Here is a 56083-nt window from a genome sequence, read left to right on the forward strand (position 1 = left end):
CTCGTGAGACAGGGCCGGGTCCTTCACTTCGACGCCGCAGCCTCACGAAAGATCGAGGTTAGGGCATCCCATGCAATGAAGCTGGAGCGGGCTCGGTCCATCGTCACCGAAAGCTTCTTCGCCTCTGTGGAGGAACTAATCGACCGCGCCCGCTTCGCAACCCGCACCGACGCCTAACGTGAGGGTCTTCCTACGTCGAGCGCTTCTGCCTTCGCCGGACCGTACCGGCGGGGCACACTTAATGCGATCGGCGCGCCACCACCCGGCGGGCGAGTGCTTTCGCTGGCAGCCCGTCTCCTCGATGAGTTCGGCGAGCTGGGTGTCGGGCCTTTTTTGGGGGTGCGCGCCGCATTGTGATGTTCCGGGAGGTTGGTAACGCGGCTGGCGGGAGTGCGGCCTCCGATCCCGGTGTGCGGCCGATGATAGTTGTACCAGTCCAAGAAGCCCGGGTAGGCGGCTTGGCGCTCCTGCTCTGAGGTGTAGGGCCGCGCATAGGCCCACTCCTGCAGCAGGGTGCGGTGGAACCGCTCGACCTTGCCGTTGGTCTGGGGCCGCCACGGCCGGGTCCAGCGCGGATGGATACCCAGTTCGCGGCAGGCGGCCTTCCAGGTGGCCTTGGAATAGGCCCAGGCGTTGTCGGTCAGCACCCGCTGCACCGGTACGCCGTGGCCGGTGAACCAGGCGGTGGCCCGGCGCAGGAACCCGGCGCAGGTGGGGGCCCGCTCATCGGCCAGGATCTCGGAGTAGGCCAGGCGGGAGTGGTCGTCCAGGGCGGTGTGCGGGAAGGCGGTGCCGTTTCCGGTGCCGTCGGTGTTCTTGTTGGCGCGCGCGGCTGCCCGACCCAGCACCTTGTGGCCGCCGCCGTCGGGGATGCGGCCGAGTTTCTTGACGTCGATGTGGAGGAGGTCGCCGGGGCGGTCGCGTTCGTAGCGGCGCACCGGGGCGCCGGTGGCCCGGTCGCAGGCCGCCAGCGGGGGCAGGCCGTTGCGGGACAGGACGCGGTGGCAGGTGGAGGCGGCCAGGCCGGTGCGCGCGGCCAGGCGCAGCGGCCCCAGGCCGTGGTCGCGGCGCAGGTCGAGCACCTGCTGCTCGGTTGCCGCGGGGGTGCGGGCCGGACTGTGGTGGGGGCGGCTGGGGCGGTCGGCCATGGCGGCCTGGCCGGCCTCGCGGTAGCGCCGGGCCCGTTTGTGGGCGGTTTTGGGCGAGACGTGGAAGCGTTCGGCGGCCTGGCGGCGGCTCCAGCCGTCCTCTTCGACGCACCGGGCCAGGCGGAGTCTGCCGGTCGGGGTCAGCGGGGCGTTACGGTGGCACACGAGGGCCTCCTGAGCATCGGTGTAGACGTCACATCCACACCGGGATCAGAAGGCCCTCTCCTGTTTCAACCGCTGTGCGGGGCGTGTCGGCTGTTACCAACGTCCCGGGACATCACATCTAGAGCGGGCGGTGCGCGACACGGGCGCGTGACCGGTTGGCGGGTCCGACACTGATCGCGGCACCAACGCGGTTCCCTCAGCGGCGGCACTGTCACGGCTGACCGCCTTCACCGGTTTCGCCCTGCCTGCGTCGAGGTCGGGCGAAGGTCGACTGCGGCCTTTCCGCGAACGCCCCCCGAGCACATCGGCGTCTACCTCGGTCTCGACGTCGGCAAAGGCGACCACCACGCCCACGCCCTCACCCCCGCAGGCAGGAAAGTCCTGGACACGAGGCTGCCCAACAGCGAACCCAAGCTGCGCGCAGTGCTCGACAAGCTCACCGCCAAACACGGAACAGTGCTGGTGGTGGTCGACCAGCCCGCCTCCATCGGCGCCCTGCCCCTGGCCGTGGCCCGCGATGCGGGCTGCGCGGTGGCCTACCTGCCCGGATTGACCATGCGCCGCATGGCCGACCTGTATCCCGGCGAGGCCAAGACCGACGCGCGGGACGCGGCGGTGATCGCCGACGCGGCCCGGTCCATGCCCCACACCCTGCGCGACCTGGCGCCCGAGGACGAGGCGATCGCCGCCCTGGCCATGGTGGCCGGCCACGACGACGACCTGGCCGCCGACGCCACACGAACCCGCAACCGGCTGCGCGGGCTGCTCACCCAACTCCACCCCGCCCTGGAACGCGTCCTGGGGCCCCGCGCCGACCACCCGGCCGTGCTCAAACTCCTGGAATCCTACCCCACGCCCGAGCGGATCCGGCGTGCGGGCCGCTCCCGCCTGGTCGAGCTGCTGCGCCCGCAGGCGCCACGCATGGCCCAGCGCCTGGTCGACGACGTCTTTGCTGCCCTGGAAGAGCAGACGGTCACCGTTGCCGGCACCGAGGCAGCCGCCACCGTCATCGCCAACCTCGCCGCCTCCCTGCACCGGACGCTGCAGCAACGCGAGCAGGTCGCCCGCGAGACCGAGGCCCTGCTGGAGGCCCACCCTCTTTCGGCGGTCCTGACCTCAATGCCGGGCATCGGGGCCAGGACCGGTGCGCGCATCCTCATCGAGGTCGGCGACGGATCGGCCTTTGCTACAGCGGGTCATTTGGCCTCGTATGCGGGGCTGGCACCCGCCACACGCGCCTCGGGCAGCTCCATCCGGGGCGAGCATCCCTCTCGGCGGGGCAACAAGCAGCTCAAACGGGCGCTGTTCCTGGCCGCGTTCGCGTCGCTGTCGCATCCGCCCTCTCGGGCCTACGACGACCGCAAGACCGCCCAAGGCAAGCACCACAACCAAGCCCTGCTCTGCCTGGCACGCAGGCGCTGCGACGTACTGTTCGCGATGCTGCGCGACGGCGCGTTCTACCAGCCACCAGCCGCCCAAACGGCTTGACAACCCCATAGAAGCACCCCCCGGAGGCCGTGGTCCTCCCGATGGGCGACGGCGGAGTTTCAAGAAGCCAGCTCCGGCTCCGAGGGCGGGCTGAACACGGGTATCTCACGAGGGGGCGCAGGCAGGGGCCGAGTCGAGAACTGGTAGGGGATGAGGGCAGGCGAAAACGCCACACCTTCATCTAAGTTTGCTTTACATTCAGTGGCGGAAGAGAGGGAGGCGTGCCGAAGCGCAGCGCATACCACCACGGCGACCTGAAGGCCGCGCTGGTCTCGACAGCGTTGGAGCTGATCGCCGAGCAGGGCATAGCCGCACTGTCCGTGGCAGAGGTGGCCCGCCGAGCGGGTGTCAGTCCGGCGGCTCCCTACCGCCACTTCGTCAGTAAGCGGGCACTGCTGATCGCCTGCGCCATCACCGCTGCCAGCGCACTCGCCGCGCGGCTGCTCCAGGCCCAGGAGGACCTGCCTCGCGACGAGCAGGGGACGGACCCGGTCGAGGCCACGGCGGCGTCCGCGGCCGCCTACGCGCGCTTCGCCGCCGAGAACGGCTCCGGGCTCGACCTGATCTTCGCTCCCGAGCTACAGAACACCGGCGACGAGGACCTGCTTCAGGCCGGGCGCACCGTCATGGACGCGTTGCTACCGCCGGCCCTGGCCGTAACAGGGGGAGACGCGCGCAGCGCCCTTGAACTGCTGGAGCGGCAGATCGCGGGCTCCCACGGCTATGCGGTGCTCCTGCGCGGCGGTTTTCTCAGCCGCCGCCATCCGACGCTGGATGACATCGCCTCCCATGCGGCGGCGATCGCCAGAAGCCTGGCCCGCGAGGCACAACCACCGCAGAACTGACCGGCGCGGGCAAGAGGCTCCGACATCCCGGTAAGCGACGGAGCGGCGGCCTGCTTGCGGATGGCGAGCCCGGCGGGCCTCGGGAAGCTCCTGCGTATCCCCGCGTCGATGCGCCCGAGTGCCGGGCAGTGGGGAACGCGCCCGGCTTGGTGGCTTGACCTGATGTGTTTGCTGTCTTACATTGATGTAAGAGGGTACAAACATGCTGGTGTGGATGTTCTGACGCTCAGAGTCGCCTCGCCTACGGCGGCGTCGGCATTGGGACGGTATTGAATTCACCCAGTGCTTGTAAACGGATTTTCATTGCAGGCCTTCACATATCCATCGTCGCGGTGGTCGAGGACTCTCTCCGCATGGTCTACCCGCACTACCAAAGCCAGCTATTCGAGCTACCCCTAGAGACGGGGCGATCACGAGCCTTCAGCCACTGGGCGCGGCAAAGCTGCCGATCGGTCGGTCTGCTCCTCGTAGCTTAGTGCAACCGTCCAATGCGTTCGCGAGCGACTGAAATCAGCGTGCCGGCTATGCGCAACGGGAACATGAATCATGAGGTGAGGCCCCTCATCGCGCTGCACGTTGGAAACGTCATCCGGTTTCGCCGTCGGCCAGAGGGAATTTCGGCCCACGGGGCGATTTGCCAACTCGCGGTAGGCGGCAACAGAACTGATTTTCGAGTGGGATCGAAAGGAATGAGATGTCCACTACCGGGCCAGACGATGGGCCACCCCACGTCAGCTCAGTCACCCTACGTGTCAATGGGGCCGAACGTGCGCTCAGTCTTGATAATCGCACCTCCTTGCTGGACGCCCTGCGCGAGCACCTTGGCATGACGGGCAGCAAGAAAGGTTGCGACCATGGACAGTGCGGAGCTTGCACCGTGCTGTTGGACGGCCAGCGTGTCAACTCCTGCCTGGTCTTCGCAGTGACGGCTGAAGGGCGCGAGATTCGGACCATTGAAGGGCTCTCCGACGCCGATTCACTTCACCCTCTGCAGGCGGCCTTCCTTGACAACGACGGCCTACAGTGCGGCTACTGCACGCCAGGCCAGATCTGCTCGGCAGTGGGCGCCCTCAACGAAGCCGCGCGCGGCTGGCCCAGCTACGTCACCGAGGATGTCACCGAGGGCGTCGAGTCTGCCGCGGCGTTGAGCCGAGCGGAGGTCTCGGAGCGCATGGGCGGCAACCTCTGCCGCTGCGGGGCATACGTCGGCATCGTCGATGCCGTGCTGCAATCCGCGGACACTCACTCGACCGAGGGGAGGCAGCTATGAAGCCTTTCGCCTACGAGCGCACCCTGGACGCTGCGGCGGCCCAGGAACTGGCGCATGACCGTCCCGAGACGATGTACCTCGCGGGCGGCACCAACGTGGCCGACCTGATGCGCCTCGGGGTCTACCGTCCCGACATGCTGATCGACGTCTCCCGGCTGCCCTACGACACTGTGGACCATCGCCCAGACGGATCGGTGCTGATCGGCGCGTTAGTCCGGAACGGTGAACTGGCCGGCGACCAAGGGGTTCGCGACCGGTACCCGATGATCAGCAGGGCCGTGTTGTCCGGGGCTTCCGGACAAGTGCGCTCTATGGCGACAACGGCCGGCAACCTGCTGCAGCGCACCCGCTGCGCCTACTTCCAGGACGTCTCGAAGCCCTGCAACAAACGGGTTCCGGGAAGTGGTTGCCCTGCGCTGGAGGGTGCCAATCGGGATCTCGGGATTCTGGGAGTTTCGGACCACTGCATCGCAACGCATGCCTCGGATCTGGCGGTCGCCCTCGTTGCCCTCGATGCGGTCGTCCATATCCGCACCGTCGACGGAGGGGCTCGAACAGTCTCCCTCGATGAGTTCTACGTCCTCCCCGGCAGTACGCCGGAGAGGGAGACGAATCTCGCCTCCGGCGAGCTCATCACCGGCGTCGAACTTCCTGCACCAGCCACCGGGCCTTCTGCGTATCGGAAGGTGCGTGACCGCTGGTCGTACGCATTCGCGCTCGTCTCCGTCGCCGCCGCGCTGTCGGTCGACGAGAGCGGTCGCGTGGCGGAGATCCGGCTGGCCCTCGGCGGAGTCGCGCCCAAGCCGTGGCGCGCGCGGGAGGCGGAGCGACTCCTACTCGGGCGACCGGTCGACGAGGAGAACATCCGCGCCGCAGCCCGGAGCGAACTGCAGGCGGCCCAGCCCGCTGCGGACAATCTGTTCAAGGTCGACCTGGCAGTCGATGTGATCACATCTGAGGTACTCGCCTTGGCAGGGAAGGAGACACGATGACCGCGATCGACGCTCGGCCATCCGTCCGCTCCACCGTCGGCCGGTCCGTGGAGCGCATCGACGGAACGGCCAAGGTCACCGGTGCCGCCCGATACTCGTTCGAGGTACCGGCCGAGGGAGTCCTCTACGGCTGGCTCGTCACCTCGGTCGTAGCCTCAGGGCGCATCACTACCGTCGATCACGCCCGGGCACTGGATGATTCCGCAGTCGTGGCTGTGCTCGACCACACCAGCGCACCCCGCCTGGCCTCGGCCGGCGATGCCGAGCTAGCGGTCTTGCAGTCCGACCGAGTCCGGTTCCACGGGCAGGTCATCGCTGTCGTCGTGGCCACATCGCCCGAGGCGGCCCGAGAAGCCGCCGCGCGGGTCGACGTTACCTATGACCAGCGGCCGCACTCGGTCGTGCTGGACGCCGAGGATCCGGACGTGTACGCCCCCGAGTTGGTCAACGGCCTCAACGAACCTGCGGCGACGGAGAACGGCGATGTGGACCGGGAGATCGAGAACGCGGCCGTGGTCGTCGACTCCGAATACACCACCCCTCCGGAGCACACGGCCCCGATGGAGCCGCACGCGGCGCTGGCCCGGTGGGACGGTGACGAGTTGTTGCTGCATTACTCCGATCAAGGTCCCTACACGACAAGGGAGATGCTGGCGCCGTTGCTCGGCATCCCCCCGGAGCACCTGCGCGTCGTCGCCGAGCACATCGGGGGCGGTTTCGGATCGAAATTCACGCCTCGTGGCCTACCCGTCGCGGCTGCCTTGGCCGCGAAGGCAGTGGGACGGCCGGTCAAGATGGCGCTCACCCGTCAGCAGATGTTCGCGCTGACCGGGCAGCGCAGCGAAACCCAGCAACGCGTTCGGCTCGGCGCCGACTTCGATGGTCGGCTCCGCGCACTCGAACACACCGCGCTGCAGCACACCTCGCGCTCGACGGAGTTCGTCGAGAACACCGCGACCAGCAGCCGGATGATGTATCGGAGCACGGCCCAACGGACGCTCCACCGCGTTGGCCGACTGGATATCCCCACCCCCGGCCCTATGCGGACGCCGGGGCACGCACCGGGCATGTTCGGGCTGGAGACAGCGATGGATGAGTTGGCGGTGACGCTGGAGATCGACCCGATTGAGCTGCGTCGGCGCAACCAGCCCGATGTCGACGCCCACACAGGTCTTCCGTTCAGCAGCCACGGACTGGTGGAGTGCCTCCGCGCCGGAGCTCACCGGTTCGGCTGGGCGGACCGAGCACCGCGTCGGCAAGGGCGATGGCTGGTTGGGAGCGGCGTCGCAGCCTCCACTCACCCCGACTACACGTTCCCGACCCAGGCCACCGTACGGATCGACAGGGACGGACACATCACGGCCAGTGTTGCCGGCGTCGACATCGGCACCGGTGCCAGGACCGCCCTGACCCAGTTGGTGGCAGAGGAATTCGGTGTTCCCCTGTCCCGGGTGGAGGTCAACATCGGTGACAGCGCGTTCGGCATCGCTCCACCCGCTGGGGGGTCCGCCGGCACCGCCTCCTGGAGTTGGCCATTGATCACCGCCGCACGCGAGATTCGGAACCGCATCAAGGTACGAGAAGGCGTCGTCCCTGTGGAGGGCCTGGAAACCGTCGCCGACTCCACTGAAGAGCTCGAGAAGCGGCCGCCGCTCGCCCGGCACACCTTCGGGGCTCAATTCGCCGAAGTCTGGGTACATGCGGATACCGGCGAAATTCGGGTCGAGCGGCTCTACGGCACGTTCTCCGCAGGACGGATCATCAATTCACGAACTGCACGCTCGCAGTTGCTCGGTGGGATGGTCATGGGCGTCGGTATGGCCCTTACGGAGATCGGTGAACTGGACCGCGAGTTCGGCGACTTCGCCAACCATGACCTTGCCGGCTACCACATCCCGAGCAATGCGGATGTGCGTGACTTGCGAGCGGACTGGATCGACGAGGTCGACGACCAGCTCAACCCAGCAGGGGCGAAGGGCATCGGCGAGGTCGGGATCGTCGGTACCGCGGCGGCCATCGGCAACGCGATCCACCACGCCACCGGCGTACGGCTGCGCAGCCTGCCGTTCCGGATCGAGGACGTCCGGTCGGGTCTTAAGAACGCATCGTGACCGCGCCGACCGCGCAGTACCTTCCGCGGTCGGCGCGACCACCTCATCGTCCAGCGCGGCCGGCTCAACCCCGATCATCGGCTCTCCGGACCAGTCAGATCCGGACCCGGCGTCGCCGGCTCTACCGGTTCGGTGCTCGCGGGTTGGCAAACACAGAGGAAACCCCCGGCGTGGATACTTGAGGTGAGGGCAGGCGTCAGCTTCGAGTCATAAAACTATGTCGGCCAGGCGGGCGATCTCGTCGAGGTCGTCGGTTCCGGGGCCCAGGATCAGTTCGTCGGCGCCCAGGGCCTCGAATTGTTTGATTGCGTCGCGCAGTGATTCCGCGTCGGTGTGCACGTTGCCGACGACGATGTCTTGAATTTCGCCACCGGTAGCGGCAGCGCCGTAGTAATCGGCGCTATTGGCCCGACTGCGGTCGGGATCGCCTAGTGCTCTGACCGGAAACGTTCGCCGGGTCGGGCGATCGGTGCCAGGGTTGGCTGCAAACGCAGTCAACCCTGGGGAGACGTTGGTGGCAGAACCGGTCCGAGCCCGTCGACTCACCGACCAGGAAGGCCGCAAACTTCAGCACATCGTGCGCCGCGGCAGCACCAACACCGTGCGCTACCGCCGCGCGACGATGATCCTGGCCTCCTCCAGCGGCAACACCGTGCCCGCCATCGCCAACCTGGTCGCCGCCGACGAGGAAACCGTCCGCGATGTCATCCACGCCTTCAACGACCAGGGGCTGGGATGCCTGGACCCTAAGTGGGCGGGAGGCCGTCCCCGCCACCTCCGCCCCGACGAGGAGACCCTCGTCGTTCAGACGGCCACCACCCGCCCGGCCAAGCTCGGCCGCCCCTTCACCCGCTGGTCGCTGCGCAAACCCGCCGCCCACCTCGCGCAGTCCCGGGGCTTGCGCATCGGCCGCGAGGCCCTGCGCCTACTCCTGAAAAGCCGCGGCGTCACCTTCCAGCGCACCCGCACCTGGAAGGAATCACCCGGCCCCGAACTGGAAGCCAAACCCGACCGGATCGAGCACGTCACCACACGCTTTCCCGACCGGGTCTTCGCCTTCGACGAGTTCGGCCCCCTGGGCATCCGCCCCACCGCCGGAACCGGATGGGCACCCTCCAGGCGCCCCGAGCGCCTGCCGGCCAACCCGTACTGACAGCCTTGATCTCTCGACTTACGCACACATATGCGCTGTGGCACGGATTGATTCTCGGATTTGCTGGTATATCCCTGACTCTGGTTTCTGGTGCGGAGGGCGGCGACAGCAGGAGTGTCACCGGCATGGTGTTCTCACTCGTTGCGTTGGCCGGTATCACGTTCGGGACGCTGATGCAGGGGCAGCTAAAGAGGATCGGAATCTGGGCGTTTCTGGCTCTCCAGAGTTCAATCAGCGCATCGGTGTTCTCCATCATCGCCCTCGCCGGGGGACAGTTGCGCGCGCAACCGGGATTCGGTTTGTTTTCCGCTGTGGGGTGGATGGTTGCTGTAGTCTCGGTCGGGGCTACAGCGCTCTTATATGTGATGATCGGCCGAGGGGAAGCGGTTCGTGTGAGCAGTTTATTCTATTGCGTTCCGCCAGTCACGGCGCTTCTCGATCTCAACTTCGTTGGAAGGTGGTCCTAGCCGTCATGGAGATCATCCGTGTAGCATTCGTGGTGATCGCTGTAGCGCTGATCCAGATTCCTGGTGAAAAATGCAGAAGTATGCTAACTTGCGTGCATGGAATCAATTGGGGAAGGGGGCGGGGATGAACCAGCTCGTCCTATATATGAACGAAGGAATCGACCCACCTGGACTCCATACACGCATGCCATTTCGTGGAAGACCTGGTTAGTACGGTGGCAGTATTCTTCCACGGCCACGGAGCGCGTGCAGCCGGTGCACCCCTCGGTTTGCGCGACCGAGCGGAGAGTCGGTTCGACTCCGGCCGCCCCGACTTCAACGGAGGAACCGTGCCATGGATGGCCGTTACCGCGCGGATCAGGTGATGGAAGCTACTCGGTCAAGCACACGAGCACCGTCTACCGCTACATCACCGAGGCCGTCTCCCTGCTCGCCGACCTCGCCACGTCCCTCGCCGACACGGCACGAACCGCTTCGCAGAAGGCGTTCGTCTTGCTCGACGGGACATTCCTGCCCATCGACCGCACTTCCGCCGAGAGCCCCTTCTACTCCGGCACGCACAAACGGCACGGCATCAACGTCCAGGTGATCGCGGACCCCTTCGGCAATCTGCTGTGGGCCTCGGCCGCTCTGCCCGAACCCGTCCACGACATCCGCGCCGCCCGCGACACGGCATCCTCGACGCTCTCGTCGCGGCCGGCATCCACTGCTGAGCGGACACCGCCTACCAAGGCGCCAAGGGCACGGGTCCGCGTCCCCTACCGCCGCCGGAACAAGATTATTTCCACGGTATGAAGGCCGTCGACCGATCCCACGCAGATACGCGCCCTCGCCGAGCGGGCCGTCGCAACCCTCAAGTCCTGGCGGCTGCTCCGCAAGCTGCGGTGCTCCACCACCCGAATCATCGGTCTCGTGCAAGCCGTACTCACCCTGCATCTGGCCTGCCCAGGCTGAAGTAGGCACAGGCTCACTGTCGTGTCCCGAACGCTTGAAAGTCACCTCCCGCAGTCGCCACGCGCACGGCCCAGCGCGGTTGTATCGCCTGTGCTGTTGCGCCCCGACCCATCCTGCCGCCGACACTCCGAGCCGCGCAGGCCAGCGGCACCTCGCGGCAGGAATCACAGTGCACGGCGCTGGTGGGGGGCAGCCGATCGGCACGGCGGGCGCAGGGAGCGACGACCACCGAGCAATTCGACCGTGTGCAATGGCTGTACGGGGCGAATGGGCAAGCCGAGTACGATCGCCGCATCGACCCCACGAATCAGGAGTCTCCCGCGATGACGAACCCCTCACCGCACCCCGGTTCGCGCCCCCGACCCGACCTCGACACCTCTGTTCCGCACTCAGCTCGCATGTGGAACTACTGGCTCGGCGGAAAAGACAATTACGCCGCAGATCGGGCGGCGGGCAAGGCCTATCAAGAGCAGGCCCCCGGCGTCGTCGACATGGCCCGCGCCTCCCGCGTCTTTCTGACCCGCGCTGTGCGCCACGTCGCCGACGGGGAAGGCGTCCGCCAATTCCTCGACATCGGCACCGGGCTTCCGACGATGGAGAACACCCACGAGGTCGCCCAGCGGGCCGCCCCCGAATCCCGGATCGTCTACGTCGACAACGACCCGCTGATACTGGTGCACGCCGAGGCGCTACTGACCAACACCACCCCCCAGGGCGCCACCACCTACGTCGAGGCCGACCTGCGCGATCCCGACAGGATCCTGTCCGAGGCCGCCAAGACGCTGGACTTCTCCCAGCCGATCGCGTTGATGCTGATGGGCATCCTGGGCCACCTCGACGACTGGGACGAGGCCAAGGCGATCGTGGCCCGACTGCTGGAAGCCCTTCCCGCCGGGAGTTTCCTGCTGCACTACGACGGCACCTACGAGGTGCAGGGACAAGCCCTGCAGCAGGCGCAGGAAAACTACGACGACACGGGCGCCGACCCCTATGTCCTGCGCGAGCCCGCCCGACTCGCCGAACTGTATGCGGGCCTGGACCTGATCGAGCCGGGCCAGGTGTCGTGCCTGAAGTGGCGATCCGATCCCGCGGAGGTCGGCGACATCAGGAATGTCGACGTCTACGGCGCTGTCGGCCGCAAACCCTGACACGTCGAGGTCGACCCCGCAGCAGTTGCGCGACCGGGATGGCCACGCCCTGACCGGCCGGCGAGTGTGCACCGCCGGCGCGCTACCGAGGGACCGTACGGTCTGACGCACCCAGGACCGGCGCCCGGTCGTCGATACGCAACGGTCACATCAGCTACGTGTTGGCTTTTCACCGGATTTGCGGGATCTCCGCATGCTCCGACGAATGAGTTGACATGAGAGCTGGCCATATCACCCTTTTACCTAGCCAACAAATGGTACTGGCCAGGGAGTGGCCGGGTTCGCCCCGGCCAACTCTTCATCGGTTGACCGCAGGGATGGCGTGGCGAGTCCCACGTGGGCAAGGCCCCGGAAGCGACCGGACTCTGAACGGACCGCCCAGCACGCAGCGGCAGCCACCCGACGGCGCGCGGCACCGACCGGGCGGCTGGCCCATCATGTCGTCGTTTCCCTGCAAGGAGGGCCATCGGCCCTCTGTGGCCGACACGGCCGTATCGCCCTGTCGATCCAATGGCTTGGGGCGGTGTCACCGATCCCGAGAAGCGCCATTGGAGTCGCTGACGAGAGGTCCGGCTATCGCCGGCCGAGCGCAATTGCCCAGCCCGCCTCCTAATGCGGACAGCCACTGCCGGACCACTTCACTGAGCGATTCTCGACACGATCACTGCGCTGCCCCACGCGGTGCAAACGAGCGGCTGAACGATTGCCCTGATCGGACGAGCTGGCGGCCCGGCTGTAGCCGGCTCGCCTCGTACTCGCTCAGCGCTTTGGCGATGCTGCTGTGCTGCTCGATTGCACTGCCGAGTACGAGAGCGTCCTCGGCTGATGCCGAGAACCCGCTGCCGGTCATCGGTGAGGGGAGATGTGCGGCGTCGCCGATGAGGCAAGTCCGCCCCATGGTGAGCCGATACGGCACATACTCACCAATCGGGGTGCCTATGATGTCCCGCCGGGACAGACAGTCCACGATGGCTTCTCGCCAGGGATCCGGCCAGAGCTGTCGCGCCGTATCAGCAAGCTCATCGAACACCGCGTCTGGCATGTCGTCCGGGCGCAGCGTGCGTTGCACGACGTTGTCTTTGACGGCGCCGCTCGCGCGCAAGAGGTCGTTGTGACCAGCGTCATACCAGCCCCATCCGATGCGTCTCTTGCCGCGAGTAGTCGAACCATCAGCGGCGGGGAGGTAGTAGGCGTTGAGGCAGTAGCCGCCTTCGTAGAGGATCGCCAAGTCGGAAGGCCACGACGGAGAGCTGATCGCCGATTCATCGATGAGGCCGAGCCAGATCACATATCCCGAGAAATTCGCGTCTGGCGAGTCCGGGGACACAAAGCGCCGAACGATGCTTCGGTGCCCATCAGCTCCGACCAACAGGTCAGCATTGAAAACCTCGCCGGTGTCAGTGGTCACCCGGGCATAGCGTGCATCTTCCCCTGCCGATGTCACCATGACGGGTGCACGAAGGCGGATGCCTGCGTCCGACATGACGGCAGCACGTAGGGAAGCGTGGACATCTGTCCAAGCCTGGGCGCCGGAGGGGACGGTCAAGCCTGCGGCGTGAGCGCCGCCGGTCAGGTGCTCTAGGAGTCCTTCACCGACTGGGAGCGCGGCTCCGGTGCGCGACTTCCGTGCTGAGCGTTCCAGCAATGTGACCTCCAGTCCGGCTCTCGAGAGTGTCAACGCGGTCATGAGACCGGAGAGCGAGGCGCCCACGACGATCGCGGTTCCACGCTGCTGACTCGTTTTGCGAACGTTCATGAACTCGCTCCTGTCCAGTCGGCTTGGACGCTTTTCGGGATGCGCAGCGCCCATGACGTCAGGAGCGCTCCTGCGAGCGCGAGAATGCCGAGACCGATGACGACGACATGGAGTGCACCGGCGAACGCTTGCCCGGTGAAGGCGGAAACGTGCTGTCCCTGGATTGCGGCCGCCGTCTCGGTGGTGGAGGTGCGTGCCGCGGTGATTGTGATGAGTACGGCTGCGGTGGCGGCGACGGCAAGTGACTCACCCGCGATCCGCATGGTGTTGAACATGCCCGCGGCCGCTCCAGCCTGTGTGACGGGAACGGTGCTGATCGCGGCGTTGTCCATGATGGCGAAGGCCACAATGCCGAAAACCGCAGCGGATTGACCCGGACAACAGACCCAAGCGACAGTCGATGTCCCGATATCACCACAAAATAAAACCACCGATCTCGGATAACGGAGGTGATCGCGGAACGGAAACCACACCCGTCGTTCAGCCGGCAACGACCCGGCACGGGTGCACGACTCCCCTACACAAACCACGAGCGCCGACTGCGACCGGGGCGATCCGGTCACGCAGCACCGGCCGCCCATATCGCGGGGCCTCGACCGCCCCGCATGCACAGGCGCCCGCGCCACACCAGACCACCATCCACCGATCAGATGATCCAACATGGTTCCCGGGAACCGGCTGGCACACTTTCGGAAGCAGCCGCCTGGGCGGCTGCTTGTCACGTATCGGGGCCCATGGATCGTGTTCGTTCCGTGCCGCGGCAGGCACCAGGCCCGTCGGACCGCCAGGCACAGCAGGATCCGGAGCGAACCTCCCGACGGGCACACTCATCGGACAACGTCCGTTTCTGCTGATCGTAGGAAGCCGCGGGGCCGTAACTCTGGGATGAGCGTGGAGGCCTTCCGCCAGCTGTCGAGCACCGCCGGGTATGGAATACGGCGAGTGTGCTCGCCGACCGTCGGCCCGTGCACGCGCTGCGTTCAACGCAGGCCCCTGGCCGTGAGCGCCTCGCCCAGTTCATCGGCGTGCTTGAGCGCGATCACGAGGAACGGCACGGCGAACAGCCGCAGGCGTGGGCGGGCGCCACGGGCGCGCTGCGCCTCGCGTACCTGACCGGCGGCCCGGACGAGAACCGGCAGCGTGGTCAGCGTCACCGTCAGCAGCAGGGCCGCACGCCGCGGATCCACGCGGAGCCGGGCGAGAGGCGCGAGGCCCCGTTCAATCGCGTCGAGCAGCTCGGTGACCTGGGTGGTGAGTGCGAGCAGCGCGGCGATGGCGATGATCGCGACCACGCGGACGGTGTTCACGGCGGCGGGCAGCGGCCCCAGGAACAGCAACTGGCTGACGAGCGTGACGAGGATGACCCACCGCACCATCCAGATCTGCGCCAGAAGCCGGCTGACGCCGATTCCCGGTACGGCGTAGCAGCCCAGACAGGCAGCGACCGGGATCCCGGCACCCCACCAGGACCAACTGATCGGCACCAGGGAGATGCCGAGCACCAGGCCTGCCAGCACGACCGTTTTGCCACCGGCCGGCGAACGGTGCCAGAGACTATCCCCGGGACGGTAGAGCGTGATCATCGAGGCTCTCCTCATATGCGGCGATGACGGTGCCCGGTTCTCCTACGAGGACGACACGGCCTCCGGCGATGAGCACGGCGCTGTCACAGGACCGCGCGAGGGAGAGGTCATGGGTGACCAGGAGCAGGCGATGCGAACCGCCCGCGAAGAGATGGGCGCCGATGCGGCGAGCGTTGCGGGCGTCCAGGAAGGCAGTGGGCTCGTCGGCGATCACGAGCTCCGGATCCCGCACAAGGGCGCCGCAGAGCGCGAGGAGCTGCTTCTGCCCTCCCGAGAGGTCGTGGGAGCTCCGGGCGGCGAGGTCGGCGAGCCCGAAGCGATCGAGCGCGGCTGCCACCCGCTCGGAGCGCTCCCGGCGGCTCGTCCCGCGGTCGCGCAGCGAGAAGGCCACGTCCTCCGCAACGGTTGGCATGACGATCTGGGCGTCGGGGTTGCTGAACACGAAGGCCACGCGGCGGCGGAGCTCCGCCGCCTGACGGACCGGATCGAGCCCGAGCACCCGTACCTCCCCCGCGGTGGCCGCGATCAGCCCGCCGGCGAGGCGTGCGAGCGTCGACTTCCCAGAACCGTTGTCGCCGATGACCGCGATCGTCCGTGCATCCAACATCGCGGAGATGTCCCGCAGCACGTCGACCTCGCCCAGGCGCACGCTCACGTCCTTGAGCGCGAGAACGTTCATCGGATCACCTCCACGACAGCGGCCACGCCCATGCCGCCCCCGACGGATGCCGCAGCCACACCCAGGGTCCCCGTGGGCGCGCCACCGCGGACCAGGCGGCTGTAGAGCCGGACCATGCTCACCGCGCCGCTGGCGCCCCAGGGGTGGCCAAGGGCGAGCGCACCGCCGTCAGCGCTGACGCGCGGGTCGTCATCATCGATGCCGAGCCGGTCCAGCACCGCGAGCGACTGCGCCGCAAACGCCTCGACGATCTCGAACGCGGCGATCTGCGACACGGTCGTCCCCGCGTTCTCAAGCGCCTTGGTCACGGCAGGCGCCGCGCCTATGCCGGGCAGCCGCGGATCGCAGCCGATGGTCGCCTGCCCTCGCAGGAGCAGCCCCGGTGCGCTGCCCGTGTCCTGCCGCGGGACGGCCACGACCGCCGCGGCGCCGTCACTGATCCGCGTCGCAGTCCCGGCCGTCACGGTGCCGCCCGGAATGAGAGGCGCGAGCCGGGGAAGCAGGACCTCGATGCGACCGATGACATCATCCCTGGTGAACCCGGACACAGGAACGATCTCGCCGGTGAAGCGCGCCGCGTCCCGTGCCGCGTGTGCCCGCTGATGGCTGCGGAGCGCGTGGGCCTCCTGACGGCTGCGGCCGACTCTGCAGACGCGGGCGAGATCGTCTGCGGCCTGGAGCATGTCCGGGTCGGGCCGGTCCGCGGGCACGAAGGGCGCGCGGCTGTACGGCACCCCGTCTACTGAGCGGACGGGGGCGGTGGAGGCGCTCTCGGCACCGCCGGCCACGCGCGCACGGGCGTCCCCCGCCCGGATGGCGGCGCACGCGTCGATCACGGCCGCGAGTCCGCTGCCGCACTGCCGGTCGACGGTCGCGCCGGGCACTTCGGCGCCAAGGCCTGCGGCCAGGGCGGAGACACGAGCAGGATTCCCCCCGGGCCCCATGCAGTTCCCGAGTACGACGTCGGCGGGACGGACGCGGCGCCCCGCAGCGGTCGCGGCGTCGTCGAGCACAGCCCGGATCACGGGCGCGGCGAGTTCCTCCAGCCGCAGGGAGGCCAACCCGCGGCTGCGGGTCGCGATCGGCGTCCGGCGGGCAGCGATGATCACGGCATCATCCGGCACGACGGGCCACCTCTCCGGTACGCGCCCGGCGCAGCGCCTCCGCCCGCGCCGGCTTCCCGGCCGAGGTGCGAGGAATCCGCCCGGAGAACCAGACCCGCGGACGGCTCGCGGGCGCGAGAAGATCGGCTGCGGCACGCCGCAGCGCCGCGACATCGGCGCAAGCCGGCTCGACCAGAGCGGCGACCAGCTCCCCCACTGCGGGATTGGGGAAGCCGAATACGACAGCGTCCTCCACCCCGGGCACGGATCGCAGGGCCGCCTCGGCTTCCTCGGGGATCACCGTCGCGGAGGCGGTGATGATGGCGCCGTCCGCACGGCCGCGCAGCCTCAGCGCTCCGTCCGTGGTCTCGGCAAGGTCGCCGACCGTGGCCCAGTCCCCATCGACGCGCAGTGGACCGGGCCGGCCGAGATAGCCCAGGGCGGTGTGCGGGGAGCGCACCCACAGCTCGCCGGAGCGGACCTCGACGTCCACACCGGGGAACGGCCGCAGGCCGGTGCCGTCGTCGAGGGCGACGAACGAGAGCTCCGCGGCCCCGTAGTAGCCGATGACCCTGATGCCGCGTGCCGTCGCGGCATCGCGGAGGCCGGGATCCAGATGGGAGCCCCCGACAAGCGCCGTGCGCACCGTCAGCGGTCCATCCTCCTCAAGCAGCCTGCGCAGCCCTTGCGGCGTTCCGTGGAAACACGCCGCACCGGTTGCGTTCCGACCGGGCACGGGCTTGGGCCCGCCACCCTCGAGCGCATGTGCCACGGAGAACAGCGTCAATGAGGACGACGGCGGTGCTGGACAGAGCACCCGGTCCCCTGCGGACGCTCCCAGAAGCGCCGAGACGACCGGGAAGGACGAGCTCCATGATTCTCCCGTTCGCAGGACCACGCGCGGTGTGCCACTACTCCCTGAGGTCAGAGCCGCCCATGCCGTCCCTGCGGGAAGCGCCGCATCATTGACGAGTGCGCGGAGAGCCGCCCACTGTTTCTCCGGCCACCGCGCGTCGCCGACCAGCGGTACATCCCCCGCCTCCCTGACCAGGCGGATACGCTGCGGCAACTCCTCGGCCGGAGCACCCAGCGGCACGATCCGCGTCATCGCCCCGTCCCCGACGGCTCCACGGCAGGTCGCCGGCCGGAAGTCCATTCGCGCCGGAACGCGCGCGGATAGGAACGAGCGAGAGTCCCCACGATAAGGACGGCGATCGCGGCCTTGACGAGATCCCCGGGAAGGAACACCAGGCTCGCCCACACCGTCTGTCCGAGCGGCAGCTGGGTGACCGCGCTCTGCACGGGGATACCGAAGGCGTAGACCACCACGATGCCGCCGATCACGGTCCCGAGCAGCGTTCGCCACGACACCGGCTTACGGCCACCCGCATGCACGATCGCCCCGGTCACGAACGCGCCAACGATCCAGCCGACGTCATACCCGCCCGTGGGGCTGACGAAGACCGCGGCCCCTCCGCGTCCGCCCGCGAGCAAAGGGAGACCCACTGCGACCAGGGCCATGAACACGGTCATCGAGAGCGCGCCGAGCCGTGGCCCGAGGATCGCGCCGGCGAGCATCACTCCGAGTGTCTGCGCCGTGATCGGCACGCCGCCCAGCGCGGTGAAACCGCCCGGCAGCCCCAGCACCGCCGTGATAGCGGCGAACACCGCCACCCGAGCCGTATCCGTCGCATCCAGCCGCCACCGGTCAGGTCCACGTCGCGCGCCCACGCCTGCTCCCTTCAACCTGAACGTCGTTCAGGTGAACGACGTTCAGGTAGGCTAGCGGCATGGACGATCACTCGCCAAACGCGAGCACCGCGCGGCAACACCGCTCCCGCGACGATGTCGTCGACGCCGCCCTCGGGATCCTGGACTCGCAAGGCCTCCCCGACCTGACAATGCGTCGCCTCGGCGAGGTACTCGGGATACGACCCAGCGCGCTCTACTGGCACTTCGGGAGCAAGCAGGCGCTTCTGGCCGCCGTGAGCAGCCGCATCCTCGCTCCTATCGCGGCAATGAGCGAGGATGCCCCATCGCTGCGGGCTGAGGCGTTCGCGCTCGGCGCGCAACTGCATGATCGTCTCCTGGCCTACCGCGACGGAGCGGAGCTGGTGTCCAGCTCGCTCGCGCTCGGCCTCGTCACCCCGCCGCTCCATGCCGAACTCGCAGCGGCCGCGCGCAGACACCGGGCGCCCGAGGCCCTCGCTTACACAGCGGCAGAGGCCATCGCGCACTTCGTGATCGGCTACACCTTCCACGAGCAGCAGCGCCTGCAGGCTGAGACGCTGGGCATCCTCGGGATATCGAACACGCTCACCCCAGAGCAGGCGGCCGCCTCGCCCGCACCAGAGACCGTGGACTTCGAGTCCGTACTGAGACTCATCGTGACCGGACTGGACACGTCACAGGTACATGGGATCGATGCGGCCGCCGAGCGGTCGTGACCCATGCATGCTGCAAATGCGCCCGGGGCCGCGCCACTCCCGGGCGCGGCGGCGGCACTGTCGCAACGGCTGACCGAACATCCGGGCCGCCTTGCGTACGGTCGGCGCCCCCATGCCGAGGCCGCCGGGCGGCAACCTGCGCAAGCGCGCGGCGCTGAACGCCGTCCAACTCGCCGAACCGGCGCACGCGCGGTGCGCCGACAGCCTGACGCCGAAGGACACGCACATGACCGCTTCCGCGTCCCATGAGGTCGTCTTCCTCGTCTTCGACGGCGTCAAGCTCCTCGACGTGTCCGGGCCCGCCGAGGTCCTCGCCGACGCGAATCGCGCCGGCGCAGAGTACCGTCTGCGGTTCGTCTCGCCCGACGGTGAAGCAGTCACCACCTCGATCGGCACGAGACTGCAGGTTGCCGGTACCGCAGCGGCGGCCTCCCGGGTGGACACGCTGATCGTGGCCGGCGGGGACCGCCTGGTCGACCGGCCGATCGAGGCGCCGCTCCTCGACACCGCGCGGCTGCTGGCTTCCGCGGCGAGGCGCGTGGCATCGGTCTGCACCGGTGCGTCCGTCCTCGCCCAGGCAGGGCTCCTGGACGGTCGGCGGGCGACGACGCATTGGCGGCACGCAGCGCTGCTGGGACGCGCGTTCCCGGCGGTGGAGGTCCTCCCGGATGCGATCTACGTCGCCGACGGCGACGTGTTCACCTCGGCCGGCGTCTCCGCCGGCCTGGACCTCACTCTCGCGCTGGTCGAGACCGACCACGGACCGCGACTCGCACGCACGATCGCCCGCGAACTCGTCCTGTATCTGCAGCGCCCAGGAGGCCAGTCCCAGTACTCCGCCCCGCTGCGCGCACCGATCCCGCAGCAGCCGGCGCTGAAGGCGGCGGTCAATGCCATCGTGAGCGACCCGGCCGCCGACCACACTGCGGATTCCCTGGCGGCAAGGGCAGGCGTCACAGCGCGGCACCTGCGGCGGCAGTTCGCCACCGAACTCGGCACCTCGCCGTCGCGATTCATCGAGTGGATGCGCCTAGACCGCGCGCGGACCCTGCTCGACGAGGGACACAACGTGTCGGAGACGGCCCGGCTCAGCGGCTTCGGCAGCGCCGAGACCTTCCGCCGAGTGTTCACCGACGAATACGGGGTACCGCCGAGCCGCCACCAGCGTCAATTCCGCACGGCGTGGCGCCGTGCCCCTCTGTCCACTGGGGAGTGAGCCACACCTGGGTGCATCCCACGTCGTGAGCACGCCTCCTTCCTGCAACACCGCCACCGCTCTTGCCATGGCGCCTTTATCAGGGTCAGGCTCAGAGCCCGTCCGGCTGGTGCGGTTTGGGAGGCGTTCCAGACGTAGGGAAAAACTTTTCGTCAATGGTGGCAACCACGCGGTCCCCGTCCGGGTGCGTGCCCCGATCGAGTTCGACGAGGTGCCCGGCATTGTGGATCACGGTGTCGAGGCGGCCCGCCTGGTTCAGGATGGTCGCGACCGCGGAGTCGGCCGACTCCTGCGAGGTGACGTCCAACCCGGGCCGGGGGTTGTACAGATCAACACTCTCCAACGGATGATTACCTCCCCGGCCTGCGTAGCTAAGCGCGAGGCCCTCGGTCGTCGACAGCACCTCTCGGGATCCGCCGCGGGTCAATCGTTCCCGCACGCGCGGGATGCGGGGGTGCGCTACCGCGATCAGCCAGGCGCGTTTGTCGGAGCCCCGGTCGGCGGATGCTTCGCCGAACAGTGTGTCCAGGACCTCGGTCGCGTGTCGGTGCTCCTCGAACCGAGCGCGGTACATGGTGTCGATCTGGCGTTCCTTCATCCACGCGGTGTCGGCGTCGTTCCGCACGGGCGCGCCGAAGCAGTCGTTCTTGAAGATGAGGTGCGGCCCGTCGACGCTCGCGGGGACCTCAATGACGACGGCCCTGCTGCCCGGGGCTCCGATGCGGTGCACGTTCTAACCGAACCCCGAAGGGGAAACGGCGGTCATGGCAGCGCTGCGCATCGAGCGCTCATAAGCCTCGTCGAACTCGCCGATATCGACACGTTCGGTGGCTGCCTTCTGGGACTCACTCACTCCGCAGACGATCACGCCCCCACCGCTGTTTGCCATCGCCGCGACATCCTTGGGGAACTCTCGGTCTGCGTCAGCCCTTTCGCCGGATACAGCGCGGATTTCCAATCCAGGTCGTCCGTCTCCGTGGCACCGGCGGCGACAGCTTCGTTGAGAAGCTCATCCGTCAGAGGCCCTGGTGGGGCTCCGGCGGCGCGATGAAGCGCTGTAAAGGTCATGGCCTGAAGCGTAGAGACGACGTGAGACATTCTTGAGCATCGGACGAAGCACGAATCCGATGGTCGCAAAAAGCAGGTAGGGCGCTCGGCTACGGCGTGCGCGGCGCGACCTGAACGGGTCCTTTGACTCATAAGCGCTGCCGGTTCTGCCGCAGTGTCCCGGGTGCTCCGTTTTGGTCCCACGGGATCGGGGACAAGGGGATGCTCCGGCGGCCACCCGGCGCCGGTCTGACCGCCGACCTGCACATACGACTGGGCACCGACATAAGAGCACCCACGGAGCAACATCCGCCGCGGCGGCGGGCACTCTGTGGGGCATGCAGGCTGTTGACCTGCGAAGACACGGTAGGCCGCCCGGGGCTCGAACCCGGAACCTACTGATTAAAAGTCAGCAGCTCTACCCATTGAGCTAACGGCCCGCGACGAGTATACCGGCCCAAGTCCGTGGATGCTGCACCGAAACCGAGCCGGTTGCGGGAGGCCGCCCACAGCCTCAGCAGGGTCGCCGCCAACAAGTGGGCGCCGCACAGCGCCCGCGTCAGTGTCGTCTTGCCCCATGGCCGGTGTTGCGGGGCAGGAGGTTGATGTCGCAGTCACCCAAGCGTAGATGTATGCGAATCGCATAGAATTTGGTCATGGAACCCAACCTTGAAGAAGCGATCAACGAGTGGCACGCGAGCGTCAACACCGGCGACCTGCAGCGATCTGCGCGGGCGGTCGGCGATCCGGTCGTTGTGCTCGGCCCGAAGGGCGCGGGTCCGATCACGCCTGCGCAGTTTGCCGAGTGGGTGGAGCGCTCGGGGATCAAGTTGGTCCCGCGGTCCTGGCACCCTGTCAGCGAGCGACTGATGGTGGTCGAGGAAGACGCGACCTGGCCCGAGAACGCGGAATCCACGCGGGTAGCGACGGTCTTCCGCGCTACCGCCGGGAAGGTCACGGCTACTCTCAGGCTGCCGGACCTCAAGGCCGCTCTCGAGCTGGCCTACATCTGCCGCGAGATGGCGACAACCGAGTGACAGGCCTCGGCCCGGGACAGGTCCTGTTTCATTTCGTCAGGCACTGGTCACGTCGGTCTGTCGCAGCAGACACGGGCGGTGAGCAGGGGCGGCTGGTGCTCGTTTGCGAGGCGGTCCATGCGCTGAGCCTGCGCGCGACCCCGGCAACGGTGAACGCGATCGCGCAGGAGGTCGGGATCGACCAGAGCGGCGCGTCACGGTTGATCAAGAGCGCCACGGCAGCCGGATATCTCGTCATGGCATCGTCCGCGACCGATGGCCGACGACGCGAAGCATCACTCACCTCTGCGGGTCAGTCGATGCTGGACCAGGCGCATCGTTGGCAGGAGGAAGTGTTCGCTGAGCTGACCAGAGGCTGGAGCGACCGGAAGCGCCGCGACTTCCAACAGGCGATGACCGACCTGATCGAGCGCTCCTACGCGATGGACGCATGAGCCACGCCAACGCCCTGCTCAGTTCCGGACAGACACGTACTCGGCATCGAGATCCGAAGAATGAGAATGCGCCTAGGTATATCGCAGCGCAGTCTCGCGAAACTGCTCGAATTGCAGGCCCACAGCAATATCGGTGACTATGAACGAGGCCGTCGGATACCTCCGGGCGACATCGTCGACGAATGCGAAACCGTCCTGAAGGCTCCTTCGGGATATCTGCGCGGCCTCTGGGCACGGGCAATGTCGGAACAAGCCGACGAATGGACGGAGCAGCGCCTCCGGAACATCGACGGCCTTCCGGGGGGGGCTCCGGCCGCGCGCCGGACGCCGCGGGCCCGTGACCCGTTGACCGCCGGCTGCGGGGCGGCCCTGCCCCTCCTGCGCGCGCTCCCGCAGTGCGTCAGGTCGCCGCAGCGCACGCTGCAGGATCGTGCCGTCCGCCCGCGCGTTGCACCGCGCCCCCAACTGCGGAGGTGAAGAGATCCTCATCGCCGCTTCATCTCCGGCTGAGCTCCGGCGTGGATGATCGGTGGGTATGAGACCTGTGCACCGCAACATCCTGCTCGGCGTGCTGCTGGTCGTCGTCCTGGTCTTCGGTGCGATGGCCTGGGCCACCGGGCGGCAGACTCCGGATCCGCATCCGCCCGACACGGTGACCGTGGGCGAGTCCTCCACTGCGGGCCCGCCGCCCCCGACTCCTTCTCCCGGTAGCGGGCACCCGCCCGATGCCGGTCCGACGCCCGGGGGCACCGGCACGCCCGGCGGCGGCACCGGCGACGATGATGATGACGACGACGACGATGAGGTGGTCGCCCCGCCGCCGGCCGTCACCGACGACGACGATGATGACGACGACGACGGTGGCGACGACTCCGACGACGGGGGCGGCGATGACGACTGACGGCCAGTGGACCGGTGGTGCAGCACCGCCGGGGACCGGCGCAGGCGGCGATGCCGACGCCGAGGCGCCGACCGTGCCGATACCGCCGCACGCCGGCCGGTCCTTGCGCGGCGGCGATCCCGCTGCGCCGACAGGTCCCACCGATCCGGCCCATCCGGCCGAACCGACCGATCCGCCCGGACCCGGCGAGCCCGGCGAATCCGGCGCAGCCGCGCGCCGCCGCCGCATGCCGGCGCGCGCCCGGATCATGGCCTGGGTCGTGCTGCTGATGACCGCGGCGCTGGCGCTGGTCAACATCGCGACCTGGCAGGCCCTGCGCACCGAGGTCGACGACCGCATCGACCGCGCGCTCAGCCAGGAGATCGACGAGTTCCAAGAGTTCGCGGCGGTGGGCACCGACCCCGCCACCGGGCAGCGCTTCGCCGACATCGAAGGGCTGTTCCGGGTGCACCTCAGTCGGCAGCACCCCGACCAGAACGAGATCATTTTCGGCTACGTGCACGACAACCCGCAGGCCACCGTGCCCACCGGGCGGATCCGGCAGGGCCAGACACCGTTGTTCGACGCCTCCGCCGATGTCCCCGTCCGCCGGGACATCCTGGGCTCGCCCAACGGGCGGGGAGTCACGCAGACTCCCGAGGGGCTGCTGCGGTGGGAGAAGCTGCGCGTCGAACCCGCGGGCGGTGCCACGCCGGCCACCCCGCACGGCTGGTTCGTGATCGGCTACTTCGTCGACGCCGACATGGCCGAGGTGAGCAGCACCATGCGCACGCTCGTCCTGGTCAGCCTGGCGGGCCTGGTGATCGTGGGCGCGGCGGCCTGGTGGGTGGCCGGGCGGATCCTGGCGCCGATCCGGCTGGTCCGCCAGACGGCCGCCCAGATCACCGAGGAGGACCTGACCCGCCGCATCGACGCGCCGGGCAACGACGATGTCGCGGCGCTCGCCCAGCAGTTCAACGCGATGGTGAGCCGGCTCGAGGACGCGTTCTCCGCGCAGCGCCGGTTCGTCAACGACGCGGGCCACGAGCTGCGCACGCCCATCACCATCGTGCGGGGGCACCTGGAGGTGATGGGCGACGACCCGCAGGAGCGCAGCGAAACCATCCGGCTGGTGACCGATGAGCTGGACCGGATGGCGCGCATCGTCGAGGAGCTGCTGCTGCTCGCCAAGGTGCAGCGGCCGGACTTCCTCAAGCCGAGCCGGGTGTCGCTGGCCGAACTGACCAGCGATGTCGACGCGAAGGTGCGGGCGCTCGGCGACCGCGACTGGCGGCTGGACGAGATCGCCGAAGGCACCGCCCACCTCGACGCGCAGCGCGTCACCCAGGCGATGCAGCAACTCGCCCACAACGCCCTGCAGCAAACGGCACCGGGCGACACCATCCGCACCGGTTCGCGGGTTTCACCGGACGGCCGGCACGTGTGCTTCTGGGTCGGCGATTCCGGTCCCGGCATTTCCGTCGAGGACCAGGACCGTATCTTCGACCGCTTCTTCCGCGGGGGCGAACGCAGCCGCGCGGACCGCTCCGGCGCGGGTTTGGGACTCGCCATCGTGCACGCCATCACCGAGGCCCACCACGGCACCGTGCAGGTGCGTTCGGCGCCCGGTGAAGGAGCGCTGTTCACCCTGGTGCTGCCCTGCGAGCCGCGGGGCGAACAGCCCTAATGCGCCGCCCGGCGGCCCGGCCCCGCGGCAGCGACCGCACCGGATGGGCGGCCCGGCCGGGCCGCCCATCCGCACCACCGGCCCGGGCCGCCCCCGCCCTCCGCGCCGCGGCCGTCGCGGCCGTCGCGATCCCCCCATTAAAGAGCTCTCATATTCGGTTCAGGGGAACCTCATCCGCGGCAACCAGGCTTTCGGTTGTCCCTGGCGGGTCCCGCCACAGCGAAACTCAGGGGTTTACGAATGCTCGCATCACCCGCTTCAACGTCTCCCACTCCCCGCGATCCCTCCGCCTCCTCCACCGGCGCGGCCGCCGCTCCCTCCGGCGCCGAAGTCCGCCGGCTCGCCGATGCCCGGCGCGCCGCGCTCAAGGTCTCCTACACGGCGCGGGCGCTGGAGGGCGACCGCCCCACCCACGTGCTGAGCGGGCCCGGGGTGCGGCCGCGGCACGGGGACATCGCCGTCGCCCGGGTCACCGGGATCGGCAAGCACACCCGGCTGGAGTCCGCCGCCGGCAGACGCGTCCACCTCTTCGTCGGCGACGAGGTACTGGTGGCCTACGGCGCGCGCTACGCACCCGACCAGTTCGAGGCCGAACCGCCCGCCGACCTGCGCCCCTGCGACCTGGTCGCCGCCGGCGGAATCGCCGCGGAGGTGGTCAGCTCGTTCGCCGGGCTCGCCGAGCCGACCAAGCTGGAGCCGGTGGGCTTGGCGGCGGACGCGTTCGGCGAACCCGTCAACATGGTCGGCCTCGCCGGGCCGGTTGCCGCCGTTCCGGCCGGCGCCCGGCATGGAGTGGTGACCATCGCGGTCGCCGGCACGTCCATGAACGCCGGCAAGACCACCACGGGCGCGGGCTTGGTCCGCGGGCTGGCCGCAGCCGGGTACCGGGTCGGCGCCGCCAAGATCACCGGTACCGGGGCCGGCGGCGACCGGTGGATGCTGCACGACGCCGGCGCGGTCGACACCGCCGACTTCACCGACGCCGGGCTGGCCACGACCTACCGCGTTCCGGTGGAGCGCATCGTCGCGGCGGCCCGCGGCCTGCACGACCGGTTGGTGGCCGCCGGAGCCGACGCGGTGGTACTGGAGGTCGCCGACGGCGTGCTGCAGCCGGAGACCGCCGCCTTACTGCGGCACGACGGCATGGCGGCGCTGGTGCAGGGCTGGGTGTTCGCAGCGGGCGACGCCGCCGGTGCTCTCTACGGCGCCGAGCGGTTGCGCGCCGCCGGGCTGCCGGTACTGGCGGTCAGCGGGCGGATGACCGCCTCGCCGCTGGCCGTGCGCGAGTCCGGCCGGCTCCTCGACGTCCCGGTGTACGGGTTGCCCGACCTGGCCGACCCCGCGATCGCCGCCGGGCTCGCATCCCATGCGCTGCTGGAACCGGTGGCGGAGTGGACGGCATGACTGCGGCCGGCACCGCAACGTCCGCTGCGGCGGCCGACCCGGCCGGCGGCCCTACGCCCGACCCGGCCGGCGGCCCTGCGCCCGACCGGGCAGGCGGCACGAAGCCGGCACGCGCAACGGGCACAGCGGGCACAGCGGAGTCGACGGGCACCGCCGCCGCTGCGGACCCGCCGGCGCCCGCGTCGGCACGCACCCCGCGGCTGCTCTCCGGCAACCGCCGCTGGACGTTCGTCCTGCTCGTCGCCGTCGGCTTCGGCCAGGCCGCGGCGGCGATCGCGTGGGCGTCGCTGGTGGGCCGGCTCGCAGGCGGGCTGAGCGGCCCGGGCGGGCAGGCGGGCCCGGCATTCGCGCTCGCGCCCGCCCTGGGGTGGTTCGCCGGACTTGTCTTGGTCAGTGCCGCGCTGCTGTACGCCGAACGGGTCCTGGCCGAACGGCTGGGCCAGTCGTGGGTCGCCGATGTGCGCACGAGCCTGTTCCGCCGGATCACCTCGGCCCCCTCGCGCGAAGCCGGCCGCGGGCGTTCCACCGGCGGTACGTCCCTGCGCATGATGGGCAACCTGAGCGCGCTGCGGCGGTGGGCCAGCCTCGGTCTCGCCAAGCTGGCCGTCGCGGTCCCGCTGCTCTCGGGGTGCCTGGTCGCGTTCGCGCTGATCGCCCCGCCGATCGCAGCCGCGGCCGGCGCGGTCGCCGCCGTCGGCCTCGGCGCGACCACGGCGCTGTCGCCGTGGCTGCGCTCCGCGCACCTGGCGGCGCGGCGCCGCCAGTCGCGGGTGGCCTCGCACGTGGTGGAACGGGTCGGCGCCCCGCTGGTCGTCCAGGCTTTCGGCCGCGAGCGGGGCGAGCGGCGGGTTCTGGAGCACCGCTCACGCAAACTGGTCGACGCCCAGGTACACCGCGCCCGTGCGATCGGCGCCACGCGCGCCATCGGCGAGGCCACCGCGCTGATGGCAACCGCAGGTGTGCTGGCGGCGGCCGCCGCTTCCGGCCAGGGAGCAGGGGCGGCGACCGCGGCGATCGCCGTCGTGGGCATCATGATCACACCGCTGCGCGAGCTCACCCGGGTCAGCGAGTACCGCTCGGCCTGCACCGTCGCCATGCGCCAGGTCCGCACCGAACTCGCCCGCCCGCGCCGCCGCCGACCGGGCAAATCCGCCCCGGAACTGCCGAAGGGCGGCGGCGCGCTGACCCTGGAAGACGTGCGGATCGACGGCGTACTGCTGGGGGTCAACGCGCGGGTTCCCTCAGGCAGCGTGGTGGCCGTGACCGGCCACAACGGCAGCGGCAAATCCACGCTGCTCTCGCTGGCCGCCGGGCTTACGGCGCCCGACGGCGGGCGGGTACTGCTGGACGGGGCCGACATCGCCCATTGCCGGAACGAATCCGTCCGCAAGGCGATCGGGTTGGCCGGGCCGCACCTGCCGCTGCTGCGCGGCACCATCGCCGACAACGTCCGCTACGCCGATCCGAAGGCGGACGGGTGGCGGCTGCGCGAGGCGATCCGCGCCAGCGGGCTGGACGAGGTCATCGCGGAGCTTCCGCTGGGGCTGCAGACCCCGGTGCGGGAGTCCGGCGGCGGGCTGTCCGCGGGGCAGCAGCAGCGCGTGGCGCTGGCCCGGGCGCTGCTGCAGCGTCCCCGGCTGCTGCTGCTGGACGAGGCCGACGCCCATCTCGACTCCCGCGCGGCGCACGTGGTGGACCGGGTGATCACGGAGTTCGGCGGCACGGTCGTCGTGGTCACCCACCGCGCGGAACGGCTGCGGTCGGCCGACATCGTCTGGCAGTTGTCCCGCGGGTTGCTGCACGAAGCCCGGCCGGGTTGGGAACCGTCCGGTCCGCCCGACCCGGCCGCCGCGACCGCCCTGACCGACCCGGACGGCCCGGCCGGTCCGCCGGAACCGCCGCCCGCCCTCCCGGCGAACTTCGGGTGACGGCGGGCGGGCCGGCCCGTCCGCCTCAGCCCACCTCGACGATGTGCTTGCCGCGCACCCCGCCGCCCTCCAGGGCGCGGTGCGCGCCGGCGATGTCCGCCAGCGGGTGAACGGAGTCGACGACCGGGGCGATCGCACCGTTTTCGACGTAACCCGCCAGCTCGGCGAAATCGTCGTGGAGCGGGTTGCCGCTGAAGAACCGGACCCGGCTCGGACCATACACCGACGACGCGAGGACGTAGGCGAGTCCGGCCGCGATCCGCCGGCTGTCGAAGGCGATGGCCACCATGCGCCCACCCGGCGCCAGCAGCCGCCGGAAGGCCGCGTGGTCGGTGCCCGCGGTGTCCAGGACCACGTCGAAGGGCCCCAGGTCCGCGGGCTGCACTGCGGTGTAGCTAATGGCGTCGTCGGCGCCCAGGCCGCGGACGAAGTCCAGGTTCCGCGGGCCCGCCAACGCTGTGACGTGCGCACCGAGCGCCTTGCCGAGCTGGACGGCGACACTGCCGACCCCGCCGCTGGCGCCGCGCACCAAAAGCCGTTCGCCCGCCTGCAGCCCGGCCTTGCTGCGCAGCGCCGTGATCGCGTTCGTGCCGACCGGCAGGGACGCCGCCTCGACCATGGTCAGGCTGTCGGGCACGAACGAGAACTGCCGCGGGCGCACGGTCACGTACTCGGCCGCCGCGCCGAACCGCCCGCGCGGCAGGGCGCCCCAGACCCGTGCGCCCTCGCGCAGCCCCCGCACAGCGGAGCCGGTCGCCGCGACCTCGCCGGCGAAGTCCATGCCGATCCGCAGGGGGAAGCGGCGCCCGGTGACCACGGGCACCCGACCGGCCCGCCCCATGAGTTCGCCCCCGTTGACGCTGGTCGCATGTACGCGTACCAGCACTTCCTCCGGCGCCGGCTCCGGCACCGCGGTCCTGCCGACGTAGAGCACCTCCGGCGGACCGAACCGGTCGTAGAACACCGCGCGCATACCGCTCATCTGGCCGTCCGTTCCCACTGTGCCCGCGCCCGACGGCGGCGAGCAGCGTCTTATCCGCTTACGCCGCCACGCTAGCCGGATAAGTGGATGGGGTCGTCCGGTTAGTCTAAAGTGAGAAACATGCCTGGTCGTTCCTCTCACAATGCCCTGGTTTCCGGGGCCGCCGCCTCCCATGGGGACTCGCCGGATGCGGACACCGGCGCGGATCCCGCAACGCGCGCGCCGGGACCCGCAGAACCCCCCGACTCCGCGGCCCCCGCCGAGTCCGGCACCCGCCCGCTGCGCGCCGACGCCCGCGACAACCGGGAGCGCATCCTCGCCGCCGCCCGGGCGGCCTACATGGTCCACGGGATCGACGTGCCCGTCGCCGCGATCGCCCGCCGCGCCGGTGTCGGGGTCGCCACCGTCTACCGGCGGTTCCCCACCCGCGATGCTCTGGTGGCCGCGGCCTTTGCCGAACAGCTCGACCACTGCGTCGGCATTCTGCACGAAGCCCTTGAGGACCCCGACCCCTGGCGCGGATTCTGCTCGGTCATCGAGCGGGTCTGCGCCATGCAGGTCGCCGACCGCGGCTTCACCGCGGCGTTCCTGTCCCGCTTCCCGCACAACGCCGGCTTCGAGCACGAACGCGACCGCGCCGAGGAGGCCTTGGCGCGGCTGGTCCAGCGCGCCAAGGAGACCGGCCGCCTGCGCACCGACTTCCGGCCCGATGACATCGTGCTGCTGCTACTGGCCAACAACGGGGTGGCCGGCGAATCCCCGGAGGTCGCGGCCGCCGCATCGCGGCGACTGGTCGCCTACCTCTTGCAGTCCCTGCGCGCAGAGACCGCGGCCCCGCTACCGCCGCCCGCACCCATGGGCCTGGACCGCATCCCGGGCAGTGCGCCGCACACCTGATCGATGTGCCGATGTGGCCGCCGTTGCGCGGCCTACCGCCGCCCCCCGCTGCCGCCGTTGCTTCCGTCGCCGGAGGAACCCTGCTCCTCCGGCGAGGCGAACCAGAACCCGCTGCCGCCCATGCCCGCGGCGGGCGACGACGTCTGGATCCGGACGGTGCCCTGGCGCTCCTCGGTCTTCCAGCTGTCCTCGGCGCGGCCCCACTCGCAGGTGACAGGCTCGTCTTCGCCGCCGCTCTGCACAGGCACCACGTGCACCTTGTCCATGTCGCAGCGGACCGTCTTGGTGTCCGTCTCAAAGCGCAGCATGTCCTCGGCCACGTCGCGGACAACCTGGCGGCCGCGGGGCAGCATCTCCGAGGACGCGAAGAACCGCCCCCCGTTGATGGTGACCTCCCATTCGGCCTCGGCCCCGCGGAAGACGACGGTGCAGACGATCTCGGAGTCTTGGCTGGTATCGAACTTCGGGCATTCGGCCGCCGCTTCGGGGTCGGTGGTGCGCGCAAAGCGGCTGGTGGACTCCACCAGGTTCCACTCCACCTTGGCGGCGAACGGCGCGTCGTCACCGGGCTCGGGAGGGAGGTCGCCCTCGGTCAGCTCCGGTGCCTTCTCCGGGATGGGACCCGAGCGCATCGACCCCAGATCGGGGCCGCCGCAGCCGGCGAGCATGAGAGGCGATGCGGCGGCCAGTACCGAAATCCGAAAACCGCGCGACAGCGCGGCGGTTTGTACCCGGTTCATATTGCAGCACTTTCCAAGATGGGGCGCGATGGCGGCGCCCGGGGGGATGAAGGGGTCGGGGGATCATGGGCAGTGGGCAGGAACCTTGGGATTCTCTCGCAGAGCCCGGCATTTGTCGCACTGGATTCCCCGCACAACAGCCGGCCGGAAACCGCGAAACGGACGGGCGGGTCCGCTGGGCAATCGGCGGATTTAGACTGGCCGGTGGCCGGTTGGCGGCCGCCGAACCTCCGTGCCGCCGAGCCGGTGAACGGAAGACCAGCGGACAGGAGAGCGACCGAGTTGCCACACAGTGCCCCCGAACAGAGCGGGCGGGCGGGGCCGGAGCTGCGGGCCGACTGCGGCAACTGCTTCGGGTTGTGCTGCGCCGCACTGCCGTTCTCGGCCTCGGCCGATTTCCCCGTCGACAAGGCGGCCGGGCAGGCGTGCACGCACCTGCAGCAGGACTACGGCTGCGGCATCCACGCGCGGCTGCGCGGCGAGGGCTACCGCGGCTGCTCGGTGTTCGACTGCTTCGGCGCCGGCCAGCAGGTTTCGCAGGTCACCTTCGCCGGCCGCTCCTGGCGCGCCGACCCGGGCACGGCGCACTCGATGTTCTCCGCGTTCGCCGCGATGCGGCAGTTGCACGAGCTGCTGTGGTACCTGGCCGAGGCCCGCGGGCTGGCCACATCCGCACCGATCGACGATCAGCTGCGCGGCCTGCAGGAGCGGACCGAGCTCCTCACCCGTGCAGGTGCCGACGAACTGGAGGCGGCCGAGCCTGGCGCGCTGCGCGAACAGGCCAAACCGCTACTGAGACGCGCGAGCGCGCTCGCTCGGGCGCAGCTGCCCGGACGCACCCGCGATCGGGCCGGCGCCGACCTGATGGGCGCCAAGCTGCGCAAGGCCGACCTGCGCGGCGCGGATCTGCGCGGTGCCTACCTCATCGCCGCCGACCTGCGCGGCGCCGACCTGCGGCAGGCGGATCTGATCGGCGCCGACCTGCGCGATGCGCGGCTGGGCGGCGCCGACCTCACCGGTGCGCTGTTCGTAACCCAGCCGCAGGCCAACGCGGCCCAGGGGGACTCCGCCACCAAGCTGCCGCCCGCGCTGGTGCGCCCGGACCACTGGTAGGCGGCAGCGGCGCGGTTGCCGCCGCCGGTGTGCCGGCGCGGTCGCCGGGCATTCCGCCACCTATTTTTCTTCCGAATTTTCAGAAATTATTGAATAAACCTACTGTGCAGGTATGGTCGGCGGCATGACCACCGGCGAGGAGCAGCACCAGCAGGAGGACCGCAAGGCCCGGGAGGACACCGCGCCCGCCGGCCCCAACCCCGGCTCGGAACGGCGGCGCGCTTTCGCCGAGGAACTCGGCCAGTTCTTCGAGGAGCGCGGCCTGCCCCGCATGGAAGGGCGGATGCTGGGGTGGCTCATCGTCTGCGACCCGCCCGAGCAGTCCGCCGAGGACCTGGCCGCCGCGCTCGGCGCCAGCCGCGGCGGTATCAGCATGAGCGTCCGGATGCTGCAGCGCGCGGGCGCCCTGGAACGCGTGGCGGTGCCCGGTTCCCGCAAGCACTACTACCGGCTCCGGCCGGGCATGTGGCGCCAGGAGATCGACAAGCGCGTCGAAGAGGCCGCCATGGTCCGCGACCTCACCGCCAAGGGGCTGCAGGAGCTGTCCGACGCACCCCCCGAACAGCTGCGGCGCCTGCGCGACATGAACGACATGTACTCCTTCCTGTCCCAGGAGTACAGCCGGATCCGCGACCTGTGGCACAGCAAGGAAGACGGCAACGGGGAGCCCAGCGGGCCGCGGTAAGCCCGCCCGGCACCCGCCGGCCCGCCGGCCGCGCACCCGCCGCGCGACCGCTACCCGGCCGCATCCCACCTGCCCGAGCAGCCGCGGCCGGGTCCCCGTCCGAAACCCGGCCGCGGCGCCAGGCGGGCGGAAGGCGAGGAGCTGCCCCGCCGCCCCCGCTCACTCGGGGAACCGGCGCGTGCGAGGGCGGGGGCAGGGCGGGGCGGTGGTTCAGCCGTCGAGCCCGCTGCCCGGTTTCCCGGTCAGCTCGCCGTCGATGCGCCGCGGCAGTGCGGACTCCGGGGTGTCGCGCAGCTCGTCGGGCAGCTGCTGCTGCGGGGCGTTCTGCCAGGTCATCGGGCGCAGGAAGCGCCGGATGGCGGTGATTCCGACCGAGGTGTGCAGCACGTTGGTCGACGCGGGCCACGGGCCGCCGTGGTGCATGCCCCATGCGACGGCGACTCCGGTGGGGTAGCCGTTGTAGACGATGCGCCCGGCCCGTTCGCGCAGCACCGGCTCCAGCGCCGACACCAGCTCGGTTTCGGTGTCCTCGGCGATCAGTGTCGCGGTGAGCGACCCCGGTACCCGCTCCAGTGCCGCTTCGAGCTCGGCGCGGTCGCGGTAGGTCACCAGCAGGGTCGAGGGGCCGAAGCACTCCTCGGCGGTTTCCGCGGTGAGTGCGGCGGCGTCGGTCGCCAGCAGCCGCACCGGCGCGCCCCACCCTTCGGAACCGGCGGCGGTGCCTTCGGCGAGCAGGTCGACCCCCTCGCTGTCGGCCAGGCCGCGCGATCCGGTGTCGTAGCCGCCGCGGACCTGCTCGCTGAGCAGCACGCCCGGGGCGAGCCCGCGCACCGACTCGGCCATGCGCTCAGTGACCGCGCGGCCGGCCGCGTCGCCGGGCACGAACACCAGCCCGGGCTTGGTGCAGAACTGGCCGGCGCCCAGGGTGAACGACCCGGTGATGCCGTCCGCGACCTCGGTGCCGCGGGCGGCGGCAGCGCCGGGGGTCACCACCAGCGGATTGACGCTGCCGAGCTCGCCGTAGAACGGGATGGGGTCCTTGCGCGATGCGGCGATGTCGAACAGGGCGCGACCGCCGCGCACCGACCCGGTGAACCCGACCGCGCGCACCGCCGGGTGCGCCACCAGCTCGGCGCCCGCCGCGGTGCCGTGTACCAGGGCGATGGTGCCGGCGGGGGCGCCGGCAGCTGCGGCCCCGCGCTGCAGTGCCGCGAAGGTCCGCTCGGAGGTGGCGGGGTGGGCCGGGTGCGCCTTGGCCACGACCGGGCAGCCGGCCGCCAGCGCCGCCGCCGTGTCACCGCCCGGCACGGAGAACGCCAGCGGGAAGTTGCTCGCGCCGAACACCGCGACGGGCCCCAGCGGCAGCAGCATGCGGCGCAGGTCGGGGCGCGGGCCCATCTGGGTGTCGCCGGGGCGGTCGATGGTGGCCTCCAGGTAGGAGCCCTCCTCGATCGCGTCGGCGAACAGGCCGAGCTGGAAGCAGGTGCGGGTCAGCTCGCCGTTGAGGCGGCCCGGGCCGAGTGCGGTCTCGCGGTCGGCCAGGGCGACCACGGTTTCGCGGTCGGCCTCCAGTTCGGCGGCCATGCCGCGCAGCATCCGGGCGCGCCCGGCCCGCCCGAGGGCGGCGAGGCCGGGTGCGGCCGCGGCGGCGGCGCGGCAGGCGGCGTCGAGTTCGGCGGTGCCGGTCTCGGCGGCGACCGTCTCGACCGGGGAACCGGTACGCGGGTCGGTACTCACGATTTCGGTCATCGAGTCCTTGCCTTTCTGCATGGTCTGCAAATTGTGCACATCCGGTTGTGGCGCTGCGGGTCCGGGCGGCCGGCCCCGTGCACCGGTGCTACCAGCGCGGCACGGGGGGCGCGGTCCAGTCCGGGTGCACGGCGCGCATGGCGCCCGCGTCGTCGCGGTCGCGCACTCGGCCGTCCCTCCAGCGCCGGTGCAGGTCGGCGAGTGCCCCTTGGTCCAACTCGACCCCGAGCCCGGGGGCGTCGGAGACCTCCACCGCACCGCCCTCGAAGGTGTGCGGGCGGGTGATCACGTCCTCCTGCTGCCAGGGGCGGTGGGTGTCGCAGGCGTGGTGCAGGTCGGGGACCGCGGCGGCGACGTGGGTCATCGCGGCGAGGCTGATGCCCAGGTGGGTGTTGGAGTGCATGGACACCGCCACCCCGTAGGTGCGGCACAGCGCGGCGAGGTCGAGCGTGGCGCGCAGCCCGCCCCAGAAGTGGTGGTCGGACAGCACCACCTGCACGGCGTCCTTGGCGAAGGCTTCGGGAACCTCGTCGAACCCGGTGACGCACATGTTGGTGGCCAGCGGCAGGTCCGTGGCGGCGCGGATCCCGGCCATGGCGTCGACCCCGGCCACGGGGTCCTCCAGGTACTCCAGCACGCCGGCCAGCTCGCGGGCGACCCGCTCGCCGGTCTCGGCCGACCATGCGCCGTTGGGGTCCAGGCGCAACGGCATGTCGGGAAACGCCTTGCGCAGGGCGCGCACGGCCGCGATCTCCTGGTCGGGCTCGAAGACCCCGCCTTTGAGCTTGATGGAGCCGAACCCGTAGCGGTCGGCGAACAACCGGGCCTGCTCCACGATGCCCTGCGGGTCGAGCGCGGCGCCCCACCCGTCGGGTTCGGCACCGGGGTGGCCGGCCCACTTGTAGAAGAGGTAGGCGCTGTAGTCGACGCGGTCGCGCACCTTCCCGCCGAGCAAAGCGTGCACGGGCGCACCCAGCATCCGGCCCCAGGCGTCCAGGCAGGCCACCTCGAACACCGAGAACACGCTGGCCTTGAGTTTGGCGAGGTCGCGCTTGCCGCGCAGACCGGCGGCGGGGGCGGCGCCGCCGGCCGCGGTGGTCTCCTCGTCGCCCAGCGCCTCGTCGATGAGCCTGCGCAGGACGGTGGGCCGCGAGACGTCGGTGCCGGCCAGGAGCGGTGCGACCTGCTGCACCGCGCTGAGGTAGTCGGTGTCGCCGTAGGTTTCGCCGAGCCCGACACGGCCCGACTCGGTCTCGACCTCCACGATCGTGCGGGGTGTCAGCGGCTGGTGCACGCCCTGGAGGTTGAGCAGCGGCGGGTCGGTGATCAGGATCGGGGTGACCCGCACCTCGCGGACGCGGCTGCCGGTGGATGTGGCTTCGGTCATGGCCGTCCTTGGCGTTCTCAGGGGTTGCGGACCAGGTCGAGCCCAGCGGTCAGCAGCCGTTCGGCTTCGGCGAGGTGCTCGGGGGCGGGTTCGGCCAGCGGCGCGCGCGGGAGGCCGACATCGGCGCCGATCTCGGTGGCGCGCAGCCGGGCGGCGGCCTTGACCAGGGAGACCGCGTACCCGGTGCCCTGGTCGCGCAGCCGTACCCAGGGAATGTAGAAGCCGTCGAGCAGCCGGTCGACGATCGCCGTGTCGCCGGCGGCGAACGCCTGGAAGAAGGCGGTGGCGATCTCGGGGGCGAAGGCGTGCACCGCCGAGGAGTAGGCGGGGATTCCGGTGGCCGCGTAGGCGCGTACCTGGAGTTCGGCGGTGGGCACGCCGTTGAAGAAGAGGAAGTCGCCGGGGACGGAGCGGACGAGGCGCTGCATCCGGTCCAGGTCGCCGTGGCCGTCCTTGAGCCCGATGACGTTGGGCACAGCGGCGAGTTCGGCGGCGCTTTCGGGGGTGAGGGCGACCTGGTCGCGCTGGTAGGCGATGACCGGCAGGCGGGTGGCGGCGGCAACGGCGCGGGTGTGCGCCACCAGGCCCGGCTGCGGGCCGCGCAGCAGGTAGGGCGGCAGCAGCAGCACGGCGTCGGCGCCTGCGCGTTCGGCTGCACGGGTGAAGTCGGCGGCCAGCGGGGCGCCGTAGCCCGCACCGGCAACGATTGGCACCTGGCCATCGGCGCGTTCGACGGCGGTGCGCACCACGGCTTCGTACTCGCCGATACCGAGGCTCGCGAACTCGCCGGTGCCGCAGGCGACGAAGAGTGCACCGGGTCCGCCGGCGAGTTGGTAGTCGAGGTAGGCGGCGAACGCGTCGCGGTCGAAGGCGCCGTCGGCGTCGAACGGGGTCAGAGGGAACGCGAGCACCGCGTTGCCCATCCCCCGGGCGAGCCGTTCGGCGGTTTCGCGGACGTGGTCGGGGCGGTCTACCTCTCCGGGTGCTACCGCTACACTCAAGGCGTCTCCATATGTAGACAACATTTTTGTATGCAGATCGAGGCTATTCGGGGTGGCACAACACGTCAATACACCCGCACCCGCCGTGCGGGCGGAGCCGCAGGTCCACCGGGGCGGGCGGGCCGGCGGCGCGGCGGGGCCCGCCCGACCCCGCCCCCATCCCCGCCGGCAGGCCGGGCACGGCGCACGCAGCACCGATACGCCCCGCGCCATCCACCCACCTGGATACAATCCTGATGGATGGACGGCGCTGAGCCAGCGCCGCACGGACCGGCGCAGTGGAGGTCGTGGTGACCGACGACACGGGCGACCGCAGTGTGCGGGAGGTCAAGTCCGCCGCACGCACGGTCGAACTGCTGGAGGTGCTCAGCGAACTCGACCGGCCCGCCACACTGCGCGAACTGGCCGAACACATGGGTGTGCCGCGCAGCAGCCTCTATGCGCTGCTGCAGACCCTGGTCGGCCGCCGGTGGGTGCGCACCGACCCCACCGGCTCGCTGTATGCGGTCGGTATCCGCGCGCTGCTCGCCGGGACCGGGTACATCGACTCCGACCCGCGCGCCGCCATGGTCAATCCGCACCTGGACGCGCTGTCGGAGCGGCTCGGCGAAACCGTGCACTTCGCCCGCCTCGACGGCGCCGACGTCGTCTACCTGGCCACCCGCGAGTCGCGCCACTACCTGCGCCCGTTCAGCCGGGTGGGGCGCCGCCTGCCCGCACACAGCACCTCGCTGGGCAAGGCGCTGCTGGCCGAACGCACCGACGCCGAGGTCGACGCGCTGCTGCCGGCCGAACTTCCCGCGGTCACCGCGCACACCATCACCGACCGCGCCGCCCTGTTCCGCGAGCTCGCCGCGATCCGCGGGCGCGGATACGCCACCGACGACGGCGAGAACGTGGTCGGGCTGCGCTGCATCGGAACCGCACTGGGCTACGACCGGCCCGCGGTCGACGCAGTGAGCTGCTCGCTGCCCGCGGCCCGCTACACGCCCGAGGTCGCCGAGACCGCGATCGGCGCGCTGGCCGAGGTGCGGATTGCGCTGGAGCGGGGCGCTTCGACCGCGTTCGGGGGGTTCACCCGCAGCTGAGCGCGGACGACCGGTTTCTCCGTGCGGAGTCGCCGGCCGTCTTCCGCCGGACTCCGGCCTTCTTTTAAGGGTTCTCCCAAAACCGGTGGTTCAACGGATGCGCGACCGTGCCGCGATTGCGGATGGTTACCGTGTGCCCGCGGACAGCACTGGCCGCGGGCACCGGCATCCCCCGAATGCCGGCGGACCGGCCCGGGCCGAGACCGTCCCCCAACCCCGACCGCTTGCCCGGCTCGCACCCGCGCCGCCCGCACCCGGCAGCAACCGACGGCGGAGATCCCGAAGCGCCGCACGGCCGCGCCTGAGCGCGGACGGCTCCGGCGCCTCCGCCCCGAGGCAAAGGAAGCACGCCCATGACCGCACCCCGCACCCCCGGCGACCGCCCGGATCCGGCGGCCGCCACCACCTCCGGCACCGCGCCGGCCGCGCCGGCCCTGCTGCGCCCGCTGCAGCGGGCCGGGCGACTGGCCGCGGCTCTCGCACTTGCTCTCAGCGGTGTCGCCGCCGCCGGCGCACCCGCGCAGGCCCAGGAGAACCCCTACGAACGCGGCCCCGATCCCACCGAGGACAGCATCGAGGCGGCCACCGGACCGTTCGACACCACCGAGGACCGGGTCTCCTCGCTGGTGCGCGGATTCGGCGGCGGCACCGTCTACTACCCCACCGACGACAGCGAGGGCACGTTCGGCGCGGTCGTCGCCGCACCCGGCTACACCGCCAGCTCCAGCACCCTGGCGTGGCTCGGCCCGCGGCTGGCCTCGCAGGGATTCGTCGTCTTCACCATCGACACCAACACCCGCTACGACCAGCCCGCCAGCCGCGGCCGCCAGATCAGTGCCGCACTGGACTACCTGGTCGACGACAGCGAGGCCGCCGACCTCATCGACCCCGGCCGGCTCGCGGCCATGGGCCACTCCATGGGCGGAGGCGGAGCCCTGGAGGTCGCGGCGGACCGGCCCGAACTGCAGGCCGCCATCCCGCTCACCCCGTGGAACCTGGACAAAACCTGGGGGGACCTTGAGGTGCCGACCATGATCGTTGGCGCGGAGAACGACAGCGTGGCCAGGGTGAACGAACACGCCATCCCGTTCTACGAGAGTTTGCCCGGATCGCTGGACTCGGCCTACCTGGAACTGAACAACGCGAGCCACTTCGCGCCCAACCTGTCCAACACCACGATCGCCAAGTACAGCATCTCCTGGCTGAAGCGCTTCGTGGACAACGACCAGCGCTACGAGCAGTTCCTCTGCCCGGCCCCGGGCACCGGATCGGACATCTCCGACTACCGCGACACCTGCCCGCACTCCACCTGAGCGATCGGCCGGGCCGACCGCGGCCCGGCCCGCTGCAGGACCGATGGCGGCCGCCGCGGGCGGCCGCCATCGGCGTGTGTGCAGCCGGGCGCCTGCGCGGCGCAGGGGCGGGCCGTGAGCGGGCCATGGGTCATGGGCCGACCGCCGCCGGTGTTCCGAGGTGCGCCCAACCGCCCGCAGCGGCGGGGGTTCCCGCCCGCCCGCACACCGGTTGGAACCCGCGCGAAATCGGCACGGCGGATCGCCGCAAACCGCCGTCCGAGCGCACGGCGAACCGATATGGTTCGGGTGCCGCACCCCTTTGTCCCATGCTCGATGAGAGAGGCATGTCCGTGTCCGAAACGGTTCGGTTGATTTGTCCCCTGGGCCGCAAGCGGGCAGAGCTGGGCGGAGGAGCGGGCCTGGCGCTGGTGGGCGCGGGCGCCGCGGCGGCCGGAGTATCGGGGGTTGCCGGGCCGGGCTTACTCGGGTGGACGGTGTCGGCACTGGGCGCGCTGGCGCTGCTCGGCGGCTTGGCCCTGATCGTCCACGGGTCCCGGCTGCGGTCGCCGGTGCTGGAGGTCGAGGACGGGGAGTTCCGCTACACCCGCGGTCGCTACATCGTGCGGATCCCCTTCGCCGACCTCGGCTCCTACTACGTCCTGCCCGGGCGCACCCGGTCCCTCGGCCTGTGCGACATCGCCGGCCGGCCGCGCCAATTCCCCTCGGTCGAGGGCCGCCGCGCCAGCCGCCCCTACCTCCCGCTGACCGGCATGACCTCGCCGGCCAAGGTCGAGGAGTTCATGAGCACGGCCGGGATCCCCCCGCGCGACCGCTCCCTGGCTTCGGGCCGCTGACGGCCCAGGACCGACCCGCGCGGGCCGGGCACCCGCGGACAGCACGGCGGGCCGTGTCCGCCGGACACGGCCCGCTCGTTCCCGCAGTTCGGAAACGGCGCCTCGGTTAGGAGCTGAACTCCAGCCCTTCGGCGTCGTCGCCCATGACCTTCTTGAGGTAACCGGGGTTGTCGGACAGCCAAGCCTTGGCGCCCTCGGCCTCGCGGCCCTCGTACTCGCCGATGACGACCTGCTCCAGGTTGCCGATCTGCTCGTCGCTGAGCTTGAACTCGCCCAGCCACTTGGCGAGGTCCGGGAAGTCCTCCTTGAAGCCGGGGCGGCCGACACTGTGGATGGACTCGGGCTTACCCATCGCACCCTTGGGGTCCTCAAGGTCCTTGAGGTCCTTCTGGGCGTAGACGATGTGCGGACGCCACAGGGTGACGACGATCGGCTTCTCATCCTTCATCGCCGTGTCGAGTTCCTCCAGCATCGCCGGGGTGGAGGACTTGACCAGCTCGTACTCGCCGTCCAGCCCGTACTCCGGCATCGCCTTGTCCTCGGTGGTCTGCACCAGGCCCGAACCGGACTCGATACCGATGATCTCGCCATCGAAGGTGCCCGCCTGGCCCTTGAGATCTTCGATGCTGTTGATGTCCTCCATGTAAGAGGGCACCGTCAGCTCCAGGCTCGCGCCGTCGTTCCAGACGCCGAGGTCTTCCAACTTGTCGCCGTACTGGTCCCAGTATTCCCCGTGGGTGTTGGGCAGCCAGGTGTCGAGGTACAGGTCGATGTCGCCGTTTGCGGTTCCCTCGAAGACCGGGGCCACATCGACGTTCTCGATGTTGACCGTGTAGCCCTTCTCCTCGAGGATGACCTTCCACAGGTTGGTGACCGCGATGTCCTCTTCCCACGGGATGAGGCCGATGGTGATCTCCTTGTTGGCGGCCTCGTCGCCCCCTTCAGGGCCCGTCGAGACACCGCCGCCGCCACCGCCGCCGCAGGCGCTCGCCATGAGCACCAGGGACACGGCAGCGGCACCGACCCCCACCAGCTTGCTGGAGCGTTTGCGCTCGCTCATGTTTCCTCCTCTTATGTGCGGGTGATTCAGGGGAAGCCCTGCCGCCGCGGGTAACGGCAGGGCGGGGGATGGGGCTCAGACGGCCGCGCGCTGCGCGCGGGCCGCAGGGGAGAACCGGGTGACCGCGCCGGTCAGCCGGTCCAGGAAGATCGCCAGGATCACCACGGCGATGCCGCCCTCAAAGCCCACCGGGACATCGCCCTGGGCGATACCGGTGTAGACGTCGTTGCCGAGCCCGCCGGCGCCGACCATGCCGGCGATGACGACCATCGACAGGCTGAGCATGATGATCTGGTTGATGCCGGCCATGATCGTGGCCAGCGCGAGCGGGAGCTGGATGCGGCGCAGGATCTGCAGGTCCGGGGCGCCGAACGCCTCGCCGGCCTCCACCAGCTCCTTGTCGACCTGGCGGATGCCCAGCTCGGTCAGCCGCACGCCGGGAGGCATCGCGAAGATGACCGTGGCGATGACACCGGGCACGGTCCCGATGCTGAAGAACGCGATCGCCGGCAGCAGGTAAACGAACGCCGGCAGGGTCTGCATGAAGTCCAGCACCGGCTTGACCACGGTGCTGACCTTCCTGCTCTGCGCGGCCAACACGCCGATGGGCAACGAAACCAGGACCGCGACCAGCGTCGCCACCAGGATCAGCGCGAGGCTGCTCATCGCGTTCTCCCAGCTCTCCATGCTGATGATCAGCAGGAAGCCGAGCACGCTGAACAGTGCGACGCGCCAGCCCGCAACGGCGTAGGCCAACCCGGCCAGCAGCGCGGCGACGATCAGGGACAGCTGCACGCCGGCGATGAAGTGCAGGACCAGCACCACCAGCAGGCCCAGGACCGAGGCACCGGTGAGCAGCCGTTGGCGCCCGGCGGCGGCGCCCGGCGCAGCAAAGGCGATGGCGGCCAGTGCCGCGAGCAGCAGCAGCGCCAGGACCAGCGGCGGGTACACGTATTCGGCGCCGAACAGGTTCATCGCCCATAGGAACAGCGGGGCGGGCAGCGAACCGATCACGGTCGCCACCACGCCGCCCACCAGTTCGGCGATGTAGAAACCCGCCCACACGGCTACGGCGACGAGTGTCGGCACGTAGCGTTTGCGCGCCACCAGGCCGCCGGCCACCAGCGCGGCGGCGAGCAGCGTGAACTGGGTCGCTGTCGGGGCGCTGAACAGGGCCGAGAGGGACTCGACGCAGAACTCGATGATCAGGCCGATGAAGTCGAAGAACGCCGCGAAGTTCTCCCGCATCCAGTTGATGCCGGCGTCGAAGGTGTCGCCGACGGGGATGCGCGGCACGGGAACGGCATAGGTCAACAGGCTCACTGCCGGCTCCCTTCGGTGGCCGGGGCGTCGTCGCCCGGATCGGACCCGGCCGGTTCGGTGGCCGGGTGCTCGGTGGTCTGGTCGGCAGAGGCGGGGGCGCCGTCTGCGGGGGCTGGGGACGGGGCGGAGCCCGCAGCGGGGGCGCCGGCCTCGGCCTCGTCGCCGCCGGACGTCGGCGCGAGCGCGGCCAGCAGCGTCACCCGCGGGATGACGCCGACCAACCGCTCATCGCCGTCCAGCACAGCCAGCGGGTAGGTGCTCTCCGCGGCCTGGCCGAACATCTCGGCGAGCGGGGTGTCGACGTGCACGCGCTCCACCGCGGTGTCGATCAGGGAGTCGATCTCCTTGACGTTGTCGCGCACGGCCTCGCCGATGTCTCCGTCGCGGACCGCGCCGACAAGCTGCCGGTTGCGGCGGACCACGAACGCCGACGGCGTCTGGTTCTCGCGCATGGTGCGCAGTGCCGCGCGGGGCCCTTGGCCGGGGTCGATGACCGGGATGGGCGCCTCCATCACCGACGAGGCGGTGAGCACCCGCGTGCGGTCGACGTCCTCGACGAACTGGGCGACGTAGTCGTTGGCCGGGTCGTTGAGGATCTCTTCGGCGCTACCGATCTGGGCCACGCGGCCGTCTCGCAGCACGCAGACGCGGTCACCCAGGCGCATCGCCTCATTGAGGTCGTGGGTGATGAAGATGATCGTCTTGCCCAGCGACGCCTGCAGCTCCAGCAGCTGGGTCTGCATGTCGCGCCTGATCAGCGGGTCCAGCGCGCTGAAGGCCTCGTCCATCAGGATGATGTCGGTGTCGGCGGCCAGGGCGCGCGCCAGCCCGACGCGCTGCTGCATTCCGCCGGAGAGCTGGCCGGGGACCTTCTCCTCCCAGCCGTCCAGGCCGACCATGGCCAGCGCCTCGCGGGCCTTGGTGTCGCGCTCGGAGCGGGCGACGCCGCGGACCTCCAACCCGTATGCGGCGTTGTCCAGCACGGTGCGGTGCGGGAACAGCGCGAAGTGCTGGAAAACCATGCTGACCTTCTCGCTGCGCAGCTTCCGCAGGTTGGACTTGGCCAGCTTGGTGAGGTCGGTCCCTTCGATCTCGACCGTGCCCGCGGTGGGCGGCAGCAGTCCGTTCAGCATCCGGATCAGCGTGGACTTTCCCGAGCCGGAAAGGCCCATGACCACGAAGATCTCACCGGGCTGCACCTCGAAGGACACGTCGATGACCGCGGACGTGACGTTCAGCGATTTGATGTCGTCGCGGTGCCGGCCGTCCGCCAGCAGTTCGACGGCTTTGGCGGGCCGCCTACCGAAAATCTTGTAGAGCTTGTCTGCGCGTACTGCTGGCACGGTCTCCTCTTTGAGTCTGTCCGGGGCCGCGCGAAGCGGCGGACCGCCCTCCCGGCGGTCCTCCGCGCGCACCGGCGATGCGCTTACGTTCGGTGACCGAACCGCGCTGTCCGCTTCGAAGAGAAGTCCGCCCGGGCCAGGGCTCCTCCGCGCGCAGCACGTGCGATCACCACTTTTTAAGTCCTTTTTATGGCGAAACGAACCTTACCGACGAAATATGTAGCCAGCGCTTCGCATCGTCACGGAGAGATAACACGTTTACGGTCTGCGCGACCCCCGAAAGTCGACGTGCGCACCGGACTTGGACCACCGCACGCCGCCCGATTGTGATTTGCGCCACACCAGAGCACCAAGTGATGGGTGTCACATTTTCGGCGTATTTCCAGCTCAAAACGGCTACGCTCAGACCGAGCGCATGTGAGTACCGTGATCCATTGCTACAAGCGCCCGTTCACACCCGAACCGCCTCCCTGGGCCGCCCGATGGGCGGTCGCATACAGTCGGAGGGGTGACGCACTCACGGATAGTCGGCTTCCTCACCGTCGCGGCGATGCTGGCCGCGATGTGGGTCTTCGAAATCGTCGACACCGTCTTCGGCGGAGCGCTCGACGTCGTATTCGGGCTGCGCGCGTGGACGTTCGATAACGCCTGGAGCGTGCTCACCGCACCGTTCATGCACGCCGGGTTCACGCACCTGATGAGCAACTCCATCCCGTTCCTCGTGCTGGGTGCCCTCGTCGCATTCGGCGGGCTGGGACGGTTCGTGTGGACCACCCTGATCGTCATGGTCATCAGCGGGGTCGGCGTATGGCTGCTCACGCCCGCGGGCACCCTCACCGTCGGCGCCAGCGGGTTGGTCTTCGGCTACTTCGGCTACACGGTGTTGCGCGGCATCGTCGACCGCCGCACCATCGACATCGTCATCATGATCTGCGTCGTCCTCTTCTACGGCACCCTCATCTGGGGTGTGCTGCCGCAGCAAGAGGGCGTGTCCTGGCAGGCGCACCTGTTCGGCTTCCTCGGCGGGCTGTTCGCCGCCTACGTGCTGCCCAAGACCCAGCGGGCCCGCCCGGTCGGGCCGGGCTACAGCGGAAACCCCGGCTACGGGCCCGGATCCGGTCCCGGCGGGTACGTGCCGCCGCGGTTCTAGGCGGCCGTTTCCGGGGCGGCGGTTCGCGGCGGCGATTCGAGAGCGTTGGCGCCCGCAGCGCGCCGCATTTGAGCTGGAGCGCACTCCAAGTTCTAACGTCACCGGTATGACCGCACCACATATGGCAACACCGCAGCAGCAGCAAGCCAAGCAGCGCCCGCTCGGCTCCGGCTTCGGCGCCGGCACCACCGCGCAGGAGGTCCTGCAGGGCATCGACCTCAGCGGCAAGCTCGCCATCGTCACCGGCGGCTACTCCGGGCTGGGGCTGGAAACCACCCGCGCCCTCGCCCGCGCGGGCGCCCGCGTCATCGTCCCCGCCCGGCGCCGCGAGGCCGCCGAGGACGCCGCCGCCGAAATCGGCCCGCACACCGGGGGCGGCATCGAGGTGGATGAGCTCGACCTCGCCGACCTCGACAGTGTCCGCGGCTTCGCCGAACGGTTCCTCGACTCCGGCCGCACCGCCGACTTCGTCATCAACAGCGCCGGAATCATGGCATGCCCCGAAACCCGCGTCGGACCGGGCTGGGAGGCCCAGTTCGCCATCAACCACCTCGGCCACTTCGCCCTGGTCAACCGGCTCTGGCCCGCCATCTCCAACGGCGGCGGAGCCCGCGTCGTTTCGGTGTCCTCCCGCGGCCACCACCGCTCACCGATCCGGTGGGACGATATCCACTTCGAGCAGGGCTACGACAAGTGGGCGGCCTACGGCCAAGCCAAGACCGCCAACGTGCTCTTCGCCGTCCACCTCGACGCCCTGGCCCAGGACTCCGGCGTGCGGGCGTTCTCCCTGCACCCCGGCGGCATCCTCACACCGCTGCAGCGCCACCTCCCCGCCGCGGAAATGGTGGCCGCGGGCTGGATCGACGAGGAGGGCAACCACATCAACCCCAACTTCAAGACCCCCGAGCAGGGGGCGGCCACCCAGGTGTGGGCGGCGACTTCGCCGCAGCTGGCGGGCATGGGCGGGGTGTACTGCGAGGACTGCGACATCGCCGAACCGGTCGAATCGAGTGACGCGAGCACGCCGTCGGGAGTGAGCATCTACGCCATCGACCCGCAGGAGGCCGCGCGCCTGTGGACACTCTCGGCCGAACTGACGGGCGTGGACGCGTTCGCACGCTGAGGCGCGCGGGGGTGGGCGCGGGGGTGGGCACGCCGGGACAGCACGGCCGACCGGAAAACCACGGCCGGGCAGCACATCATGGCTAAACAGACAGCTACACCGACGGCGGAGGGCCGGCCTCACCGATCCCCCAGCGGAAGTTCCGGAACGACCGCGAGGGGGTCGGCCCCCGCTGTCCCTGGTAACGGGACCCGTACTTGGCCGAGCCGTAGGGGAACTCCGCCGCCGAGGTCAGGCGGAACATGCACAGCTGCCCGATCCGCATGCCCGGGTACAGCTTCATCGGCAGCGTCGCCACGTTCGACAGCTCCAGCGTCACATGCCCGGAGAAGCCGGGATCGATGAACCCGGCGGTCGAATGCGTCAGCAGTCCCAACCGCCCCAGCGAACTCTTGCCCTCCAATCGGCTGGCAAGGTCCTCGGGCAGCGCGACAACCTCGTACGTGGAGGCGAGCACGAACTCCCCGGGGTGCAGAATGAACGGCTCGTCCCCATCGGGCTCCACCAACCGGGTCAGCGCCGGCTGCTCAACCGCGGGGTCGATGTGCGGGTACTTGTGGTTCTCGAACACCCGGAAGTACCGGTCGAGCCGGACATCCACGCTCGACGGCTGGACGAGCCCCGGGTCATACGGATCAATCTTGACCCGCCCGGACTCGATTTCAGACCTGATGTCGCGATCGGAGAGCAGCACCCTCCAGAACCTACCGCCTCCACCAACCACCCCCAGGCGCCCAACCTCCGGTTACCCGCTCCCCGCCAATGTCCGGTAGACTGACCGCGTCGCCAACAGCGCCTCGGGCGCCCACGGCCACGCGGATGTAGTTCAATGGCAGAACTTCAGCTTCCCAAGCTGATAACGCGGGTTCGATCCCCGTCATCCGCTCTGTACGAAAGAAAGCCCTGACCTGCGATACCAAATCGAACAGGCAGGGCTTTTCTCATGCCCAGGGTGCACGCGAGGGTGCACCACCTCGCCGCGGCGGCCCGCTGTGCAGACTCCATCCCGTCATCCGCCCCGGAGTCGAGGGCGCACCGGGGTGCACGGGCACAGCCGCCGGCCCCCGAGAGCACCCAGATTCCAGCTCGCGACCTGTCCCACTGGTGGGCGCCCACTGCCACTGCCATGAGCGCCCACCCCGTCTGACACCAACCATGCATCGAACCTCGGCCGCCGCGAACGGCGACCGCCACGGTGGTCCGGGCCGATGGTGTCGATGCGTTTGTCGGTTGCGATCCTCGGCTGCCGCGGAGGCGACCGCCACCCGCTGCCGCGCCGCGCGCGGCGATGCCGCCCGCGGCGTTGCGATCCTCGGCCGCCGCTTACGGCGACCGCCACAGCACCTGAACAGGAGAAACGTCCATGCGAACCGCACCGCACTGCGCAACGAAACCGGACATCATCACCCACCCAGGAACGAGCCTCCTTCGGAACCTTTCCGGGAATCCATGAGAGCTTCCTGTTTCGAAGGGCGCCACCGAACCAAAAGCGACGACACATCAGCTTACCCGCGGCCTGCGTTCAGCCCCTGCCATGCCGTCGGGCACGGGCCAGGTCGAGGACAACCGGGTCATTGGTGCACCCGCGGGTACACGAGGTGGGCGAAGAGGGTGCACGTTTCGACATTCATCCTGGCGCAACCGCGCACAACCCGGCCCGCGCCTCCCCTACAGCCTGGGGATATTCGCATCTCCACAGGTCAGCGGATTCCCCCTGCAGCCTTCAATCCCCGTCATCCGCTCCAAAACGGACAAAAGCCAGTTCAGACGGGGTCTCCCGGAGACTTGGCTTTCGCTTTTGAGAGGGTTGGAAACGGGCCGCGTGCCAGTTTCGTGCAGAAGCTCAGACGGGCACGGCTGCTGCCGGGGACGCAGTCGGAGTGGGGGAGGGCCATGCCCAAGCGGATCGACTACTACGACGACCCGCAGGCCCCGCCCGCGAACAGCCTCGTCCCCTCGGTCAACGTGATCGTCACCAACGAGCGTGACGAGGTGCTGATGATCTGCCGCACCGACAACGGCAACTGGGCGCTACCGGGCGGCGCGATCGATCTCGGCGAGTCCCTGCCCGAGGCCGCCGTGCGCGAGACGCACGAGGAGACCGGCATCACCTGCGAGATCACGGGGATCTCGGGCACCTACACCGACCCCAAGCACGTCATCCACTACACCAGCGATGACGAGGTACGGCAGGAGTTCTCCATCGTGCTCACCGCACGTCCGGTGTCAGGCCAACCCACGCCGAGCAGCGAGTCCCGAGAAGTCCACTGGATCCCGAAAGCCGAGCTGGACGGCTACCGGATGGACCGATCAATGAAGCTCCGGATCCGCCACCGTCTGGAGGGCCGGACCGCACCGCATATCGGTTGAAGATCGGCAGTGGCGACGAGCGCCCGCAGGCGGCGCCAGTTATGGCACACCGCCCTGCAGTGTGATCCCCCGTTGTCGCCGAATTGGGCGTGCCGGTCGGAAACGATCACAGCCGTGGATCCGGCCGCCGTCGACGAACTGCGCGCCATCAGCGCCAATACGGGCAAGGCCAGGTCGGACGGGTTGCCCGGAGACCTGGCCTTCGCCGTTGCAGGCCCGCTGAGAACCCCGCGTGCCCGCTATCGGGGACCGCAGACCGCGGAGGCGTCCGCGGGCGTCCGGAAACGCGCGGCATCCCGCGACGGTGCCACGCCGAACGCCCGCTTGTAGTCGCGGCTGAACTGTGCGGGGCTCAGGAATCCCACGGACGAGGCGATCTGGGCGAGCGTGCCGGCCTGGGCGACGATCTGCCGCCGTGCCTCGTGCAGGCGGACGGTCTTGAAGTAGGTGACCGGGCTGGTGCCCGTGACCTCCCGGAACTTCCGGTGGAACGTTCCAGCGCTCATATTGGCGCGTGCGGCCAGGGCCCCGACGTCGACCGGCGCATCGAGGTGGTTGTGCATCCACTCGGTGACGCCGTCGATGCGGGTCAGGGCCGATTCGACGTGCAGCAGTCCGCGCAGCGCGTCGCCGAGCGGGGAGGCGAGCAACCGGTAGTAGATCTCCTGCTTCGCGCCGGGGCCGAGGATGCCCGCCTCGGTCGGGTTCGGCAGGAGCCGCAGCAGTCGCAGCGCGGGTTCGAGCACCGGTTCGGGCAGTGAACCGACGACGACGGATCCCGCGTTCTTCCTCGGGCGGGGCGGCATCTGCGCCACCAGGGAGGACAGGACGGGCCGGTCGAGCGGGAGCTCCAGAGCGACGTAGGGCTCCGCGGCGGATGCCTGTGTCACCTGGACGAGCGCCGGCAGGTGGGCGCCCAGGATCACCACGTCCCTCGCGCCGTAGACGATCTCGCGGGATCCGACGACGACCCGCTTGCGGCCCTGGAACGGCAGGTGGAGCACCGGCCGGAACAGGATCGACAGGGGTTCGGTGGGCGCCCGGGTGACGTGCACCCGGACGCCCTGCTCGTCGTGGGCGGGCTCCCCGCCCGCCGCGTCCTGGGCCGCCCGCACGATGTCGTCGTGGACGCCCATGCGTACCCCTTTCCTCGAACGGGAACCCGACCGGACAGCGGCGCACGCGCCGGCCCCGGCACCCCCGTCGCCTGTTCCGGCTACCGCATATGCGCGGCGAACCACGCGAGCACCCGCTCGGGATTGCGCTGGAAGTAGGTGTAGCCGTCCCAGCGGCTGGTCGTGCCGTGGATCCAGAACATCGACTTCTGCTCCGCGCCGATGGCCTCGAAGGCCGCTTCGAGGTCGTCGGGGCGGGTGATGTGGTCCTCGTACACACCGTAGGTGAGTGTCGGCACCGCGACCGAGGGCGCCCAACTGCTTGTGCTCCCGTCCTCCAGCCGCACGCTCGCGATCGTGCCGACCCTCCGGTCCACCTCGTCGGCATGGGCGGCAAGGCCCATCGTCTCAAGTGCGGTCTCCAGGAACGCCCGCGGGGAGAGCAGGAGCGGCGCGACCAGGCAGCGGACCCCCGCGAAGGCGTGCGGGAAGGCGTGGGCGGCGCGGAACACCGCATTGGCCCCCATGCACCGGGCGAAAATGCCGAGCGTCATGGCGGCGAGATCGGGGCGGGACCGGATGTACTCCAGCGTGCCGACGACGTCGCGGGCCTCGAACTTGTTGTTGGAGGCCAGACCGCCGTTCGCGGCGCCGCTGAGGCCGTGGTTGCGGAAGTCGAAGGCCAGGACGTTGTACCCGTTGTCGTGCAGGATCCGGTAGTCGCGGGTGAAGTCGATCTCGCTGTCGTTGCCGGGCCCGAACGCCGACTTCCACGGCTCGAGGTGTGCGGGGAAGCCGTACCGGTTGAAGCCGAACGCGTGCATGGACACGACGAGCTTGCCGGATCCTGCGCACGGGATGAACCACGCCTCGAGGGGTGTGCCGTCCGCCGACGGGTAGACCACCTCTTCGAAGTCGAGGCCGACGTCGGCGGGTGTGCGCAGGATCGGCGAGCGCGACGAGTAGGCGAGCCCGCGGGCGAGGCCGTCGAGGGTTGCGTTCGTTTGCTGGTCGGTGGTGGTTTCGGGGTTCGTCATGGCGCGAAGGGCTCCCTGGAACGCGGGATCACGGATCTGGTCCGGCACGCTCGTGTCGGTGGACGCGAGTGCTCGGCCGGACGTCTTAAAACGTACGCAGGGCACGCGCCGGAACGAATGCCGCTCGTTCCCAGATCCTTGCCTGATCCTGACATTGCGTGCGACGCCCGGCGGAACAGCGGGGCCCGCGGCCGCCTCGGCCCACCCGAAACGCGCCGGGGTTGAACAAGAAACTCAGGCGGGCATTTTGAGGGTTCCGGCGTGCACCGCCCAGTTGGAGCCGACAGCGCTCGGCATGGTCGGCGACGACAGCAGCACGATCGCCCGGGCGATCTCCGAGGGGTCGATCAGCCTGCCGGTGACCAGACCGGCCTGCTGGGGAAGCGCTTCCAGGAGGGAGGCCTCATCGACGCCCAGCGCCGCCGACGCGTGGGCCACGTAGCCGTCCTCACCCAGCAGCAGGTCGGTCCGGGTCGCCGAGGGGGTGACCACGTTGACTCGTACCCCTTCGGGTGCCACGTTCTCGGCGAGTCCGCGGGAGAACGCGTTGAGAGCCGCTTTGGCGCTCGAGTAGGGCAGGGGCACCGTATGCGGCTGGAGGGCGGATTCGGAGCTGACATTGACCACGGCTCCACGCGCCTCGGTGAGTGCCGGTAGTGCGGCGCGGGTCGCGCGGATGGCGGCGTGCAGGTTCAGTGCGAAGATTTCGGCCCAGTCCTCTTCCCTGCCGGTGAACGGGTCGGTACGCGCCTCTTCGGAGATGGAGCCCCCGCCCGCGTTGTTGACGAGGACGTCCAGTCGGGGGTCGGCGCCGATGGCGGTCTCGATCATGCGCCGGGGAGCGTCCGGACGGGAGAGATCGGCCGGGATGAAGGCCGCACCGGTTGCTTCGAGCTCCGGGGAGCTGCGGCGCGACACGGCCGTAACGGATGCGCCCTCTGCGATAAGTGCCTTGACCGTGGCGAGGCCGATGCCCTTGCTCGCGCCGGTGACCAGTGCGCGCTTTCCGGATAGTTGCAGGTCCATGAGTGCTCCTCCAAAGGATTAAGTGGTGAACCCTCTCCATTTACGAAAGACTAACATATGGAGAACACGCTCCACTTGTGCCCGGGGGCGCGTTCTGGGCCCACACCTGTCCCAGCCCCTCAGCCGACTACTGTGGAGCGGTCGAATCCCCCCGGTGTTGCACCCACCGGCCCAATCCACCTGGGCGGAGGAATGATGGACAAGCTGAAGCCTTCGCTGCGGGCCGACGCCGAGCGGAACAGGGAGCTGATCCTCGCGGCCGCCTACGAGGCGTTCGCGGACAAGGGCGTCAACGTCTCCCTGGCGGAGATCGCCCGGCGCGCGGGCGTCGGCTTCGCGACGGTGCAACGCCGGTTCCCCACAAAGGAGGCCCTGGTCACGGAAGTCGTGCGGGCCCAGCTAGCGCATATCGGTCAGGAACCCGCACAGGGGAGATCCCTCGACTCCTGGCAGGCATTCACCGCGCCGATTCTGGACTGCTGCGAGCACCAGGTGAAAGAACCCGGTCTGGCCGGGTCCATCGCGCAGATCCTGTCCGCCGCATCCGAGCCGTCGGTCCGCCAACCGATCCTCGACGCCCTCGTGCCGTTGATGACACGTGCACAAGCCGACGGCGTCCTGCGCGATGACGTGTCCGTCGACGATGTGCTGCTCATCCTCAAGGCGAATGCCGGGGTCATCGCCAACTCCCCCGGAAAGGCGGCGGAAGCGTCGCGACGGTTCGTCGAACTGGCGCTGCGTAGCCTGCGGCCGTAAGGCGGCCGCCGACCGGGCGTTGAGTTGTGCGGAGCTCGGCGATCCGCGGAGGTGCGGTTCAGTACGGCCGGCCGGACCCGGCCGCCCATGAGGGCGAAGCCGAGCGGATTCTCGCCACGCTTCCCTACAGCGAGCACTCGTCGGGAGAGCGGGTCTAGGTGGATCCCGTCCAGTACGTCTCCGAGATCGGACGGGGCTTCACGCATCTCTCAGGTGCCATCCGAAACAACAAGGACGAGATCTTTCGCAAGGTCGCGCACCTCGCGCGCCACTTGGTCGGCCGCTGTTTCTCGCCGGGACCGCGCTGGGCTTGCTCGCCTCACGGGACGTCCTCTGGAAGTGCCGTCCATAACGGTGCGTTTCACTCCGGGAACAGGTGCGCTACCAGGGAGCGCGCCCATTCCGGGGTCGGTGGGTGGCCGGTGAAGACGGCCCGGTAGTAGACGGGGGCGAGGAGGCCGTCCACGGCGCGTTCGATGGAGGGGGCCCGGTCGTTGCCGCGGGTGTGTTCGCGTTCGAGGATCGCTTCGAGCTGGTCCTGCCGTTCGGCGCGGCATACGCCGGCGTTCTCGCCTCCCGCGCCGACGATGGCGCGCACGAGGGCGAGAGTGTCGGGGTCGCTGAGGTCTTTTGCGAGGTCCGCGGCGTAGCGCTCGAGGTCTTCGCGCAGGCTTCCGCTGTCGGGGACGACGAGATCGCCGGAGAAGCGGCTGGTCGCGACGTCGGTGAGCAGGTCACCGACGGCCCCCCACCGTCGGTAGACCGTCGTGGGGTGAACACCGGCGCGGGTGGCGATGGCCGGAATCGTCAACTGGTCCCCGTCCTCCTCGGCGAGCAGTTCCTGCACGGCCTGGTGGACGGCCGCGCGGACCCGGGCGGAGCGGCCGCCCGTTCGACGGCCGGTGTGGTGCGGTGCGTGTTCGGTGGTCACATCGCCAGTATCGCATTGATCACTGCACTATTATCGCAATTATGACTGCGTTAGTGCTAGCGTGCAGCCACTAACGCAGTCATCATTGCGAGGTTTGCATGTCCACTGACCCTAAGACCGCCCGGCCGCCCACCGAGAGACGGCCCCGTACACCGGGAACGGGGTTCTTCGGCGGGGTGGCCGCGATTCTTGTGCTGTTCCTGGCCGCTTCCAGCGCGCCGTCCCCGCTGTACGCCGTCTACCAGCAGCAATGGCAGTTTCCGGCCTGGGTGATGACCGTCGTCTTCGCCCTCTACGTCTTCGGCCTGCTGGGCTCGTTGCTGGCCTTCGGGGCGTTGTCCGACCACCTTGGCCGCCGCCCGGTGCTCGGTGCCGCGATCGCGTTGGAGGTCGTCTCGCTCGTCCTCTTCCTGACGGCACAGGACGTTCTGATGCTGTCCGGGGCCCGCGTGCTGCAGGGAATCGCGACCGGAGCCGCGACGACGACGCTGAGTGCCGCCCTCGTCGATCTCGAACCATCGCGCGGGCGGGCGGGTGTGGTGACCTCCGTCGGTCCGCTGAGCGGTCTTGCCGCAGGGGCGCTGGGCAGCGGTCTGCTCGTCCAACTCGGCCCCGCGCCGACCCGGCTGGTATACGCCGTGCTGCTGGGCGCCATGGTGCTGGCGGCCGTGGTGGTGTCCCTCATGCCGGAGACGTCGCAGCGCCTGCCCGGAGCCGCGGCGTCCCTGCGCCCCCGGGTCGCCATGCCGTCGCACCTGCGCGCAGACCTCGTTCCCGTGGTTCCGGCGATGATCGCGGGCTGGGCGCTGGCGGGCATGTACCTTTCGCTCGGACCGTCCGTCGCGGCCGAACTCTTGGGGCTCCACAACCGGCTGGTCGGAGGCATGGTCGTCATGCTGCTGGCCGGCACCGGCGCCCTCACGGTCCTCGTGCTCCGGTCGCGCTCCGCGTCCTCGTTGTTCGCTCCCTCGTCGGCGATGCTCGGGACCGGCACCCTGATCTCGCTTGCCGGGGTAACCCAGGACGCCGCCTGGATCGCCGCGTCCGGGACCGTCGTCGCCGGAACCGGGTTCGGAGGATCGGTGCTGGCGTCGTTCGGCACCTTCGCCCGCGTCGCCGGGCCGCACGAGCGCAGCGCCGTCTTCGCCCTGGCGAACGTCATCAACTACCTGGGAAACAGTGTGCCGGCCGTGCTGGGCGGAATCGCGGTCACCGCCTTGGGCCTGCCGATCGCCACCACCATCTACGCCCTCGTGATCGCCGCGATGGCCTTCACCGCTTTTGCCCTGCGTCTGAACCAGATGCGAGCACGTGGCCGCGCCTGGTTCCCACTTGAAAGGTAAGGAAACCATGACCATGACCAGCGGGACCAAGCAGCACCTGGAAGTGCGCCGACCGCATGACACGACGATCCGGTACACGGCCGGCGGCCCGGCAGGGGGGCCGACGCTCGCCTTCGTGCACGGCTGGGCGTGCAACCGCGCAGACTTCGACGCGGTGGCCGACCACCTGCCCGAGTCCTACCGCGTACTCTCGATCGACCTTGCCGAGCATGGCGAGTCGCGGTCAGCGCGGGACACCTGGACCATCGCCGAGTTCGCGCGCGACGTGGCGGCCGTACTGGAGGCCGAATCCGTGACATCCGCCGTCGTTGCAGGGCACTCCCTCGGCGGGGCGGTTGCAGTCGAGACCGGAAGACTACTCGCGGACACGGTGACCCACGTGGTTGCGCTCGACGCACTGCACTATCTGGGCCTGTTTCCCGCCATGAGCGACGACCAAGCCGAGACCATGGCCCGCGGGTTCCGCGACGATTTCGCCGGAGCCGTGCAAGGCCTCGTCGAAGGGGGATCTCCGGAAGGCACCGCCCCTGAGCTCAAGGACGCCTACTTCCAGAAGATGGTCGCCGTACGGCAGCCCGCGGGCGTGCGCTCCATCGAAGGTCTGCTGCGCTGGGACATGGACGCGGCAATACGGGACACCGCGCAGCCGATCACCGTCTTCGCGATCCGCGACCTGGTCTCCCAAGAGGCAATCGACCGCTACGGCGACCGTTTCGACCTCGTGTTTGTCGATCTGGGCACCCACCACTTCCCCGTGGAGTCCCCCGGCAGCA

52 protein-coding genes, 2 tRNA genes and 2 pseudogenes (1 of these 56 cut by a window edge) are annotated in these 56083 nt (G+C 69.8%); 31 read left to right on the forward strand and 25 right to left on the reverse strand.

All coding sequences use genetic code 11. From position 1 onward, the window contains the following. Positions 1-365 precede the first annotated feature (365 nt). A pseudogene (locus ACYVD5_RS22860) lies at positions 366-1313 on the reverse strand (IS481 family transposase); the annotation flags it as partial. Positions 1314-1616: 303 nt separating this feature from the next. Between ACYVD5_RS22860 and ACYVD5_RS22865 the strand changes: the two are divergent. From ACYVD5_RS22865 to ACYVD5_RS22885, 5 genes are all read left to right on the forward strand, one after another. Beyond that, the gene (locus ACYVD5_RS22865) at positions 1617-2801 is read left to right on the forward strand and encodes an IS110 family RNA-guided transposase (protein ID WP_461003240.1); all 1185 of its coding nucleotides are present in this window, start codon (positions 1617-1619) and stop codon (positions 2799-2801) included. 221 nt (positions 2802-3022) lie between these two features. Continuing rightward, positions 3023-3646, forward strand: coding sequence for a TetR/AcrR family transcriptional regulator (locus tag ACYVD5_RS22870; protein ID WP_461003182.1), 624 nt, complete (start codon positions 3023-3025; stop codon positions 3644-3646). 694 nt (positions 3647-4340) lie between these two features. After that, a complete protein-coding gene (locus ACYVD5_RS22875; RefSeq protein ID WP_461003183.1) occupies positions 4341-4916 on the forward strand; it encodes a 2Fe-2S iron-sulfur cluster-binding protein in 576 nt (191 codons plus the stop codon). Further along, positions 4913-5908 carry an FAD binding domain-containing protein gene (locus tag ACYVD5_RS22880; protein ID WP_461003184.1) on the forward strand — a complete coding sequence of 332 codons (996 nt, stop codon included), beginning with the start codon at positions 4913-4915 and terminating at the stop codon, positions 5906-5908. The genes ACYVD5_RS22875 and ACYVD5_RS22880 overlap by 4 nt, the downstream gene beginning before the upstream one ends. Next, a complete protein-coding gene (locus tag ACYVD5_RS22885) occupies positions 5905-8019 on the forward strand; it encodes a xanthine dehydrogenase family protein molybdopterin-binding subunit (protein WP_461003185.1) in 2115 nt (704 codons plus the stop codon). Before ACYVD5_RS22880 ends, ACYVD5_RS22885 begins: the two co-directional genes overlap by 4 nt. Before the next feature lie 207 nt (positions 8020-8226). Here the strand turns inward: ACYVD5_RS22885 and ACYVD5_RS22890 are convergent, their stop codons facing one another. Continuing rightward, positions 8227-8358, reverse strand: a complete 132-nt coding sequence (locus tag ACYVD5_RS22890) for a hypothetical protein (RefSeq protein WP_461003186.1) — start codon at positions 8356-8358, stop codon at positions 8227-8229. A gap of 175 nt (positions 8359-8533) precedes the next feature. Here ACYVD5_RS22890 and ACYVD5_RS22895 point away from each other — a divergent pair. The 4 genes and pseudogenes from ACYVD5_RS22895 to ACYVD5_RS22910 form a co-directional block, all read left to right on the forward strand. Further along, positions 8534-9160: pseudogene (locus tag ACYVD5_RS22895) on the forward strand (helix-turn-helix domain-containing protein); the annotation flags it as partial. A 137-nt stretch (positions 9161-9297) separates the two neighbouring features. After that, positions 9298-9639, forward strand: coding sequence for a hypothetical protein (locus ACYVD5_RS22900; RefSeq protein ID WP_461003187.1), 342 nt, complete (start codon positions 9298-9300; stop codon positions 9637-9639). Positions 9640-9885: 246 nt separating this feature from the next. Beyond that, entirely contained in the window at positions 9886-10434 is a 549-nt protein-coding gene (locus ACYVD5_RS22905) for a transposase family protein (RefSeq protein ID WP_461003188.1), read from the forward strand. Between the two features lie 482 nt (positions 10435-10916). After that, positions 10917-11741, forward strand: coding sequence for an SAM-dependent methyltransferase (locus tag ACYVD5_RS22910; protein WP_461003189.1), 825 nt, complete (start codon positions 10917-10919; stop codon positions 11739-11741). Positions 11742-12402: 661 nt separating this feature from the next. On the opposite strand, the gene ACYVD5_RS22915 is transcribed toward ACYVD5_RS22910, so the two are convergent. The 7 genes from ACYVD5_RS22915 to ACYVD5_RS22945 form a co-directional block, all read right to left on the reverse strand. After that, a complete protein-coding gene (locus ACYVD5_RS22915) occupies positions 12403-13497 on the reverse strand; it encodes an FAD-dependent monooxygenase (RefSeq protein WP_461003190.1) in 1095 nt (364 codons plus the stop codon). Further along, positions 13494-13844, reverse strand: a complete 351-nt coding sequence (locus tag ACYVD5_RS22920) for a hypothetical protein (RefSeq protein WP_461003191.1) — start codon at positions 13842-13844, stop codon at positions 13494-13496. The genes ACYVD5_RS22915 and ACYVD5_RS22920 overlap by 4 nt, the downstream gene beginning before the upstream one ends. Positions 13845-14477: 633 nt before the next feature. After that, positions 14478-15080 (reverse strand): CbiQ family ECF transporter T component, encoded by a 603-nt coding sequence (locus tag ACYVD5_RS22925; RefSeq protein ID WP_461003192.1) that lies wholly within the window; start codon positions 15078-15080, stop codon positions 14478-14480. Next, positions 15052-15759, reverse strand: a complete 708-nt coding sequence (locus ACYVD5_RS22930) for an energy-coupling factor ABC transporter ATP-binding protein (RefSeq protein WP_461003193.1) — start codon at positions 15757-15759, stop codon at positions 15052-15054. Before ACYVD5_RS22930 ends, ACYVD5_RS22925 begins: the two co-directional genes overlap by 29 nt. After that, entirely contained in the window at positions 15756-16883 is a 1128-nt protein-coding gene (locus tag ACYVD5_RS22935) for a thiolase family protein (RefSeq protein WP_461003194.1), read from the reverse strand. The genes ACYVD5_RS22930 and ACYVD5_RS22935 overlap by 4 nt, the downstream gene beginning before the upstream one ends. After that, positions 16873-18018 (reverse strand): AMP-binding protein, encoded by a 1146-nt coding sequence (locus ACYVD5_RS22940; RefSeq protein WP_461003195.1) that lies wholly within the window; start codon positions 18016-18018, stop codon positions 16873-16875. Before ACYVD5_RS22940 ends, ACYVD5_RS22935 begins: the two co-directional genes overlap by 11 nt. Further along, entirely contained in the window at positions 17967-18536 is a 570-nt protein-coding gene (locus ACYVD5_RS22945) for a biotin transporter BioY (RefSeq protein ID WP_461003196.1), read from the reverse strand. Before ACYVD5_RS22945 ends, ACYVD5_RS22940 begins: the two co-directional genes overlap by 52 nt. 116 nt (positions 18537-18652) lie before the next feature. Between ACYVD5_RS22945 and ACYVD5_RS22950 the strand changes: the two genes are divergently transcribed. Further along, entirely contained in the window at positions 18653-19309 is a 657-nt protein-coding gene (locus ACYVD5_RS22950) for a TetR/AcrR family transcriptional regulator (protein ID WP_461003197.1), read from the forward strand. A gap of 112 nt (positions 19310-19421) precedes the next feature. After that, positions 19422-20525, forward strand: a complete 1104-nt coding sequence (locus ACYVD5_RS22955) for a GlxA family transcriptional regulator (RefSeq protein ID WP_461003198.1) — start codon at positions 19422-19424, stop codon at positions 20523-20525. A 91-nt stretch (positions 20526-20616) separates the two neighbouring features. On the opposite strand, the gene ACYVD5_RS22960 is transcribed toward ACYVD5_RS22955, so the two are convergent. The 3 genes from ACYVD5_RS22960 to ACYVD5_RS22970 form a co-directional block, all read right to left on the reverse strand. Continuing rightward, positions 20617-21255, reverse strand: coding sequence for a hypothetical protein (locus tag ACYVD5_RS22960; RefSeq protein ID WP_461003199.1), 639 nt, complete (start codon positions 21253-21255; stop codon positions 20617-20619). Between the two features lie 3 nt (positions 21256-21258). Next, on the reverse strand, positions 21259-21483 hold the full coding sequence (locus ACYVD5_RS22965; protein WP_461003200.1) for an RNA-binding domain-containing protein: 225 nt from the start codon (positions 21481-21483) through the stop codon (positions 21259-21261). Between the two features lie 456 nt (positions 21484-21939). Further along, positions 21940-22012, reverse strand: a tRNA-Lys gene (locus ACYVD5_RS22970). Positions 22013-22228: 216 nt separating this feature from the next. Here ACYVD5_RS22970 and ACYVD5_RS22975 point away from each other — a divergent pair. The 7 genes from ACYVD5_RS22975 to ACYVD5_RS23005 all read left to right on the forward strand — a co-directional run bounded on the left by ACYVD5_RS22975 (position 22229) and on the right by ACYVD5_RS23005 (position 28942). Beyond that, on the forward strand, positions 22229-22609 hold the full coding sequence (locus ACYVD5_RS22975; protein WP_461003201.1) for a hypothetical protein: 381 nt from the start codon (positions 22229-22231) through the stop codon (positions 22607-22609). Next, the gene (locus tag ACYVD5_RS22980; protein WP_461003202.1) at positions 22606-23043 is read left to right on the forward strand and encodes a MarR family winged helix-turn-helix transcriptional regulator; all 438 of its coding nucleotides are present in this window, start codon (positions 22606-22608) and stop codon (positions 23041-23043) included. Before ACYVD5_RS22975 ends, ACYVD5_RS22980 begins: the two co-directional genes overlap by 4 nt. A gap of 51 nt (positions 23044-23094) precedes the next feature. Further along, positions 23095-23520 (forward strand): helix-turn-helix domain-containing protein, encoded by a 426-nt coding sequence (locus ACYVD5_RS22985; protein WP_461003241.1) that lies wholly within the window; start codon positions 23095-23097, stop codon positions 23518-23520. A 58-nt stretch (positions 23521-23578) separates the two neighbouring features. After that, on the forward strand, positions 23579-23944 hold the full coding sequence (locus ACYVD5_RS22990; RefSeq protein WP_461003203.1) for a hypothetical protein: 366 nt from the start codon (positions 23579-23581) through the stop codon (positions 23942-23944). Continuing rightward, a complete protein-coding gene (locus tag ACYVD5_RS22995; RefSeq protein WP_461003204.1) occupies positions 23934-25610 on the forward strand; it encodes a sensor histidine kinase in 1677 nt (558 codons plus the stop codon). Before ACYVD5_RS22990 ends, ACYVD5_RS22995 begins: the two co-directional genes overlap by 11 nt. A gap of 240 nt (positions 25611-25850) precedes the next feature. Further along, on the forward strand, positions 25851-27014 hold the full coding sequence (locus tag ACYVD5_RS23000) for a DUF1611 domain-containing protein (RefSeq protein ID WP_461003205.1): 1164 nt from the start codon (positions 25851-25853) through the stop codon (positions 27012-27014). Continuing rightward, positions 27011-28942 (forward strand): ATP-binding cassette domain-containing protein, encoded by a 1932-nt coding sequence (locus ACYVD5_RS23005; protein WP_461003206.1) that lies wholly within the window; start codon positions 27011-27013, stop codon positions 28940-28942. The genes ACYVD5_RS23000 and ACYVD5_RS23005 overlap by 4 nt, the downstream gene beginning before the upstream one ends. Before the next feature lie 25 nt (positions 28943-28967). Here the strand turns inward: ACYVD5_RS23005 and ACYVD5_RS23010 are convergent, their stop codons facing one another. Then, entirely contained in the window at positions 28968-29924 is a 957-nt protein-coding gene (locus ACYVD5_RS23010; RefSeq protein WP_461003207.1) for an NAD(P)-dependent alcohol dehydrogenase, read from the reverse strand. A gap of 120 nt (positions 29925-30044) precedes the next feature. On the opposite strand from ACYVD5_RS23010, the gene ACYVD5_RS23015 reads away from it, so the two are divergent. Beyond that, a complete protein-coding gene (locus ACYVD5_RS23015) occupies positions 30045-30821 on the forward strand; it encodes a TetR/AcrR family transcriptional regulator (RefSeq protein ID WP_461003208.1) in 777 nt (258 codons plus the stop codon). A 32-nt stretch (positions 30822-30853) separates the two neighbouring features. On the opposite strand, the gene ACYVD5_RS23020 is transcribed toward ACYVD5_RS23015, so the two are convergent. Next, complete coding sequence (locus tag ACYVD5_RS23020) at positions 30854-31561, reverse strand: hypothetical protein (RefSeq protein WP_461003209.1); 708 nt, start codon at positions 31559-31561, stop codon at positions 30854-30856. Between the two features lie 282 nt (positions 31562-31843). Between ACYVD5_RS23020 and ACYVD5_RS23025 the strand changes: the two genes are divergently transcribed. Both ACYVD5_RS23025 and ACYVD5_RS23030 read left to right on the forward strand, forming a co-directional pair. Continuing rightward, positions 31844-32674 (forward strand): pentapeptide repeat-containing protein, encoded by an 831-nt coding sequence (locus ACYVD5_RS23025; RefSeq protein WP_461003210.1) that lies wholly within the window; start codon positions 31844-31846, stop codon positions 32672-32674. Positions 32675-32798: 124 nt separating this feature from the next. Continuing rightward, complete coding sequence (locus ACYVD5_RS23030) at positions 32799-33359, forward strand: GbsR/MarR family transcriptional regulator (protein WP_461003211.1); 561 nt, start codon at positions 32799-32801, stop codon at positions 33357-33359. Between the two features lie 210 nt (positions 33360-33569). Here the strand turns inward: ACYVD5_RS23030 and ACYVD5_RS23035 are convergent, their stop codons facing one another. The 3 genes from ACYVD5_RS23035 to ACYVD5_RS23045 all read right to left on the reverse strand — a co-directional run bounded on the left by ACYVD5_RS23035 (position 33570) and on the right by ACYVD5_RS23045 (position 37496). Continuing rightward, positions 33570-35108 (reverse strand): aldehyde dehydrogenase (NADP(+)), encoded by a 1539-nt coding sequence (locus ACYVD5_RS23035; RefSeq protein ID WP_461003242.1) that lies wholly within the window; start codon positions 35106-35108, stop codon positions 33570-33572. A gap of 88 nt (positions 35109-35196) precedes the next feature. After that, entirely contained in the window at positions 35197-36495 is a 1299-nt protein-coding gene (locus tag ACYVD5_RS23040) for an enolase C-terminal domain-like protein (RefSeq protein ID WP_461003212.1), read from the reverse strand. Between the two features lie 17 nt (positions 36496-36512). Continuing rightward, entirely contained in the window at positions 36513-37496 is a 984-nt protein-coding gene (locus tag ACYVD5_RS23045; protein WP_461003213.1) for a 5-dehydro-4-deoxyglucarate dehydratase, read from the reverse strand. Positions 37497-37786: 290 nt separating this feature from the next. Here ACYVD5_RS23045 and ACYVD5_RS23050 point away from each other — a divergent pair, with 290 nt between their 5' ends. From ACYVD5_RS23050 to ACYVD5_RS23060, 3 genes are all read left to right on the forward strand, one after another. Further along, on the forward strand, positions 37787-38584 hold the full coding sequence (locus ACYVD5_RS23050) for an IclR family transcriptional regulator (protein ID WP_461003214.1): 798 nt from the start codon (positions 37787-37789) through the stop codon (positions 38582-38584). A 353-nt stretch (positions 38585-38937) separates the two neighbouring features. Next, the gene (locus ACYVD5_RS23055) at positions 38938-39897 is read left to right on the forward strand and encodes an alpha/beta hydrolase family protein (RefSeq protein WP_461003215.1); all 960 of its coding nucleotides are present in this window, start codon (positions 38938-38940) and stop codon (positions 39895-39897) included. A gap of 332 nt (positions 39898-40229) precedes the next feature. Then, a complete protein-coding gene (locus tag ACYVD5_RS23060; RefSeq protein WP_461003216.1) occupies positions 40230-40733 on the forward strand; it encodes a hypothetical protein in 504 nt (167 codons plus the stop codon). A gap of 106 nt (positions 40734-40839) precedes the next feature. On the opposite strand, the gene ACYVD5_RS23065 is transcribed toward ACYVD5_RS23060, so the two are convergent. The 3 genes from ACYVD5_RS23065 to ACYVD5_RS23075 all read right to left on the reverse strand — a co-directional run bounded on the left by ACYVD5_RS23065 (position 40840) and on the right by ACYVD5_RS23075 (position 44459). Continuing rightward, positions 40840-41793: a glycine betaine ABC transporter substrate-binding protein gene (locus ACYVD5_RS23065; RefSeq protein WP_461003217.1), complete on the reverse strand. Its 954-nt coding sequence runs from the start codon at positions 41791-41793 to the stop codon at positions 40840-40842. A gap of 75 nt (positions 41794-41868) precedes the next feature. Next, positions 41869-43041, reverse strand: a complete 1173-nt coding sequence (locus tag ACYVD5_RS23070) for an ABC transporter permease (RefSeq protein WP_461003243.1) — start codon at positions 43039-43041, stop codon at positions 41869-41871. 71 nt (positions 43042-43112) lie between these two features. Continuing rightward, positions 43113-44459: a quaternary amine ABC transporter ATP-binding protein gene (locus ACYVD5_RS23075; RefSeq protein WP_461003218.1), complete on the reverse strand. Its 1347-nt coding sequence runs from the start codon at positions 44457-44459 to the stop codon at positions 43113-43115. Between the two features lie 508 nt (positions 44460-44967). Between ACYVD5_RS23075 and ACYVD5_RS23080 the strand changes: the two genes are divergently transcribed. Both ACYVD5_RS23080 and ACYVD5_RS23085 read left to right on the forward strand, forming a co-directional pair. Continuing rightward, positions 44968-45609, forward strand: coding sequence for a rhomboid family intramembrane serine protease (locus ACYVD5_RS23080; RefSeq protein ID WP_461003219.1), 642 nt, complete (start codon positions 44968-44970; stop codon positions 45607-45609). Between the two features lie 106 nt (positions 45610-45715). After that, positions 45716-46732, forward strand: coding sequence for an SDR family NAD(P)-dependent oxidoreductase (locus tag ACYVD5_RS23085; RefSeq protein WP_461003220.1), 1017 nt, complete (start codon positions 45716-45718; stop codon positions 46730-46732). A 94-nt stretch (positions 46733-46826) separates the two neighbouring features. On the opposite strand, the gene dcd is transcribed toward ACYVD5_RS23085, so the two are convergent. Further along, complete coding sequence (gene dcd, locus ACYVD5_RS23090) at positions 46827-47426, reverse strand: dCTP deaminase (protein WP_461003221.1); 600 nt, start codon at positions 47424-47426, stop codon at positions 46827-46829. A gap of 121 nt (positions 47427-47547) precedes the next feature. Between dcd and ACYVD5_RS23095 the strand changes: the two genes are divergently transcribed. Together ACYVD5_RS23095 and ACYVD5_RS23100 are read left to right on the forward strand one after the other, a co-directional pair. Next, positions 47548-47618 (forward strand) — tRNA-Gly (locus ACYVD5_RS23095). Between the two features lie 1007 nt (positions 47619-48625). Further along, positions 48626-49102, forward strand: coding sequence for an NUDIX domain-containing protein (locus ACYVD5_RS23100; protein ID WP_461003222.1), 477 nt, complete (start codon positions 48626-48628; stop codon positions 49100-49102). Between the two features lie 239 nt (positions 49103-49341). Here the strand turns inward: ACYVD5_RS23100 and ACYVD5_RS23105 are convergent, their stop codons facing one another. From ACYVD5_RS23105 to ACYVD5_RS23115, 3 genes are all read right to left on the reverse strand, one after another. After that, entirely contained in the window at positions 49342-50238 is an 897-nt protein-coding gene (locus ACYVD5_RS23105) for an AraC family transcriptional regulator (protein WP_461003223.1), read from the reverse strand. Between the two features lie 80 nt (positions 50239-50318). After that, positions 50319-51254, reverse strand: coding sequence for an alpha/beta hydrolase (locus ACYVD5_RS23110; RefSeq protein ID WP_461003224.1), 936 nt, complete (start codon positions 51252-51254; stop codon positions 50319-50321). Positions 51255-51488: 234 nt separating this feature from the next. Next, positions 51489-52280 carry an SDR family NAD(P)-dependent oxidoreductase gene (locus ACYVD5_RS23115; protein WP_461003225.1) on the reverse strand — a complete coding sequence of 264 codons (792 nt, stop codon included), beginning with the start codon at positions 52278-52280 and terminating at the stop codon, positions 51489-51491. A gap of 192 nt (positions 52281-52472) precedes the next feature. Between ACYVD5_RS23115 and ACYVD5_RS23120 the strand changes: the two genes are divergently transcribed. Next, positions 52473-53036 carry a TetR/AcrR family transcriptional regulator gene (locus tag ACYVD5_RS23120; RefSeq protein ID WP_461003226.1) on the forward strand — a complete coding sequence of 188 codons (564 nt, stop codon included), beginning with the start codon at positions 52473-52475 and terminating at the stop codon, positions 53034-53036. Positions 53037-53397: 361 nt separating this feature from the next. Here the strand turns inward: ACYVD5_RS23120 and ACYVD5_RS23125 are convergent, their stop codons facing one another. Then, the gene (locus tag ACYVD5_RS23125; protein ID WP_461003227.1) at positions 53398-53967 is read right to left on the reverse strand and encodes a TetR-like C-terminal domain-containing protein; all 570 of its coding nucleotides are present in this window, start codon (positions 53965-53967) and stop codon (positions 53398-53400) included. Between the two features lie 98 nt (positions 53968-54065). Between ACYVD5_RS23125 and ACYVD5_RS23130 the strand changes: the two genes are divergently transcribed. Together ACYVD5_RS23130 and ACYVD5_RS23135 are read left to right on the forward strand one after the other, a co-directional pair. Then, positions 54066-55310 (forward strand): MFS transporter, encoded by a 1245-nt coding sequence (locus tag ACYVD5_RS23130; protein ID WP_461003228.1) that lies wholly within the window; start codon positions 54066-54068, stop codon positions 55308-55310. Positions 55311-55317: 7 nt separating this feature from the next. Then, a protein-coding gene (locus ACYVD5_RS23135; protein WP_461003229.1) for an alpha/beta fold hydrolase crosses the window boundary here: on the forward strand, positions 55318-56083 show its 5' portion. It continues 35 nt past the right edge of the window; 766 of the gene's 801 nt are visible here — the first part of the coding sequence; the start codon lies at positions 55318-55320; its stop codon lies off the right edge, out of view.

Source organism: Streptomonospora sediminis, from assembly GCF_054778995.1.

Coding starts and splice junctions, on each gene's coding strand:
- ACYVD5_RS23120 (WP_461003226.1), top strand. CDS start 52,473: ATGATGGACAAGCTGAAGCCTTCGCTGCGGGCCGACGCCGAGCGGAAC.
- ACYVD5_RS23000 (WP_461003205.1), top strand. CDS start 25,851: ATGCTCGCATCACCCGCTTCAACGTCTCCCACTCCCCGCGATCCCTCC.
- ACYVD5_RS22990 (WP_461003203.1), top strand. CDS start 23,579: ATGAGACCTGTGCACCGCAACATCCTGCTCGGCGTGCTGCTGGTCGTC.
- ACYVD5_RS22880 (WP_461003184.1), top strand. CDS start 4,913: ATGAAGCCTTTCGCCTACGAGCGCACCCTGGACGCTGCGGCGGCCCAG.
- ACYVD5_RS22930 (WP_461003193.1), bottom strand. CDS start 15,759: ATGAACGTTCTCGCGCTCAAGGACGTGAGCGTGCGCCTGGGCGAGGTC.
- ACYVD5_RS23115 (WP_461003225.1), bottom strand. CDS start 52,280: ATGGACCTGCAACTATCCGGAAAGCGCGCACTGGTCACCGGCGCGAGC.
- ACYVD5_RS22885 (WP_461003185.1), top strand. CDS start 5,905: ATGACCGCGATCGACGCTCGGCCATCCGTCCGCTCCACCGTCGGCCGG.
- ACYVD5_RS22915 (WP_461003190.1), bottom strand. CDS start 13,497: ATGAACGTTCGCAAAACGAGTCAGCAGCGTGGAACCGCGATCGTCGTG.
- ACYVD5_RS23055 (WP_461003215.1), top strand. CDS start 38,938: ATGACCGCACCCCGCACCCCCGGCGACCGCCCGGATCCGGCGGCCGCC.
- ACYVD5_RS22925 (WP_461003192.1), bottom strand. CDS start 15,080: ATGATCACGCTCTACCGTCCCGGGGATAGTCTCTGGCACCGTTCGCCG.
- ACYVD5_RS22975 (WP_461003201.1), top strand. CDS start 22,229: ATGGAACCCAACCTTGAAGAAGCGATCAACGAGTGGCACGCGAGCGTC.
- ACYVD5_RS23100 (WP_461003222.1), top strand. CDS start 48,626: ATGCCCAAGCGGATCGACTACTACGACGACCCGCAGGCCCCGCCCGCG.
- ACYVD5_RS23085 (WP_461003220.1), top strand. CDS start 45,716: ATGACCGCACCACATATGGCAACACCGCAGCAGCAGCAAGCCAAGCAG.
- ACYVD5_RS23110 (WP_461003224.1), bottom strand. CDS start 51,254: ATGACGAACCCCGAAACCACCACCGACCAGCAAACGAACGCAACCCTC.
- ACYVD5_RS22950 (WP_461003197.1), top strand. CDS start 18,653: ATGGACGATCACTCGCCAAACGCGAGCACCGCGCGGCAACACCGCTCC.
- ACYVD5_RS23130 (WP_461003228.1), top strand. CDS start 54,066: ATGTCCACTGACCCTAAGACCGCCCGGCCGCCCACCGAGAGACGGCCC.
- ACYVD5_RS22900 (WP_461003187.1), top strand. CDS start 9,298: ATGGTGTTCTCACTCGTTGCGTTGGCCGGTATCACGTTCGGGACGCTG.
- ACYVD5_RS22910 (WP_461003189.1), top strand. CDS start 10,917: ATGACGAACCCCTCACCGCACCCCGGTTCGCGCCCCCGACCCGACCTC.
- ACYVD5_RS22875 (WP_461003183.1), top strand. CDS start 4,341: ATGTCCACTACCGGGCCAGACGATGGGCCACCCCACGTCAGCTCAGTC.
- ACYVD5_RS23005 (WP_461003206.1), top strand. CDS start 27,011: ATGACTGCGGCCGGCACCGCAACGTCCGCTGCGGCGGCCGACCCGGCC.
- ACYVD5_RS23070 (WP_461003243.1), bottom strand. CDS start 43,041: ATGCGGGAGAACTTCGCGGCGTTCTTCGACTTCATCGGCCTGATCATC.
- ACYVD5_RS22940 (WP_461003195.1), bottom strand. CDS start 18,018: ATGGACTTCCGGCCGGCGACCTGCCGTGGAGCCGTCGGGGACGGGGCG.
- ACYVD5_RS23015 (WP_461003208.1), top strand. CDS start 30,045: ATGCCTGGTCGTTCCTCTCACAATGCCCTGGTTTCCGGGGCCGCCGCC.
- ACYVD5_RS22995 (WP_461003204.1), top strand. CDS start 23,934: ATGACGACTGACGGCCAGTGGACCGGTGGTGCAGCACCGCCGGGGACC.
- ACYVD5_RS23040 (WP_461003212.1), bottom strand. CDS start 36,495: ATGACCGAAGCCACATCCACCGGCAGCCGCGTCCGCGAGGTGCGGGTC.
- ACYVD5_RS23105 (WP_461003223.1), bottom strand. CDS start 50,238: ATGGGCGTCCACGACGACATCGTGCGGGCGGCCCAGGACGCGGCGGGC.
- ACYVD5_RS23035 (WP_461003242.1), bottom strand. CDS start 35,108: ATGACCGAAATCGTGAGTACCGACCCGCGTACCGGTTCCCCGGTCGAG.
- ACYVD5_RS22955 (WP_461003198.1), top strand. CDS start 19,422: ATGCCGAGGCCGCCGGGCGGCAACCTGCGCAAGCGCGCGGCGCTGAAC.
- ACYVD5_RS23030 (WP_461003211.1), top strand. CDS start 32,799: ATGACCACCGGCGAGGAGCAGCACCAGCAGGAGGACCGCAAGGCCCGG.
- ACYVD5_RS23020 (WP_461003209.1), bottom strand. CDS start 31,561: ATGAACCGGGTACAAACCGCCGCGCTGTCGCGCGGTTTTCGGATTTCG.
- ACYVD5_RS23010 (WP_461003207.1), bottom strand. CDS start 29,924: ATGAGCGGTATGCGCGCGGTGTTCTACGACCGGTTCGGTCCGCCGGAG.
- ACYVD5_RS23065 (WP_461003217.1), bottom strand. CDS start 41,793: ATGAGCGAGCGCAAACGCTCCAGCAAGCTGGTGGGGGTCGGTGCCGCT.